A 57,671-nucleotide genomic window follows, 5' to 3' on the forward strand; every position below is an offset into this window, starting at 1 on the left:
GATTTACGAATATCCGGACACGGGATGACGGACGTAGGCCGGGTAATGATATCCATGAGATGGGTGGCGTCCGGATGGGACATGATCCTAAAACATCGCTGTTGAATAAATGGAACCAATTGCACCTCTGCAAAAATGTGTATGTCACGGACGGTGCGTGTATGACCTCTACAGCTACGCAGAATCCGACGTTGACGTATATGGCACTTACGGCAAGGGCGGTTGATCATGCCGTAAAATCATTGAAAAATGGTGATCTGTAGGTAAGGCAAATAATTAAACGCCACGCATTTAAGGAGGAGTAATTATTTGTTCCTCCTCTTGCAGTGGTAATGTGAGTATAAATATATTCTCCCGCTCTGCTGTTATCATAGTCAGTGTACCGCCATGTAGCTCAGCAAGTGATCTAGCGAGTGACAGACCCAAACCTGTACCTTCAGCTTTGCCAATATGTGTCGTCGCTCTGTGAAAGGGTTTGAAGATGTCTTCTATTTCCTCTTTTGGAACCAGATTTCCATTATTTCGGAAGGTGATATTCAACTGCTTGTCGGCAATAACATCTGTTGATATATGAATATAATCCTGTGTATACTTGATGGCATTGCTTAATAGGTTGGATACGATTTTGGAAACTGTTTCTTTGTCAAGTATTAATGACTCCGGCGCATTTAAATGCCAAAATAATTTAATGCCTTTGTATTGGATGAGTGTGTTATTATCCGAAACGATTTCCTGTAGAAGTTGATCGATATTTACGGATGTAAAATATAATTTAAAACTATCCGATTCCATTTTTCTGAAATCCAGCAATTGATTGGTCATCAAGACCAATTTATTGGTGTTTCGTTCGATCATGTGCAACCATTTAAGCAACGGCGATTGCTCATCTATTCTGAACATGATCTTTCCTAATGGTGCTTTTATCAACATAAGGGGCGTTTTAATGTCGTGTGCAATATTGGTGAAGAAATCGATCTTCGCCTTGTACAACACTCTTTCCCGATGAATTTTAAGTGCTTCTATGCGCTTTCTGTTTTTTTCCTTTACGTTTCGATCATAAGACCAGATGATATATCCAATAAGGGATAGTATCGCTAACCCATATAGTGCGTGGGCGATAGGTGACCGCCAAATAGACGGATGGATAACGATGTCAAGCGTTTTTTCAACGGAAAGCGGAGTTCCGTCAATTTCGGTCAGTTGTACACGGAGCGTGTATTTGCCTGCCGCTACTTGTGTGAAATAAGCAGTATTACTGTTCTTAAGTGTAATCCAATTTTTATCATATCCGTCAAGCTTATATCGATATACCTTTGATTGAGGTGAGAGGAACGTCATAGCCGCAAACTCGATACTGAAGGTCGATTGGTCATGTTCTAGGTTAAGGGAATGCGTATAGGCAATAGCCGTATTTAAAATAGTATTGGGGTTAGATGCTAGTACTTCTTTGTGTTGTACATGCAGACTGGTAAAATAAATAGGAATTTGTCGAGGAGTCGAATGGTGTTGAATTCGCTTCGGATTGAATCTGATCATACCTCCCGTCGCACCAAAATAGATGAATTTATTAGCGTCTTCAAATACGGAGTTGTAATTGAACTGTAGCCCGATTACACCTCTTTCTTTGTTATATATCTGCATGCTACCTGTTTGTATATGATAGCTGACAAGTCCATGTGAAGTTGATATCCAGAGGGTGTTGAAAGCATCTTCGGTAAAAGCAAGAATCTGGTTGCTGGGAAGACCTTCTGTGGTTGTGATCCGGGTGAAATTGTCATGATTTTCGTTCAAAACAGCAATGCCATTTTCTGTGGCTACCCATATTGCTCCCGTTGAGAGTTCACGAATGTGGTTTACCCTGTTGCTATTTAATGAATGAGGCTGTTGTGTGTTATGGGTATATACGCGCGTTTGATCTGCTGCGGGATCATATTTAAAAAGTCCATCCCGCCAGGTACCAAACCAGATGTTGCCTTGTGAATCTTCAAAGATGGTTGTATAAAAAATATAATGGGGAACTTTTTCAAAAACGTGGAAAGTCCGGGTTTGGGGGTTAAAAATATGGAGGCCTCGCCCTGTCGCTAGATAAATGATACCTGCTCGTGTTTTATATATATAATAGATGAAATTATTACTTAAGGTCCCGTCGGTATTATAGCTATCGTAATGTGCTATCATCTTTCGTCGACGAACGTCAAATAAAACCAGTCCTTTATCAAAAGTACCGATTAATAAGGTGTCGCCTATTAATAATAAGCCGTGGATATTGTCATGAGATAGCCCATCTGCAGTACCATAGTGTGCAAACGTTCCGAGATCGGGATTCCAGCAACTGATCCCTTTATCTTCGGTGCCTATCCAGATATTCCCGTATTGATCCTCGACCATCTCACGAACGGCATACCCCAAGATTGATGGTTTTTGGTTTCGGGGAAATATTTTTTCAAATAAATCCAATTGAGGATGATAGTAATTTAATCCCCCAAAATAAGTCCCTGCCCATAAGCCTCCTTCGTGATCTTGACATAAGGTGTATACGGCATTGTCCGAAAGGCTCCAAGGGTTGTCGTGTTCGTGATAGAGTCTTTGGGTGATACCTGTTTTCGTATGGTATATAAATATTCCCGATTCGGTGGCCACCCAATATTCTTGATTGATGTGAAGGATATCCCGTACGAAAAGATTGTTGTTTTCAGCATTTGCCTTGAGAATATGCTCAACAGATAGATCATGTGGTGAAATGCGTAGTAGTCCATGGTTTCGTGTCCCTACTAAAATGTAGCCTTGTTGGTCTGTATAGAGCTGTTGAACCCAAATGTCTTTTGTGTCGAGTGCTTCGTTTAAATTGATAGATTGCTGGCTGTGAACACAGGTCAATAAGCCTAGGTGGTTGGCATACCAAGCTTTGCCATCTGTATCTATTGTGAGTGCAGAAACAAAAAAATCTTCTGGTTCCGTCAGTTGCCGCAGTTGATTGGCTATTGGTGTATATTGATATAAAGTGAGATTGGCAACAAACCAGATGTGTTCCTTGTTGTCTGTCCGGATAGATAAAACTTCACCACGGATATCGTCCCGGAAGATATTAAATTGTTCTTTCTCTCTGTCAAAAATATAAATTCCCTGATCAGTCCCTACCCAAATGGTGTGATCTCGATACACTAAAAGCTGTCGGATGAAGTTGCTTTCCAATCCATTCTGTACAGAAGGGTTGCTCTGGTAAATTTTGAACCGGTTGCCGTCAAACCTATTTAAACCGTTTTTGCTTCCGAACCATAAAAAGCCATCTTCGTCTTGTACGGCGCATGAAATGAAGTTGTTAGATAGTCCTTGGTCTACTTGATAGTGATTGAAGTAATATTGCTGACTGTACACCAGTGAAAAGTGTAGCAGGCTGATGAAAAACAGAATAATATATCTTTGGGTATCCGACATAAACACAGGCTTATCCTATACTATAAAAATCTAGTGGGTGTCGGCTTTCTTGTTGTTGATCTCCTGAATATACTCGCGGGGTGACATTCCGTAATATTTTTGGAAATTCCGTCCAAAATGTGTGTGGGAACTAAAGCCTACCAAGAACGAGACTTCAAATATTTTATAATCATGGTGTAATAACAGTTCAGTTGCTTTTTTCAAGCGCGCCATGTTGATAAGCTCATTCGGTGATACGTCTGATAAGGATTTAATTTTTCGGTATAGCGTCGGTCTGCTCAGGTTCATTAAATCAGCCAATTTTTCTACGTCGAGATTGGGATCTGCCATATGTTGCTGGATAACTTCATATAGTTTTTCCAGAAAAAGAGACTCTTCGCTGTTTTGAATAGCTGCGGTGTTTACATGGACAAAAGGGGAGGAGATAAAAAACTCTTTTACCTTATTTCTATTAAGCAGCAAGCTATGGATTTGTGCACGAAGGTATTCCGGTGAAAAAAGCTTTTCAATATAGGCGTCGGCACCGAGCTCCAAACCTTCTATTTTAGCGTTCAGCGTATTCTTAGCTGTGAGTAAAATAATGGGAATATGTGCATGGTTGGGGGTAGACTTAATAAATTTACACACCTCAAAACCATCCATTTTCGGCATCATTACGTCACAGACAATGAGGTCAATCAAACTAAGGTTTAATACCTCTAAAGCTTCTACGCCGTCAGAGGCTCTCGTGATTTCAAATTGATCGCTTAAATCATCTTCTAAAAAGTCCAAAACCTCTATATTATCATCTACAATCAGAATTTTGGGTTTATGGAGTCGGTCTATAGCATCTATCATATTCTATCGTTTTTACTTAGCTATCATCAAAACTACATAATAGTTTGTCCTTTGGAAACTACGACTGGACGAGATGAATTGTAAAAGACAAAATAGTGAATTTTTGATACAAAACGTGGAAGTTAACGAAAGTATTTTTCCGTAATTGCAATCGTTATAATTAGCACGTTAACCATATAAACAAATGAAAAATAAGCCAAGGGGTAGTCCACCGTTACGCACAAGTGGGAAACTTATCAAAGAACTATCAATGAACGGCGTTATCGCCACTTAAAAATTTAACAAACTATTATATGAAGCATTTCACAATTATATTAGTCTTGTTTTTATGCATCTTTGTATCGCAGTCGTTCGCTAGCGTAAATGGTTCGCCCGCTACGATAACGAAACAAAGTAGCCATAACAGACTAAACTTTGACGGGACGCAGGAATTGGTTCCTGTAAAAGGTACGGTAACCGATGTGGATGGAAACCCAATCCGTAATGTGTCGGTATATGAAAAAGGTACGAATAATGGTACAACAACAGCGGCGGACGGTAGCTATTCCATCAATGTGAGCAATATTGCCGCTACACTTGTATTTACATCCGTAGGATATACAACACAGGAAAGCCCCGTGCCGAGCAACCAAATGATAAATGTGACGTTGCTTGTCGATGAAAGTGAGCTGGACGAAGTCGTCGTCATTGGTTATCAGACGATACGTAAAAAAGATCTTACGGGTGCCGCATCAGTAGTAAATACCAAAAATACGGAGACGAAGGTGGCAAGATCGTTGCCCGAAGCGCTACAGGGGCAATCATCCGGTGTGGTCGTGAGGAACTCGGGAGGACCTGGACAAGGAGCTGTCGTGAATATCCGGGGAATGAGCACCCTGTATGGGAACGCCAGCCCCTTATATGTTATCGATGGGATGCTTTCAGATCCAAACGTGACGATTAACCCCAACGATATTGAAAGTATACAGGTGCTGAAAGATGCATCTGCCGCTGCGATATATGGCGCGCGCTCTGCTGCTGGTGTGATCATTATCACCACCAAGCAAGGAAAGGTTGGCGCTCCGATGGCAGTCAATGCCTCTGCTAGATATAGCGTCGTAAATCTGCCAAAGATGTACGAAATGATGAGCGGTCCTGAATACGTGGCCATGAATAGGCAAGCTTATGAAAATGCAGGATATAGACAGCAGCCTTCGGTTGCTAACTATGACGGTACCGATGTGAACTGGGCGGATGAAATGTTTCGCACCGGTGCTATACAAGATTATAGTGTTTCTTTATCCGGTGGGGGGAATGCGTCCAAGTATTTCATGTCCGGCGCTTATTTCAAAGATGTAGGTACCGTCGTTGAACGTAAATTTGATCGTGCAGCGTTACGCATCAATACCGAAACGTCAAGAGGCCGTTTTCGGATAGGCGAAAATCTGATGATATCGTCCACACATGGCCGTTCTCCTTTTTCTGGCGGCAACTTTGGGGGCAATCCGTTTTATGATGCCTTCAGTATGCTTCCGATTATTCCCGTTCAGAGTGCTGCATTTGTTAGCGATGCCAATCCCGGAGGTTGGGGTATCGGCTCAGACAACGCCCGAACGTATGCAAGAAATCACGTAGCGCAGGCATATATCACCAATTCGAGCTACAATTACGTTAAGTTAATGGGAAATCTGTACGGTGAGGCAGATATTACCGACTGGTTGACGTATCGATTAAATGCCGGTCTGGAAACTAGTTTTGATAAATCTACGGATCTAAGAGGTCAAGGAATATGGTATTGGAATCAAAATAATGACCCCACGCGGATTAATGAGGGAAGGTCGCAGTTTCTGAGTTATCTTTTTGAACATACGCTGAATTTCAACAAAAGCTTTGATAAACACCAGCTTAACGGCGTAGTAGGATATACCCAACAAACTATTGGAAGAGAGGGTATTGGTGCAGGAAAAACAGATTTACTGGAAGCTGGAGAAGTCTATTTCACGACCATTAATTCTGCTACGGGTGGATATACGTCTACCGGTAGCAGAGGTAGAAACTTTATTGATTCTTGGCTTGGACGTGTAAATTATTCGTTTGATGACCGCTACTTAGCAACTTTTACTTTCCGATCGGATAAAGATTCGAGGTTTGGTAAAAGCTACCGTACCGGGTTTTTCCCTTCGGGCGCTCTGGCTTGGCGGATCAGCAATGAGCAGTTTTTTGATGTGGATTGGGTGTCTGATTTAAAAATAAGGGGGTCTTACGGTGTATTGGGGGCTGCAAATCTTGGCAATTACCAATTCGTGGGACTTGTAAATCAAGCACCGAGAGCTATTTTTGGTTCCGGCGCACAAACGGCTTACGTCGGTGGCACGCAAGCAAGAGTCGTGGATCCCAATCTGCGATGGGAAGAAAAAGCAACCTTGAATCTGGGCTTTGATGCTTCCTTGTTCGACAGACAACTTGATGTTTCTTTCGAAGCATTTAGGTCCGTTTCGTCTGATGTGTTACTATACCTCCCGCTCCCCGGCTATATAGGCAGCATAGGCAGCGACATATTTACGAATGCTGCGTCGATTGAAAACAAAGGTGTGGAACTTGATATTACCTATCGACCAAAGGTGGAGAACGAAAACGGATTCCGTTGGGATATCAGTGGAAACATCAGTTTTATCCGCAACGAAGTATTGGGATTGGGTAATCTGGGCATTGATGCTGCAACAGGGCTTCCGCGGAATTATATTCAAACGGGCAATACACGCGCGCAGGTCGGACGTTCGATAGGCGAATATTATGTTGTATTAACTGATGGTATCTTCCAGAATCAGGCTGAAATTGATGAACACCGTGCACAGTCTGGCATTGCCAAACCGGGTGATATCCGCTATGTAAATTTGCAAGATATGGGAACTGGGAATGATATAACGTCGGACGACCGGACATTTGCCGGCACCCCATGGCCTGTTTTCACGTCGGGTATGATGTTTAACGGGTTTTATAAAAATTTCACCTTAAATCTACAGCTCTATGGTGTTTACGGCACCAAACTCTATAATGATATGCGCCGTGATTTTGACGGTATGGGCTATTCCAACTACCGGAAAGGTATCGTACCGTGGACTGCAGAAAACCCTACAGACTTCCCTCGCCTTGGTGTATCTTACACCAGCATTACAGCTGGTGATCCAAGTATAGATAAAGGTATTCAATCCAATGTGCGAGGCGATTCCAATAGATGGCTGGAAAGCGGATCGTACCTGCGGTTGAGTAATGTGCAGTTGGGCTACAACCTGCCGCAAAGTGTGTTACAGAAGTTACATATACCTTCTTTACAGGTATACGTGAGTGGTCAGAATCTGCTTACGATAACAAACTATTCTGGACTTGATCCGGATGTGGTAGGTGCCAATGCAAACTTGGAGCCCGGTGTGGATGTCGGTGGCTGGCCACCTAACCGGATAGTATCCTTTGGTATAGCGTTGGGCTTGTAATCAGTTGAACAGAAAAAAAGAATGTACAATGAAAACATGGACAATAATATTCGCAGCTATCGTGTTTCTTACCGTTTCGTGTAAGAGAAACTTCGATGAGCCAAATCCTGATATGATGACGAGTGCTTCTTACTGGCAAGATGAGGAAGAAGCAATCAAAGGGATCAATGCCGTGTACAGCGGTCTGAACAGAAGTAACAACTATTATAATCGGTGGATGCATTTCGTGTATTTGCTGCGGTCTGATGAAGGCTTCGGTTCGGGAGGCGATATTGGACTGAATAATAACATGGCATTTGCCTTCACCAGTAATAGTACCGGTAATGGCCAATGGAATGCGATTTTTCACGTCAACTATCGCGCTAACCAAGTTATTAATTATGTGCCGCAGATCAGCATGGACGAAACCTTGAAAAAACGGATCATCGCAGAAGCAAAATTTATACGTGCATTAAATTATTTTAACCTGGTCGTGTTTTGGGGACGTCCGCCTTTGGTGCTGGATGTCTTATCACCGACAGACTATCCGCCAAATGCTACGCCACAGGAGGTGTACGCCCAGATTGAAAAAGATCTGACGGAAGCCTTGGTCGATTTGCCGGTTTCTTACGGAGATGCCGATATCGGTCGGGTTACCAAAGGGGCAGCATACGGCTTATTGGCGAAGACTTATTTGCAGCAAAGCAAATTCAATGAAGCGAAAAATGCGATGGATTGGTTAGTGACGGGCGAAGGTGCATCTAACTACGACTTGATGGAGAACTACGCAGACAATTTCAAAAGAGACACCGAAAATAATGGAGAGTCTGTGTATGAAATACAGTATAAAGAAAATCCTACAGAGAATGGGGATGACGATACGAATCCCAATATTAATCTCAATACCGGAACGTCGGTCGCCAAGTTTTTGGCTCCGCCTGCACCCGGTCCGGGATTTGCGGATGGTGCGGCGAGGCGCTGGATCGTGGATGCATTCGAAACCGAAAGAACCGTCGACGACAAAAGAGATCCACGGGCAGGCGTGAGCTTCCTATACGACTACGCCGATGAGCGTGGACCGGCTTTTACGATGGTATACGGGCAGACTTGGCAGCAACGGTATGGTACGAATGACAAAAGAGTGTGGTTCCGGAAATTGTTGAACGACGATTGGAGAAATGAGGAGAATTTCAGCTCGCCAAACAACTATCGGATGATACGCTATGCCGACATCCTGCTGATGTATGCCGAATGTTTAAATGAAATAGGGCAGACTGGAAATGCTTACGCATACGTAGACAGGGTAAGAACCCGCGTCAACCTGCCATCACTGACGGTCGCTAAACCCGGGTTGAATCAGGAGGGTTTTCGCCAACAGATCAAACACGAAAGATTGCTGGAGCTTGCTGGAGAGGGATGGCGCTACTTCGACATGGTGCGCTGGGGCGAACTGGCAAACAACTTGGAGGTTTTGAAAGAACGGGATGCAGATTTTAATAATTTTGTACCCGGCAAGCATGAATGGTACCCTATCCCACAAGGCGATGTAGATAATTCCGATTTGACGCAAAATCCGGGATATTAATGAGTAGAAATAGGATGTTTTGCAAATACAACCTTAAAAAGATGATGAACATGAAAAAATTAGCTTATCTATTTCCGTTTTGCCTGCTGCTGATCATAACAAGCTGCAAAGACGATGTGGAAATCCCGTCGAGTACGCAGCTCCCAACATTCAGTCTTCAGGCAGATGCTGTCGCGGTGGCGGAGGGTACCTATATATTGAAAGCGGAGGGAAAGAGCGCTTATGGTGGCGCGAAGTTGCGTAAGGCAGAATTTTACAAAGGCGACGAAAAAATCGGCGAAATGGAGATTGCCCCATATACGTTTGAGTATCCGGTCACAGAAAATATACCCGATCAGGAACTTTCATTCCACGCCGTGCTGACCGATGTTGTTGGAAACAGCGTGAAAAGTAATACAGTGACAGCCAAAGTGAAAGTGTTGCCTATCCGTATAGAAGCTGAAAATGCAACATTAAAAGGTCTAGCCAAAGTGGCAACTGATCAAGAAACAAGGCGAAGTTCTTCTAATCAGGCAAAGGTCGGCGCAATAGATAATGCCGATAGCGGTATTGATGCGATGATTGAAATACGCACAGCGGGAGAATACGTGATTCGCGTGGCTGCTGGCACGGGTTTCAACGATACTTCACACAAAATTTATGTGGACGACAAGGTGTCCGAAGCACAAATTTATACGATACCCAACCGGGGATGGAATACATGGCAGACGTTCGATTTAGTTTTTGATTTGGAAGTTGGAAGCCACAAAATAAGTATTCGCCGAAATAGTGGGTACGGTGAATTGGATTATTTAGAATACTCAAAATTGTAAAGTAATTATTATGAAAGGACTATTATATATTGGCTTGTTGGTATTTTTGCTAGCTTGTGAAGATCGTGGGGCGGGGCCATATCTCGCTGTACCGAAACCGCCGGAAGCAACTGGGCCTGCAACATTTAAAAATCCCTTACTCAACTCCGCGCCAGACCCTTGGATTGCACAACGGGGAGATTTTTATTATTTTCTGCAAACGCACGGAAACCGCATCGAAATCCGTAAAACAGCTAAGGTAACCGAGTTGGCTACGGCAACAAGCACCGAGGTTTTTAGAGCTCCCGGAGCCGGAAGAAACAGCCGGGATGTGTGGGCACCGGAAATGTTTTACCTACAGGGGAAATGGTATATTTATTATACCGCCAGTGATGGTCAAGATGTGAACCATCGCATGTTTGTATTGGAGAATGCAAACGATGATCCTACAACGAAGAACTGGGTCGATAGAGGACAGCTGACGACGAAGCCCGAAAACCTTTGGGCTATCGATGGTAGCATTTTGGAATATAAGAATGAACTCTACTTTATCTTTTCTGGTCGGCCGGGTGCTGCATCAGGAAATTTAACGCAAAACATATATATATCTAAAATGTCAAACCCTTATACGTTAACAGGAGAAACAGTCATGATTTCTACGCCTGAGCATGACTGGGAGAAGAGAGGGTTTGGCGTGAACGAAGGCCCTGAAATATTGAAGAATGCTGCTGGCGATGTTTTTTTAATTTATTCGGCTAGTTATTGTGGAACGGACGATTATGCTTTGGGTATGCTCTCGCTAGCAAAAGACGCCGACCCATTGGTACGTGCTTCCTGGATTAAAAACGACAATACTGTGTTTTCAAAAGTACCAACGGCATACGGTGCGGGGCATAATGGATTTTTTAAATCTAAAGATGGTAAGGAAGATTGGATCATTTACCACGCCAATGCTGAATCACATCCTAACAATAGCGGTTGCGGTAACTCACGGAGCACAAGGATACAGAAGTTTACATGGAATGATGACGGTACGCCTAATTTTGGACAACCTGTGGCATTAGGTGCGCCAATTGATGTTCCTTCGGGAGAATAAATAGAATAGATACCATGGTGCATCCATGGTATCTAACCTTATAAACCTTGCAAAGCCTCTTCAAAATCAGCAATAAGATCGTCGATATGCTCTATACCTACCGAAACACGAAGCAACCCTTTACTAAAGGATGGCTGATTTCCGTTTTTTCCGGTTTGATGAGCGCCCCACATGCTGGCAGGATGCGTGATTAAAGATTCTACTCCTCCTAAGCTGACCGCATTGTGAAAGAAAGTCAAGCGACTCAAGATAGCTTGGGCTCGTTGGAACTGTTCTGCATCGTCGTTGCCTTCAACCTCAATAGCGAGCATACCGGTAAATCCTTTCATTTGTTTTTTGGCTAAAGCATACTGAGGATGACTTTCTAGACCTACGTAGGCTACTGTTTTAATGAGCGGATGCTTTTCCAGCCACTGCGCTAAGGCAAGTGCGTTTTCATTAATTTGACGCACACGTAATGCCAATGTTTTTAAGCCACGCAATAGCAACCAAGAATCAAAGGGACTCAACGAAGCGCCTAATAAGAGTGATCGGCGCCAAACTTGTTCGATGTATGCTGCCGAACCACATACTGCACCTGCTGTGAGGTCACTATGCCCGCCAAGGTATTTTGTAGCGCTATGGACGATAATGTCGATACCGAAATCCGCCGGTACCTGGTTAATAGGGGAAGCAAAGGTATTGTCTATCATGGTCAAAATACCATGTTCCTTACCCAACTTGCCAATATATTCCAAGTCCGTAATGTCGAGGTTTGGGTTGGAAGGGGTCTCTACAAAAATGAGCTTTGTATTTGGGCGTATAGCGGCTTCGAAAGCATTATTGTCGGTTTGGTCAACCTGCGTTATTTCTACGCCATATTGCAATAGGAAATCTCGTATAAATGTCAATGATGCAGCATAATGTGCGTGTTGCGTAATGATATGGTCACCACTTTTTACCACAGCAAGGATAGCCGTACTGATCGCTGCCATCCCAGTTGCCAATACCAGTGCATCCTCTTTCTTTTCGAGTTTTGCGATAAGGGCTGCAGCTTGGCTATTATTGGGATTACCATGACGATGGTAAAATTCGGGCGATTTGGTCGCCGCTGCTGCTTGTGCAAAAGAATCTATATCGTCAGCAAGGTAAGTGGATGTCTGGAAGATCGGTGTCACAACCGATTTAGTGGTATTGAAATGTTCACCTTCGTGAATCAAAGAGGTTTCAAGCTTTGCCATAACGAATAAAATATAGCGCAAAGCTAGTAAATAATCTACTCTTTCGGTAGGGATTTAATACAGGACTTCACTCGGTAATGGCGAGTAGCCATACTTCGCTGTTTTCAAACACGCTTACGAGGTCATTTGGTATTTTTTTTTGTATTTTGCTGGAGACATACCCATCGTCTTTTTGAATAACCGGGAAAAATAGTACGGATCGGTGAAACCCAACTCGACACAAATTTCCTTGATACTTAATTCGCTGAAATAAAGGTATTGACAAGACTTTTGGATCTTTAGCTCGTTAAGATACTGATTCGGTGACGTACCAGTTTTGATTTTGAACAACCTGGTGTAATGCGTTACAGAAAGCTGCTGTTGTTCAGCCAGCGTACGAACAGCCAGCGGTTCGTGTAGGTTATTTTTCATATGAATGATGGACTCGTCAATTTTATCACGCTCTACAATAGAGGGATTGATTTCTGTGGCATAAATGAAACTTGCAATATAATGCTGTAGTTTTAAGTTTGCAATTTCAAATTCGCGTTTTCGAAAGCTATGTTCAAGAAGATTATAGATCGATTCGAATTCATCTGCTTTTCTCTGGTCAAAAGGATAGAAAACGGGAAGAACATTGTTTTCGGCGTATCGTTCATAGAGCGCCGCTGCGTGTTTCCCGGTGAAATGAACCCAGTAAATTGTCCAAGGATCTTCAGAAGAACTATGGTAGTGATGGGGGGTGTCCCGCGGTAGGATGATATAGTGGTTGGGCGAGATGGTATATGTTTTGTCATGTATGGTAACTGTTCCTGTTCCGTTTGTGCAATACAGCATTATATATTGGTTACATCCACGTTTACGCGACCGGTTATGGTATGCGGCGTGCGGGTAATACCCGATGGCGGTCAGATAAAACTGGTCGATAATATCATTTTTCTCTGCGTCGCGTTGAACATGGATAGGGAGAACGATCATTCTTTGCCCTATAAACCCTTCTTTAATCTTTTTGTCCATTATTTCTGTGTGTTTCATTGGCATTTTGCATTATATGAGATGGTTGTGTAAGTGTTTTGGAGGAGCGTATTTCATAAAAATGGTATAATAATCTATGTCTTTCGTTTTATTGTCCATTCCAAAGCGCTCTTCGGGTCCCTATCTTTACCTTATCAAATATAAACTTTTGTTATGCATAAGCATTCATTTTTCTAAGTATTGGGCTTTAGAAGTCCAATAAGCGAGTGTAGCGAAGATAAAATTAATTTTCCTACATGTTAAGTTAACAAATTATAATAAAAACCAACTGTATGAAGAATAACATCATATTAAATTATGTGCGATATCTGCTAGTCTTGATATCGAGCTTTACATTCTTGGGTGTACAGGCCCAAAATGTAAATTCAGTAACTGGATCCGTATCCGGCAGAAATAACGGTGAACCACTATCTGGTGTCACCATCACAAATTTATCCACGTCCGAAAAAACGACCACTGATGTCAATGGAAAGTTTTCTATTAAGGCGGTGGACGGAACTGTTTTACAGTTTTCCTCTGTGGGATATGAGACTTATGAACAGACCGTGAACAATGCCGTGTTAAACGTATTGCTTTCAGCGAATTTGAACAATCTGAATGAAGTGATTGTTGTTGGTTACGGTACGGCGACCCGGGCCAGCCTGGTCAACGCCGTATCAAAAATTGACGCGAAAGATGTGCCAAAGGCAGCAAACAGCTCTGTTGCACAATTAGTTTTCGGTCGGGCCCCTGGCGTTCAGGCCGTACAGCAAAGTGCTGAACCCGGGGGAAACATCACGCTATCTATTCGCGGGCGTGGAAACCCCTTGATCGTTATTGATGGTGTAGTGATGCCCAACGCGGGGCTTGAGCCCGGTAATAGTGGTGTTGCAAGTGAATTGAATGGTGTGAAAAGAGGAGGCTTTGCAGGATTAAATCCGGAAGATATTGAATCCATGGAGTTTCTTAAAGATGCGAGTGCGGCCATATATGGAGTCGGGGCATCCAATGGGGTTGTATTGATCACCACCAAAAAGGGACGTACAGGCAAGGCTTCTGTGACGTATGACGGGGTCCGTTCCTTCGTAACCAACCAGAAGTATCTGGAGCCGCTGACGGCTAGACAATATATGGAAGAATTTAACCGGCTGGGGCTAGACAAATACTTGTTTGACAACAATATGGCGCCTTTCGGTTCCAATGCGCCTGGCAATTATACGCCACGGTTTTCTCAGGAAGAAATCCAAAATACCGGAGAAGGGACAGACTGGCTTGGCTTGGTTCTTCGAAACGGAGCTGTTGATAATCACAATGTGAATATTACGGGTGGCAGCGACTTTATGAAGTATTATGTTTCGGGCGGATACTTTGGCCAAACGGGGACGGTACAGAATTCCGGTCTGTCGCGCTATACAGGGCGTGCAAATCTCGATTTTAATTTGACGAACTGGCTAAAAGTCAATGTAAACCTAAGCGGTTCGCGTGCGGACTATCTCAATTCAACGGCAGGTTGGCAGACAGGTAACTCCGGCACCCAGGGCTTTGGTGCGCTTCAAGCCGCTGTTGCTTATCCCCGTTTCGTGCCAGTTTACGACGAGGCCGGAAATTATAGTCTATTTCAGGTAACGGGTAACCCCGTCTCTTTGTTGGATATTCAGGACAAAACGGCATTCAATTCACTCAATACCTTTATCTCCGCTGATTTCAATATCATCGGCGAAAAGTTAAGAGCAAAACTCCTTTACGGAAATGTATATGAGAGCAGTGAACGAGATTTTTTTGTGCCCTCGACTACATTCTATTTTCAGTTATATCGCGCACGAGGTTCACTCAATCAATCTACCCGCAACATGAATACGATGGAAGCTACAGTGATGTACAATGAGTCCTTTTGGGAAGATAAACTAAAGTTTGATTTTGTCGGCGGGATTGGCCAATATCCCGTCCGGGAGCGTGGATTCGGAGCGGCTAGTGCGGATATGAAAGACGGAATTGGCACAGACAATCTGTTTGCTGGTTCGGGCGATGTCCGCGTATCGTCTTTTCACAATGCAGATAAGAGACGTTCACTTTTCGGTCGTGCATCATTCGATATTATGAACCGGTACTTCATTCAGTTTGCGGGACGGTACGATGGTTTTAGTCAGTTCTTTCCGGGGAAAAAATTTGCGTTTCTTCCATCCGTGTCTGCTGGATGGACGCTGACAAACGAATCGTTCTTGCGTGATGCAAGTTTTTTAGATCTCCTGAAAATACGCGGTAGTATCGGTGTAACAGCGGAAGCTTCGGGTTATGCCTATGCGACATTTCAACCCGATAATTCATTGGTCAGTTTCAATAGCGGCGCTACGCAGATTATTCCTTATGTCCTAGCACAGCTTGACCAGCCGAACCTAACTTGGCCAAGGACGATTAATAAGAATATCGGTATCGACTTTTCATTATTCAATAGCCGTATCAGTGGCGCCGTTGACGTGTTTAGAGATGATCTTACGCGCTTGATAATGGATGCGCCAACGGAAGCGCTGAGTATTTTCGGCGAGGAGCCTGTTAATGGAGGACACCGTGTCAGGAAAGGGTGGGAAGGCAATATCAACGCTTCGGTTATCAGTTCAAACGATTTCAAATGGAATGTCATCTTTAACCTCTCTCATATGACGTTTGAGCACAAAGAACGCTTCCCTTTTGAAATCCTGAATCCCGGCGTGTCGGCTACCGATCCAGTTAATTCCATTTATGTATTTCGGACGGATGGGCTTATCCAGCCTGGGGAAGCCTTGTCGGAAGCACAACAGACACTGCCTACCAGAGGTCAGCTACCCGGCAGCCCCCGAATCGTGGATTTGAATGGTGACGGTGTCTTGGACGCACACGATATTTTACGATATGACTCCGCACCATTGTATACGTTGGGGTTCGGTAATATGTTCACGTATAAAGCATTTGATTTCAGTATATTTTTCTACGGCAATCGAGGAGCTTGGGGATTTAATAACTTACGTACATGGGCCAATCCGATAAATATTCTAACGGGCGTGCAAAGCGGAATTGCAGAGATAAGCGATGTTTGGACGACCACCAACCCAGACGGTACTATACCCGGTGTTGCCTTTGATGCACCAGCGTTAGGTCTTCCCGCCGGTATTGATACCGATTTGGAAAAAAGAGATTTTATCCGATGCCGAAACATTGGATTAGGGTATACGCTAAGCCAGTCTGGATTAAACAAATATGTCCGAAACCTAAGATTTTTTGTGGACGTGCAAAATCCTTTTATTATTACAAATTACAAAATTGCCGATCCAGAAGTGCAAGTTGGCAGTGTCAAGGGTGGAGCTGCCCCATATCCAATGGCGACAACGACTTCAATTGGTTTAAAGGCAGCATTTTAACTATAATATGAAGAATATGAAAAAGATATTGCTATTATTAGCTGTAAGCCTAATAGGTATTTCTGGTTGTGAGAAAGGACTGGAGGCACAACTTCCAGGCTCTTTAAACCCAGATTCATTCCCAAAAACAGAAGCAGACTTCAAGTCCATGGTTACGGGCGTCTATAAGCTTTTTGGATCCAAATGGAGTTATTCCGATGGAGGAATCGTGGGAGATCTTTTTTTTGGTGTGGAGTTTTCAAATATTTTCGTAAACGATTACCCAGGCGATGCTATGGCTTACTTTCCGGAGTGGGGTGGCTTTTTTGATTCCTTCAGTAAAGCGGACTTCAATTTTTTAAGAAATGTCGACGGAAGACGCAATCACTTAGAAAAGATCAGGTTTATAACGAAGATCACACAGCTGATCGCTGATATTCAACGTTCCGACGTCGTCAGTGAGGCGTCGAAAGCAGCCTTCGAAGCGGAAGCGCGGACAGCACGAGGCATCATCATGTATTATCTCCTGAGCATGTATGGCCCAGTTCCGTACATCGACGATCCCGAACTTATTGGCAATAGCGAGGCAGAAGCGAATATGTCTCGGCCGGAACGGGCTACCTATGTCGCACGCGTAGCGGACGATCTGCGTTTTGCCGCTGACAATTTAGTACAACCGAGTGAAGCAGATTACGGACGCTTTAATAAGGGCTGTGCATTAACCTTTTTGATGCGGTTATATCTCCATGAAAAGGATTGGGGAAATGCAGAGCTCATTGGCAGGGAGTTGCTCACCATGGGGTATGGACTTGTCGATGACTATGCAAGTCTTTTCCGTGTGGCTACCGAAAAAAATAGGGAGACGATCTGGGCCGTGTCCTGTGATCCAGCGGCAAATGGTAACAATAACCTTGGAAACTTCAACGCTTGGCCACTTTATACCTATCCTTCGGATTACCCGGGGCTGATCTCGGCTCCAGGTGAGCCTCGCAAAGGGGGTTGGGCCAATCCGGGCGCATTTACGGCAACTTGGTCGTTCTATGATTCTTTTGACCCTGATGATGAACGGAGGTCGCTGTTGATCACCTCTTATCAGCCGGTAAATTCTGCGGGTGTGCCCACCGGGTCCCAAAAGAATCGGGAGAGTGGAATGCGGGGTCCCGTGATCAGCAAATATCCTGATGATGATCCTACACCTTTTTCTGGAAATGACATACCCGTATGTCGCTATGCAGATGTGTTATTGATGCTGGCTGAAGCCATCAACGAACAACAGGGTCCGGTAGCGGAAGCGCAAGGCTACGTTAACGAAGTTAGAAAGAGGGCTAACTTACTTGATCTGGAAGGGAATGATATTGCTTCCAAAGAGACGTTTCGCGATGCGATCCTTCGCGAAAGGGGATGGGAATTGTTTTTGGAGGGACAACGTCGTATAGATTTAGTCCGAATGGGTAAATTTACGGAGATGCTCGCTAACGCGGGTAAAACGCCACAGCCTGGAACAGGGTTGTTCCCCGTACCGCAGTATATGTTGGATAGAGGAATGGAACAAACGGAAGGATACACAAACTAAAATAGAGTTATTTCATGATGATATTAAGAAAAAGTATTATAGGTGCACTTACCTGCTTCAGTGTACTCACCACTGCTGGACAAGAGTCAACGCCTCAAGCATACCTCGATGATCGTGGTGTAATACGCTGGTCTGACTCTAAAGAGGAAATAGCGCTGTATGGTGCGAACTATTGCTTACCTTCTGCATGTGATTACCGGGCTGCCGGTTATCTCACCGATGATCGAAAGAAAGTTATTGACCAAGATATGGCGCATTTTGCCCGTATGAACTTTGATGCACTGCGTGTCTGTATCTGGGGCGACTATGAAAATACGGACAAAGAAGGCAACCTGATCGAGAATGACCATTTAGATCTCGTCGACTACCTCGTTGCCAAAGCGAAGGAACGTGGCATACACATGCTTCTCAGTCCGATCGTAACCTATAGCTCGCTTTTTCCCGATGCGATGGGTGATACGCTGCGGATCCAGGGAAGCCTCTCCCATACCTATAAAAAAGGGGAACTGGGCACCAACCCTGCGGCTATTGAAGCGCAGTGCAATTATATCAGCCAATTATTGAACCACGTCAATCCATATACCAAGATGGCGTTGAAGGATGATCCATCTATCCTGTTTATTGAAATGATCAATGAGCCTACACACCACAGCGCTGATGTGAAAGGGTCTGTACGGTATATCAATGCGCTTATTGATGCGGTTCGACGGACAGGGTGTGATAAGCTGGTCTTTCACAATGTAAGTCAGGATTTCGACATCGACCAAGCTATGGGGAAAAGTGATATCCAAGGGGCGTCTTTTGCTTGGTATCCGTCAGGGCTGAACTCTGGAGGCTATTTGCCAGGTAACTATCTACCGTCGGTAGATAAATTTTCCGAACGCATGATGAGCCCTCATTTGCAAAAGTTAGGTCGGATTGTTTACGAGTTTGACAGTCCTGATTTGGTCAACGGATACATGTATCCCGCCATGGCTCGATCATTTAGGACCGTAGGAGCGCAGTTTGCGACTATGTTTTCATATGACATGTTGGTGACGGCTCCTTACAATTTGGGCTGGCAGACACATTACCTTAACATGGTCTATACACCCGGTAAAGCTGTCAGTGCGATGATTGCTGCGGAAGTTATGCGTACCGTACCCATGTATAAGGATTACGGTAAATATCCTGCCAATACCGTTTTTGAAGATTTTCGTCTGCATTATGAAGATGATCTAGGGGAACTCAATAGCGATGAGAAGTTCTACTACACTAACCACACCGATAGTAAGCCTGTGGCGTTGGATAAGCTTCAAAAGATAGCAGGGGTAGGTTCTTCGCCTGTCGTACAGTATGAGGGAAGAGGGATCTATTTTCTGGATAAAATTGATTCGAAGACTTGGCGTTTGGAGGTTTATCCGGATGCTCTGCCCATCCGTGATCCGTTTGAAATGCCAAGTCCGGATAAGGTTGTTACAAGGAGTATCAGCAGAACGTGGCCTATGCAGGTCCGTATACCGGGTTTGGGAGATAACTTTCATGTCGTATCTTTGAACGACGGGAACAGTTTTGCTGCTTCTGCGGTCGACGGGACTTTTGGAATTCATCCGGGAGTCTATATGCTGACGGCAGATAAAACATTTGATATTGCTAATCTACCCCGAAAGGTGGGTCAGCTGAAGATGGACGAATTTGTATCGCTTCCGGATCAAGAACTGCCGCTGCAGGTCGTTGCTGGTTCACAGACGCACTTTAACGAAGGAAAACCTCTCCATTTCACGGCCGAAGTCTATCATCGGGACTTACCCGATTCGGTACAGCTCTTTGTAAAGGTAGCCAATAGCCGGCGCTTTATTCCATTTACCATGCATCGCACGTCAGGATATACATATGAGGTGTCCGTCCCCTGGAGAGAAAGATTTTTTAATGCAGGCCCAATCTCTTGGTGTATTGTAGTAGATCATGATGGACGAGCAGTCAACTATCCCTCCCAAACGACCATAACGCCGCTTGATTGGAATTTTTCTGGATGCGAGACCTGGGATGGCCAGATTGTTCCGGCAAGGGGGGCCATCAAGTTAGTTGACGTTGCGAGCGACTTCACACGAATCTCCGCTTCGCGCATGGATGGAGGTGTGCGCGCCAACTATTTTTCGCTGGTAACATCTGATCGAGATGGAGAGCCTGCAATACGTGTCGGAATTCCGTACGATCACGATTTAGAAGATTATACGATATCGCTGCCGGTAGAAGATGTTATAAATCCCTTGGGGAGCAAAATTCTGGAGGCAAGACATCTTGTTATTTCGGCAAAAGGGTTAAAAAATAAACAAGAAGCATTTGTGACGCTCGTTGAAAAAGACGGTACAAGTTGGTCCAGTCTAGTGCCGGTTACGGCGGATTGGCAGGATATACGTATTCCCGTTGATCAATTTAGCTTAAACAGGGGGGTCATGTTACCGGTAGGATATCCCGGTCGCTGGAACTACTGGCTTACCCCAGCCTCCGATAGAGGACATGCAACAGATAAGGTACGGTTGGATAACTTGCAGAGCATACAGGTATCGATGCGCCCCGCGACAAGCGGCGTGTCCGAACAAGAAAAATCTTCCAGTGTGGATATCAGTCAAATCTATTTTACCTTTAATTAATGAACAAGCAAGAGAAAGTTAATCATAGCTACATCATTGGAATCTCGCTGATATCCGCGCTAGGAGGCTACCTTTTCGGTTTCGACTTTGCCGTCATATCAGGAGCTTTACCCTTTTTACGGATGAGCTTTCAGCTCGATGCCTGGTGGGAAGGCTTCTTGACAGGATCACTGGCCTTGGGTTGTATCATCGGATGTTTATTTGCCGGCAATATAGCGGAGCGGTTTGGACGCAGGCCAGGTCTTATGCTTGCTGCGCTGATTTTTGCCTTCTCTTCCTTGGGTATGGCTTTTTCTTGGGGGCTATCATCGTTCGTTACGATGCGTTTTTTATCGGGGATAGGCGTAGGCATGGCCTCGATATTGAGTCCCATGTACATTGCGGAGATTTCGCCGGCTAAGATACGGGGGCGGAATGTCGCGATTAATCAACTCACTATCGTTATAGGAATCCTGATAACCAACCTCGTAAATTATTTTATTTCGGACGATGATCCAGAGGTTTGGCGGTGGATGTTTGGTTTGGGAGCCATTCCGGCGACCTTTTTTTTCCTCGGCGTAATCTGGTTGCCCGAGAGCCCGAGATGGTATGCACTCGTCGGTAAGCACCAGAAAGCTAAAGAGGTTTTAGCCCGTTTGGGATCGCCGCTATATGTTGAAAAAACCCTTAGCGAAATTAATGCTTCCGTAACCGGGACCATTAAATCTTCCTATCGTGATGTTTTCGGAAAGGCAGTGCGACCGGCCATTTTGGTGGGGATCACGCTCGCCGTATTTCAGCAGATTTGCGGCATCAATGTCGTCTTTAACTATACGTCTACTATTTTTGAAGCTGCGGGAGCAAGTTTGGACCGGCAGTTATTGGAAACAGTATCCATTGGTGTTGTGAATCTTATTTTCACCTTTTTAGCCATGTGGCAAGTAGATAGATTGGGAAGACGGCCGCTCATGCTATTCGGGGCGATCGGGTTGGCGTTATCCTATGTCGGCTTGGCGCTGCTCCTGCAAACCGGAGCTTATACAGCATTGATTTCAATTGTTGTCCTGTTGGCCATCGCCATTTATGCGACTTCGCTTGCTCCGGTCACGTGGGTGATTATTTCAGAGATTTTTCCAAACCGGATCCGGAGTAAGGCGTCATCGATAGCTATCATATCGCTCTGGGCCGCATATTTTATCTTAGTCTTTACATTTCCCGTGCTGGTAGAAAAATTAGGAGCCTATGGCCCTTTTTACCTGTACGCCGGTATCTGTCTTTTAGGGTTCTTGTTTATCAAATTAAGGGTTAAGGAAACAAAGGGGCAGACACTCGAACAATTGGAGGAAACATTTACATCGCATTAACTAAAACAATATAACTGATACACATGGACGTGAAGATTTGGCAGGAATCGGTAACTATCGGCACTTACGAAGTAGGGAAACCCGATACGAATCCGATGTTTTTTGAAAGCAGGGTATATCAAGGGAGTAGCGGAACGGTATATCCATATCCCATAATTGAATCCATCAGTGATAAAAAAATAGATAAAGTCTATCACGGTCTCTTCCTGGAAAACCAGTACATCAAGATCATGGTCTTGCCGGAGCTCGGAGGGCGGATTCAGATGGCATATGATAAAATTGCCCATCGTCATTTTATTTATTATAACCAGGTTATCAAACCTGCTTTGGTGGGACTCTGTGGCCCCTGGATTTCTGGTGGCATCGAATTCAATTGGCCGCAACACCATCGCCCCAGTACATTTGATCCTGTTGATTTTGCGCTCGAGGAGAACGTCGACGGGAGTAAGACCATTTGGGTGAGTGAAGTGGAAAAGATGTTCCATACCAAGGGGATGGCCGGCTTTACGCTTCATCCCGATAAGGCCTTTCTAGAGATTAATGTAAAGCTGCATAATCGGACGCCGCTGCCACAGACATTTTTATGGTGGGCAAATCCGGCCGTTCGGGTAAATGAGCACTATCAATCTGTATTTCCACCGGATGTCAGTGCGGTATTTGATCATGGGAAAAGAGATGTTTCCTCTTTCCCCATGGCTACAGGAACGTATTATAAAGTGGATTACGCACCAGGTACGGATATATCAAAATACAAAAATATCCCGGTACCTACTTCTTATATGGCTGTCAATTCGCGGTATGATTTTGTAGGGGGGTACGAGCATGACAGTAAGGCAGGTGTCCTACATGTAGCTAACCATCATGTTTCGCCGGGAAAAAAACAATGGACCTGGGGCAATGGTGATTTTGGTTTAGCCTGGGACCGAAATTTAACGGATAACGACGGGCCTTATATCGAACTAATGACAGGCGTATTTACCGACAATCAACCCGATTTTTCTTGGCTGATGCCTTATGAAGAGAAAGCGTTCACGCAATACTTTTTACCGTATCGAGCGATTGGTATGGTGAAGAATGCATCCAAAGATTTTCTTCTAGGATTAGAACATATTGACGATCGTATCATCGTACGTGTTTTCGCTACTTCGGTTTTTACCAATGTCCGAGTAACGTTACAATATGGCGATCTAACCATATTAGATCGAGCGGTTGAATTGTCGCCTACTACAATTTTCCAGGAAGAGCTTCGGGTTGATTACGCTGTAGAGGAAGACAAGTTCAAATTGGTGCTACATTCGAAGGAAGGTGCGGAATTGCTCCGGTATGAGCCTAGCCTAAATGATAAGTATGCGCTCCCCCCGCCGGCCGAACCAGCGCCCCGTCCGGAAGCAATCGGAAGTATAGAACAATTATTTTTGGTGGGACAGCACCTGGAACAATACCGACATGCGATTTATAATCCCGTATCGTATTATGAAGAAGCGCTACGTAGAGATCCTACTGATGTCAGAAGCAACAATGCGATGGGCAAGTGGTATCTGCGCAAGGGGCGTTTTGTGCTATCTATACCCTATTTTAAGCAAGCTATTGCTACCTTAACCAGCCGTAACCCCAACCCTTATGACAGCGAACCTTATTACAATTTTGGCCTGGCTATGGTGTTCGGCGGCAATCTCGATGCTGCTTATGATGCTTTTTATAAAGCAACCTGGAGCAGTGCATGGCAGGATAGTGCTTTTTTTGCTTTGGCACAGATCGATGCCATCCGGGGTGACTTCGACAAAGTCCTGGAGCACATCGATTGGTCGCTGGATCGAAATGCAAGAAATGGTAAGGCATACGTGCTGAAAGCTTTTGTATTGCGTCAGCTAGGATTGTCGGAGGCTGCCATCGATGTTTCCAATGTTGCCTTGAAACGGGATCCGTTTAATCTGGGCACACTTTTCGAAGCCTTCCTTTCTCATCAGGCCCAAAAACGATTGGCAGAATCGGAGGATTTATTACAGCAGTTTTTGGCTATTTCCCGGCAACAGCCGCATACGCTTATCGAGTATGCGATCGATTTTGCCGCTTTCGGCGCATATCGCGAATCTATTGAAATCTTGAGCTTTGCGGCTCAGGATGACGCAAAAGATCCCCTTATTTATTACTATACAGCCTATTATTGGCTCAAACTTGGAGATCGAAATCAAGCGGATGCCTGGCTTACCAAAGCGACGTCTGTCGATGCAGTGTACTGCTTCCCGAATCGACTGGAAGATATTCTTGTATTGGAAACCGTGTTGGAGCTAAATCCCGAAGATGCTGGTGCCGCCTATTATCTCGGTAATCTTTGGTACGACAAGCGGCAGTATGAATTAGCAATCTCCTGTTGGGAAAAGACCGTGTCACGCGAACCAAATTTCCCAAAGGCTTATCGGAATCTTGCCATTGCCGCGTACAATAAGCAGGATGATATCGAGAAGGCGGTCCGTTACTTCGAACGTGCATTTGTTCTCGATAATACGGATGCACGGATATTAATGGAGTTAGATCAGCTCTACAAACGATTAAACTATCCGCTGAGGGATCGACTTGCCACGCTCGAAAAATGGCAACAGGTTGCCGAACAACGCGACGACCTGTATCTTGAAATCAGTGCGATATACAACTTGCAGGGACATTTTCAGAAAGCTTACGACCGGATTATGAACCGCAAATTTCATCCTTGGGAAGGTGGTGAAGGCAAGGTTTCTACTCAATATAGCTATAGCTTGGTGGAATTGGCTAAAGAAGACCTGCGGAATTCAAGGTTTTCGGAGGCGATCGATAAATTGAATCAGGCGCAATCGTACCCTTATAACTTGGGAGAAGGTAAACTGCCCGGTGCCCAGGAAAACGATATTTTCTATTGGATGGGATGCGCTTATGAACGGCTGGGCGAGTTGGACGAGGCAAGGTCTTTTTGGACGAAAGCCACAGTCGGATTATCAGAGCCGGCAGCTAACATCTTCTATAACGATCAACAACCCGATAAAATATTCTATCAGGGGCTAGCTTGGAAAAAACTGGGGGATAAAGCTGCGGCTGAAATAATTTTTCGCAAACTTTATGACTACGGAATGGCGCATTTGCATGATGATATAACGATAGATTATTTTGCAGTTTCGCTCCCAGATCTCTTAATTTTCAAGGCAGACCTCCAGGAGCGGAACCGCCTACATTGTCTTTACATTTCGGCCTTGGGGCTGTTTGGGATAGGGGATTATAAGGGGGCGCTTCAATATCTTGATACCGTTGTGCGCGCCGATAATATGCATTTTGGAGCACACTGTCACCTTAAATTGTTGCATACGCCTGCGTTGAACATATTGTCGGAAATGACGTGATTCTAAAATAAGTTTTATGATAGAGAAAAACAAGACCATAAATAATCGACGCCTAATTATTAGGATAAAAATAACCGTATTGCTGGCAAGTTTCTTTTTACTGGGAAATGCACAAAACCTATATACAATCGACGCAAGTGTTGTGCCCTCTCCCCCCCGTGAGGGACACCTGCGCCTGGGGGGAGAGGGTAGAGACGGTCATTCCATTTATGTAAATAATAAGTTTATAACTCGGAATGGTAAGCCCTGGGTCCCGATTACAGGAGAGTTTCATTACTGCCGTTATGCTTCCCGCTATTGGGATGAGTCCTTGAAAAAAATGAAAGCCGGGGGAATAAATACGGTGGCAACGTATGTGTTTTGGAATATACATGAACGAAAGGAAGGAGAGTTTGATTGGGAGGAAAACCGTAACCTACGGGAATTTATACGGCTTTGTTCCGAAAACGATCTATTTGTCATTGTGCGTATTGGTCCGTTTGCCCATGGCGAGATACGGAACGGTGGTTTGCCGGATTGGCTACTGGGCAAGCCGCTGGTTATCCGGTCGAACGATCCCACTTATCTAGCGTATGTAGAACGGCTATATACCGCGATTGCTGGAGAGCTAGAGGGCCTGTATTATAAAGATGGCGGTCCTATTGTGGGCATACAACTGGAAAATGAGTACCAACATTCAGCAGCGCCCTGGGCACTGACCTATCCTGGGCAGCCTCATGATATGACAGCCTCAGAGCGGGACCTGGCCGTGACGCAAGAAGGAGTCGGTATTGCGAAGGGAGATAATCCATACAGTCAACTCGGTAATGACCATATGAAAGTGCTGAAGGAACTGGCTGTCGGCAAAGGTATGGTCACGCCTTTGTATACAGCAACAGGATGGGGAAATGCCGCGATTGTCGAAAATGAAAGTATACCGGTTACAGCCGCCTACGCCTATCCCTTTTGGACACCTGGCCGGGATATTTCGCCTTTCTTTCTGTATAAAGATATGCATAGAAACCCCGATTATGCACCGGTGCGTTATCAGCCGGAGGACTACCCTGTTTTTCCAGCGGAGCTTGGATCTGGTATTATGACGGTTTATTCGCGGAGGCCCATTGTAGAGCACAAAAGTTTTGATGCGATGATAAATCGCTGTCTGGGTAGTGGTGCGAACGGGATTGGCTATTATATGTATCACGGTGGTTCTACACCAAAGGACGGAGCTTACTTTTTTAGCGACGAAGCCTATGGGTTACCCAAGATTTCTTACGATTTTCAGGCACCGGTGGGCGAATACGGTCAGGTAAGGGAAGGTTACTACCGTTTGAAACTGATGCATCAGTTTTTGCACGATTTTGGAGACCGGCTTTGCGCCATGCAAACTATCCTGCCGGAAAATGCCTCCATCATAGAGCCTGAAAACATAACGGATCTACGCTATGCCGTTCGTAGTGACGGCAATTCGGGGTTTCTTTTCTTGAATAATTTTCAAGATGATACCGTCATGGTGACGAAACGAAACCTACAGTTTGCTATCCACACAGGACAAGGTGTAGTCAAATTCCCATTATATGAAACACTTGATTTACCCGTAGACGAGAACTTAATACTGCCTTTTAATTTTGATATGGACGGGGTTAAGCTGATGTATGCTACAGCACAGCTGCTAGCCAAAGGTGGCGATGCCGAACGACCATTCTATGTCTTTTTTACACCCGATGATGGTAAAGCAGAATTTGCATTTGATGGAGACATTGCGATCAGGAAAACCGATGCGCTGGCGGTTCGGAAAGAACAAGGACGGACGATCGTTACGACCGCCTCAGACAAAGCTGAATTTACGCTCATCCGTAACAATAGGAAAGTAGATGTGTTGGTTTTGTGGAAAAAAACCGCACTCGACGCTTATATCGTCGATATGAAGGAGAAGAAAAGTGTCGTCTTTTCAGATAATCCGCTGATCCATGCAGGGGATAGCATCACGATTTATAGCCGTGGTGATAACACGATGCATTTTGAGATCTATCCAACATCGAAATATAAGGTAGATGCCGGCAATGCAACATTGAGCACACGCCGGTCTGCTTCAAACTCTTCTTCGGCGTATACGGTGGCGGTACCTGCAGTCGAACTGCCAGTGTCTGTGACTAAAGTAAGTGAGAAGAAATTTATGCTTCGTTTACCCAAGCAACCCACGACGCTGAGTAATGTTTTTTTAGAAATTGATTACGTGGGTGATACAGCTATGGGCTTTATAAATAGTGAGTTGGTGGCTGATGAGTTTTATAAGGGTGTCCCCTGGGAAATTGGTCTAAGGGATTTTATGCAAGGAGATACCGATCAAGAGATGGTGCTCTATTTTCGTCCACTACAAAAAAACGCTACCTATCTTAAGGATCTGGATCCAAAGACAGTGCCTGATTTCTCAGGTGCGCCCTCGTTGTTCAAACTTCAGGGGGTAAAATATATCCCTGAATACAAAACAGTTATAAACTTTAAATAAATATGCATAAGAAAACGATATATATCTTAATCTCCCTGATAATACTTGTTATGTCCGGTTGCCGAGGCAAACATGAAGCATGGACTAATCGAGTAGATCTTTCCGGAGAATGGGGGTTTAGGGAGGACGCCGGGGACGTAGGGGTGCAAGAGCGTTGGTTTGAAGCAACGGACGAAGAAGTTATCAAACTCCCAGGTTCCATGGCTTCTAATGGAAAGGGAGAGGCGATACGCGTAGGCACATCATGGACGGGGAGTATTTTTGACTCTTCTTATTTCGATAAACCGGAGTATGCAGCATACAGGCAGGAGGGGAATATTAAGGTGCCTTTTTGGCTACAGCCCAATACCCATTATGTTGGGGCTGCTTGGTATTTCAAGGAAATTGAAATACCCCAGAGCTGGGATGGACGCCATATCGAATTAATACTCGAACGACCGCATTGGGAAACATCGGTGTGGTTAAACGGGAAATTCATGGGCATGCAAAATAGTCTTTCTACTGCGCATCGGTTCCAGTTGGATACAGCATTGTCTGCGGGAAAACACCGGCTTGCTGTCCGGGTAGATAACCGTATTAAGGAAGTCAATCCTGGTCAGAACGCACACAGTCTGACCGATCATACGCAAACTAATTGGAATGGTATCGTTGGCCAGATCTATTTGGCGACGTTCCCTACCATCAGAATTGATGAATTACGTTTGTTTCCAGACACACGAAGTAAGCGCGTTCGTGCAGAGCTTACCGTGTCTAATAGAAGTGATAGCGCTCAAGATTTATCCTTCTGTCTGCAGGCAAGCACATTGTCTAAAGAAGCGGGAGATATCGACCAGCTGGTGTGGAGCCAACGCGTTGACACAGGGACTACCACAGTGGAGAAAATTTATAATATGGGGGCAGACGCCTTACTCTGGAACGAATTCAAGCCCAATCTCTATAGGATGAGTGCCAATATAAATGGAGAACATATAGAAGATCATACTGTGACTTCCGATTTTGGTCTTCGGGAGGTCGGTATAAACGGCACAAATATCACCATAAATGGGGAAAAGGTGTTTCTTCGTGGTGCCCTGGAATCCGCGGTCTTTCCGCTCAGCGGCTATCCCGCGACGGATACAGCCTCTTGGACAAATATTTTTAAGGTATTGTGTGCCTACGGTTTAAATCATTTACGCTTTCACTCGTGGTGCCCGCCGGAGGCTGCTTTTGCTGCTGCAGATAGAGCTGGCGTCTACCTCCAGATAGAATGTGCTGCCTGGCCCAATTGGGGGACGAGCGTAGGGGATGGTGCCGCGATTGATCGTTATCTGTATGAGGAAGCAGAGCGGATTATACGCGATTACGGAAACCACCCTTCTTTTATCATGATGACACACGGGAATGAGCCGGGAGGCAAAAATAGGAACAACTATCTCGATGACTTCGTCAGCCATTGGAAAAAAAAGGATCCCAGACGTATTTATACGGCTGGCGCAGGGTGGCCCGTTGTCCCGGAAAATGATTATGAGAACATTCCCGACCCACGTATACAGCAATGGGAGGAAGGATTGGCAAGCGTGATCAACGCCAAGCCACCCCAAACGCAATTTGACTGGTCGGATATTCTGTTAAAACATACAAAGCCAGTCGTAAGCCATGAAATCGGCCAATGGTGTGTATATCCTGATTTTAAAGAAATGGAGAAATACAAAGGTGTGTTGAAGCCCAAGAATTTTGAAATTTTTGCTGACCGCCTCAAAAATAGTAATTTGTATCATCTGGCTGATAGTTTCTTAAGTGCGTCAGGCAAGCTTCAGGCGCTATGTTACAAGGCGGATATCGAAGCGGCTCTCCGTACACCGGGCATGGCAGGGTTTCAATTGTTGGGTTTGCAAGACTTTCCGGGGCAGGGGACAGCACTGGTGGGCGTGGTCAATCCTTTTTGGGAAGACAAGGGTTACATAAACGCAGCGGAGTATAGTCAATTTTGCAATCGTGTTGTTCCACTGGCAAGGTTCGCCAAGATGAACATGCTCAATACGGAGATGTTAGAAGTACCCGTTGAGGTCGCAAATTTTTCAGGTCAGAAACTTGAAGCGGCGAAGCTAAACTGGCAGATAAGTGAAGCAGAAGGCAATACACTTTACCGTGGAAGTCTACCAACGAAAGATATTGAAGTAGGTAATGGCGTTTCGCTCGGGATTATCCGTCAATCGCTTTCCGAGATCGACCGTGCGAAAAAGTTGGTATTTACGCTCGAAGTTGAGGGTTACAAAAACAGTTGGGATTTCTTCGTCTATCCTAAGCGATTGCCAGACGTAGCGCCTGACGTCATTGTGACGAGTTCGCTTACCCACGACATCATAAGCAAGCTGGATGCTGGTGCCCACGTTTTATTGACTTTACCTAAAGGCCGTGTGGCACCATCAAAAGGTGGAAGTGTAGCCGTCGGATTTTCCAGTATCTTTTGGAATACAGCTTGGACAAATGGCCAAGCACCGCATACCCTCGGTATCTTATGCGATCCGGGACACCCGGCCCTTCGGGAATTCCCGGCAGATTTTCACAGTAATTGGCAGTGGTGGGATGCCATGTCACATAGCAATGCTATATTTTTGGATGCTGTTGCGAAAGATCTGAATCCTATCGTAAGGATAATCGATGACTGGGTTACCGCTCGTTCACTTGGATTGATTTTCGAAGGTAGCGTAGGTAAAGGAAAACTGATGGTCTCCGGTATAGATTTATCGGGAAGACTGGATGCGCGACCGGAGGCTCGCCAATTGCTGTACAGCTTGAAGCGCTATATGCAAAGTGATAGCTTCCATCCATCCATCGAGGTTCCTATACAGCGCATTCAGCAATTGCTTTTACATGATTAAAGTAAAAACCAGATAGAAGAAAGATCTTAGACCTTATTATATAAACATACTGATATGATGGACACACGAAAAATTGTAATCTTTTTACTTCTTATTCCCACCCTTGTTTTTGCACAGCAGGTGCCTATTCCCGAGGGTTGGTCTGCTGGTTACGTGTATGCTAACAACGTTCGGCTTCACTACTACCATGCAACGCCGCAACCCGATAAGCCGGTCATCGTTATGGTGCACGGTGTTACCGATAACGGGTTGTGTTGGACTACCCTTACGCAGCAGTTCGAGGATTCATACGATATCTATATGCTCGATGCACGGGGACATGGGCTTTCAGATCCGTTTCAGGCAGGCGATGACGGTGAGACACTGATAAAAGATGTTGTTGCGTTTGTGAAGGCAATGGAATTGGATAAACCGATACTGTTGGGACACTCCATGGGTGCGGCAACGGTGATGCGTTTGGCAGCCGATTACCCCGATTTGGGCAAGGCGGTTATCATGTTAGATCCACTCTTAGGGCCGCGCATGACGAGGCCGGTTGCTCCATCCCGCCACGCAGAGAGCAAAAGTAACTCATCGGCTGTACCAATATCGACTAAGCGCACATCTCCTAAAGTACAAGTGAACATGTTTGGAGCTCCTGAAGTGCTCGTCAGACAAAATAACTATAGCATGGACGAGCTGATGAAACTTGGAAGTCGTCAGAACCCCCAATGGCACGAAACAGACATCATGTACTGGGCTCTTTCCAAGAAGCAATATCATGGGCCATATACGGAACAAGCCGCGCAGGCGATGAGTGGTACAATGGATGTCGGCAACGCATTGGCCAGGGTCAGTATTCCTGCGCTGATCCTTAAAGCAGATGCTACAGAAGATGTCCGACAGAAGAATGAAAAGATAGCCAGGGAAATGAAAAGAGGCAAGCTTATCCATATCGAAGGAGGCGGGCACAATCTGCATCATGACAGATTAATGCCCACAGCAGAAGCCATTAAGGAGTTTTTAGCTGGATTTCTGTCTGTTCACGAGTAGCTTTAGTTATTGTGTTTCGATAAAAGTGGTGCTAGGTCATATCGCTTAACAAATGCAACGCGTAATCAATGTTATTCACGTTGCTTAGCGCTAGCCTAAGTTGTCCTTTTACTTCTTTTAAATTCGATATCGCAGGATGCGCTTGTACGAAAGCCAGCACTTTTCCAAATTGATCGGAATCAAAATAGCTGGATTTTGGATTGTTGACAAAATAACCTTTCAGCGTATTCTTTTTAAAAGAAATCTTCTCGAAACCAATCTGTTTACCCAGCCATTGCAAACGCAGGGTGTTGAATAGTTCGTAAACAGGTGTGGGGATCGAACCGAAGCGATCCTCTAACTCTTTTTCGAATGTGGATAGCTGTTGTTCATTTTCCAGTTTACCAATGTCGTTATATAAGTTATAACGTTCACTGATGTTGGTGACATATTCATCCGGGATCATTACTTCCAGATCGGTGTCTATTTGGGTAAAAGTGACATACTTTTTGTTCTTTTCATCGGCAAATAGCGTCCCAAATTCATCTTCTTTTAGTTCCTGAACGGCTTCATCGAGAATCTTGTTGTACATCTCAAAGCCGATTTCGGCGATAAAACCGGATTGTTCGGCACCCAAAAGGTTTCCGGAGCCGCGTATATCCAGATCACGCATCGCGACATTGAAGCCTGATCCTAATTCCGAAAATTCTTCTAAAGCTGAAAGACGCTTATACGCTTCGTTCGTTAATGTGGATAGCGGCGGACTTAATAGATAACAGAAGGCCTTTTTATTGGAACGTCCTACACGCCCACGCATCTGGTGGAGGTCGCTGAGCCCAAACATGTGCGCATGGTTGATAATAATGGTATTGGCATTTGGAATATCCAGACCCGCTTCGATGATCGTCGTAGCGACCAATACATCAAAGTCGTGGTTGATGAATTTCATCATGACATCTTCCAGCTCGTCGCCTTCCAATTGCCCATGGGCAATACCTACGCGTGCACCCGGCACCAGCTTTTGAATCATCGCACCCAGCTGAGGTAGATCAGCTACCCTGTTATGAATGAAAAATACTTGTCCGTTTCGCTCAAGTTCGTAAGAAACCGCTTCCTGTATGAGTGTTTCGTTAAACACATGGAGTTCTGTTTGTACAGGCTGTCTATTGGGAGGTGGTGTGGAGATGATGCTTAAATCACGCGCACCCATTAGCGAAAAATGCAGGGTACGCGGAATAGGGGTCGCGGTTAAGGTTAATGAATCTACATTTTCCCGCATCACTTTGAGCTTCTCTTTGACGGAGACACCAAACTTTTGTTCCTCGTCAATAATCATCAATCCTAAATCTTTAAACTTAACGTCTTTACTGACCAATCGGTGCGTGCCGATGATAATGTCTATTTTACCTTCTGCTAGGCGGGATAATGTATCTTTAATCTGTTTCGAGGATTTGAATCGGTTGATATAGTCAATATTCGCCGGCAATCCTTTCAGACGTTCACTGAACGTACGATAATGTTGCAGAGCTAATATCGTCGTTGGAACTAACACGGCGACCTGTTTGCTGTCCGCTACCGCTTTGAAAGCTGCCCGGATAGCAACCTCCGTTTTTCCGAAGCCTACATCCCCACATACCAATCGATCCATCGGATGAGGCGATTCCATATCTCGTTTGACATCGTTGGTTGCCTTTTCTTGATCTGGTGTATCTTCGTAAATAAAAGATGCTTCGAGCTCGTTTTGTAAGTAAGTATCGGGACTGAATGCATTTCCTGTTTGGGCTTTCCGCTTAGCGTACAACTTAATAAGGTCGCGTGCAATGTCTTTGACCTTTTTCTTCGTCGTCTTCTTCAGCTTGTCCCAGGCATCGGTTCCAAGCTTGTTCATCTTGGGGACTGTTCCCTCTTTGCCCGAATATTTGGAGATGCGGTTTAGAGAGTTGATATTGACATAGAGCAGGTCGTTGTCTGCATAGACCAAACGTATCATCTCCTGTGTCTTACCATTGACTTCTACCTTTTCCAGCCCGGCGTATTTACCCACGCCGTGGTCGATATGTGTGATGTAATCACCCGGTTTCAGGTCGCGCAGCTCTTTCAGCGTAATCGCCTGTGAACGTTCGTAACCTTTTTTACGTTTGTATTTATAGTAACGATCAAAAATTTGGTGATCCGTGTAACAAGCTAATTTTTGATCATCATCACGAAAACCTTCACGTAGCGCACGGTGTACGGGAATGAAAGTGACCGATTTGTCAATATCTTCCAGAATAGTGAAAATCCGTTCGATTTGTTTTGTAGCGTCTGAAAAGATCAGGTTTTGTATGCGCTGTTTTTCATTCTCTTTAAAATTATGGATAAGCAGGTTAAAATCTTTGTTGAACGAGGGTTGTGGATGCGTATCAAATAACAGGGTTTCATCTGCTTTGTAATAAAATTGCTTACCAAATTCGATGTTGGGGAAGTCGAAAAGCATTTCTCCAAAAGAACGATCAGTCGTGAAGATAACTCTTGGATCTATCCATTCACTATTGGCTTTAATATCCTTCTCGGGCAATGCTTTCCAGAATTCCGAAGCTTTTTTGTAACCATCTTTCAAGATATCTAGCGTGAACTGTACGTCTTTTAGCCAGATAACACTATCGCGGTCGATATATTCCAATAAGGAGATATGATTGTTGGACAGGAATTTGGCCTGCACATTGGGTACAATAGTTACCGTATGTATCTTACTCACCGATAGTTGTGTTTCCACATCAAACGTACGGATACTTTCTATATCATCACCAAAGAACTCAATCCGATAGGGAAGGTCGTTGGAAAAGGAAAAAATATCGACAATTCCTCCTCGGATGGCAAATTGTCCAGGTTCATATACAAAATCTACACGCTCAAAATCATATTCATAAAGAAATTCGTTGATGAAGTCAATGCTCAGTTTACTCTGTTGTGTGATGCTGAGCGTGTTTTTTTCTAGGTCGTCCCGATTAATAACTTTTTCAGCGATAGCTTCGGGGTAAGTAACAAGCATTTTAGGCAGTTCGGAGGCGTGGCTTAACGCACTTAGCGCTTCTGCACGCTGCAACACATGGGAAGCGTCTGTTTGGGTAAATTCAAATGCTTTTCGGAATGATGTTGGAAAAAAAAGGATTTGTTTATCTAAAATGCTTTCCAGATCACTCAGAAAATAAGATGCTTCTTCGTGGGTTGGCAAAATAAAGATGAAAGGCCGTTCTTGTAGCTTGTAAGCAGCCGCAGCAACCATGGCATCAGATGAGCCGATAAGTCCTTTGAGATGGACTTTAGGATTTTTTGCTTGTATGCTTTTAACCGTTGATTTTATCTTTTCGCTTTGCGCGTACTTGTCGAGAATTTCTTGTATACCCACTTAATGCCAGATCTTGTTTATGCAAAAGTAACAAAAAATATCCTCCTCTACATTTTGTGTAGCATTACATCATGAACATTTATGACAATGAATGCTCCATCGCAAAGGCCGTCATCTCCTCCATCGATTCTTGTAAATCAAACTGCAGATCTTCGTGCAGTTTTTCGAATTTAGTAGTTGTTGTTTTAATTCGGGCACGGACGTAGTCATGCAATTTGGAAGCACTATGCACAGCTGATTTTTCAAAAAGACGCGGAAACTGCCCGAAAGCTTTGTTTAGGATATAGATACGGCAATCGACTTCACTATACTTATCTTTGGTAATTTTCTCGTGCTCATTGATCATCCCGCTGGCTTGTCGGATAAGGCTTTGAAGTTCCTTGTAGTTGCTATACACTGGGATATTCTTGATCGTATGTCGGTTATCGGTGTAAAGATCTGCCAACCGCTCTTTAAGCTGCTCGATGCGATCTTCCAGATCCAGCTGGTCTTCCAGCAATTGGAAATGGAGCTGTTTCATCAACATCTTATCTTTGCCGACGAGACGGACGAGTAACTTGTCTTTTTCCTTTTGTGGAAGATTTAAAACCGCTTCCTTTAATTCGGGTTGCTTGTGTAACGACATGAGGTGAAGTTAAAAAGAATTTTTAACATCTTGCCCTTCTTTACGCCTTAACCTCTCGAACATAACAAGAAGTAAAAAGTACCATTAAAACCTGTAATTCTACCATTGTTTGTGGATATATCAACATATCTTTGTGCATGGTTTCGAAAGTACCTGTTATAGAGCAATGTGTCGTGTCGTCCAACGTCCGGAAGGATATTATGATCGAAGATCTGGCAGGTTATCTAGAACGAAATAAAAAACTTGTTTTTCCACATCGGCATAATTTTTACCATTTATTGCTGTTTACAAAGGGTGGCGGAAAACATACTATCGACTTTGAAACTTTTGAGGTCGTGCCATGGCAGATCTATTTTATGTCGCCAGGACAGATCCATACGTGGTCTTTTGAGGGAGAAATGGATGGTTATGTGGTTAATTTCGATAGGGATTTTTTCAAAACCTTTTTGCTCCAGCCCGATTATATCACGTTATTTTCGTTTTTCTCGGGACTGGTGCGAGATGAGGTGTTTGTCGTCAAAACAGAAGAACGTAGCGCGGTATTAGCGTTGTTCGAACGCTTGCGCCGCCAGACAGTGAATGTCGACTTTGCACGAGTTTCCCTCTTGTATATTTTTCATCTGCTTGAGCAACAACGCGATAGGCCGGCAGTTTTGCCCGAGGATACCTATAACCATACCTTATTGCGTAACTTCCTGAATTTGATCGAATCGAACTTCAGAACATTGCGCTTGCCGAAAGATTATGCAGCGCTACTCTATATCACACCCAATCATCTCAATGCATTGTGCAAGCAGGTGCTCGGCATATCGGCAGGCGAGATTATCCGGCAGCGGGTGCTACTAGAAGCAAAGCGCTTGTTGGCGATTAAAGATTATGGAATATCAGAAATTGCGTATGAACTCAATTTTAATGACAACTCCTACTTTACGAAATTTTTTAAAAAGGGCGAAGGGATAACGCCGGAAGAATTTAGAAAACAACATACTTAATTGGTGTAATAAGCATAATGGAAAATAACAATACGTATACGATCGGCTCATTTAAAGCGGCCAGGGAATGTAAATGCCCACGATGTAGAACTGGTCAGATGTTTGGAGGGGGCATGTTTAGTCTGAAACAGAAAATGAATAAAAATTGTCCACATTGTGGATTCAAGTTTGAAATAGAACCCGGCTTTTTCTATGTATCGATGTTCGTTAGCTACGCATTGAGCGTCGCACAGTTTGTTGCGGTTTGTATCGCGGCCTATGTATTATCTGGCGGTTCCGAATCTCCCTGGCTTTACCTGACTGTCTGTACAGTGACTGCAATTCTGTTATCCGGATTTAATTTCCGGTATTCCCGGGTGATTCAATTGTATTGGTTGACACCTAGTTTGAGTTTTAATGAGAAATATTATGGAGACGCCTATAAAAAATCATAGGCGTCAACAAACCTTTTTTATCCAATCGGATTTTCTTGCAAGTACTTTTCCCAAGCCCAGGCGGAGGCCATCATCTCGTCAATGCCTAATTCCGCTGACCATCCCAATTGTTGGGTAGATTTTGCCACATCTCCCCATACCTTAACGATATCTCCGTCGCGACGAGGCCCGACGACGTAGTTTAACTTCTGTCCTGAGGCTTTTTCAAAGGCTGTAATGGCTTCCAATACAGAATAGCCGTTGCCGGTGCCCACGTTGAACACATCGTATTTGCCATTGGGGTTTCCTTTTTCCAGCAAGCGGATAGCAGCGACATGTGCTTTAGCCAAATCGACCACATGGATATAGTCGCGGATACAAGAACCATCAGGTGTTTCGTAATCGCCGCCGAATACCGTTAGTTTCTCCCGTTTGCCAATGGCTGTCTGGGTGATGAAAGGCAAAAGATTCTGTGGAACACCAAGCGGAAGTTCGCCAATTAGTGCGGAAGCATGTGCTCCAACCGGATTGAAATAGCGTAATGCTATGGTGTTGTAATTCCCGTAAGCGGCAGAAACTTCTTCCAATATCTCTTCGGCAATCTGTTTGGTGTTTCCATATGGAGAGGCTGCTTTCTTGACGGGGGCAGACTCTGTTACCGGTAAAGTGTCCGGCTCACCATACACCGTACAACTGGAGGAAAATACAAAATTGATCGGCTTACCTTGATAGGCGTTCAAGAGATTAATTAACGAGAAGAAATTGTTGTGGTAATACTTTAAAGGTTTCTCTACGGACTCTCCAACAGCCTTCGAAGCCGCAAAATGAATGATACCCGTAATATCCGGATTCTCCTGAACAAAAGCCCGGGTTTTCGCTTCGTCGCATAAGTCAAATTGATGAAACTCCGGTCGGACACCAATAATTTTCGCTATCTGATCTAAAATTTGGATGTTTGAGTTGGATAAGTTGTCGATGATGACCGGTGTATAGCCTGCGTTGTGTAATTCTACTACCGTGTGGGAACCGATATACCCTGTCCCGCCGGTAACTAAGATTTTGCTCATTGTTCTTGATTATAATATGTTATTTCTTTGTAGTTTAGTTATATCTTTGACGAATATAAGCATAATATTTTCCTCTGTAAAGTAGTTCTTGAGGACAGAGGAGAGCAAAATAAATAAAACATGCGTCTTCTCTATGACATAGGAATAGGTCTTTACACCCTGCTGCTGCACTTAATTTCCCCTTTTCACCGAAAGGCGAGGCTGTGGGTGGAAGGGCGTAAACGATTGTTCCGGTATATCGAACAAACGGTTGAAAAGGATACTAGGCCGATTTGGTTCCATTTCGCTTCGTTAGGTGAATTTGAACAGGGAAGATCAGTCATGGAAGCGATCAAAAAAAAATATCCAAGTGAAAAAATAGTGATTACTTTTTTTTCACCATCGGGGTATGAAATCCGAAAAAATACGCCTTTGGCGGATTATGTGTTTTACTTGCCTACGGATACGGCAACCCATGCCCGGAAGTTTTTGGATAAGGTACAACCCAAATTTGCCGTGTTTACAAAGTACGAATATTGGTACCATTATTTTCGGGAACTTAAAAAGTGTCAGCTCCCGTTATTCGTTATCTCCGCTATTTTTCGGGAGGACCAGGTGTTTTTTAAATGGTATGGTGGGTTCTTTCGGAAGATATTGAAGCAGGTTCATTTTTTCTTTGCCCAGAATACAGATTCGGTACTTTGGTTGCGGGCTATCCATATCCGGCAGGCCGGACTCGCAGGGGATACCCGCTTTGATAGGGTCGTCGAACTGCCTAAGCAGCGTCGTGCCATACCGGAAGTGGAGCGATTCCTAGCAGGGCATACACAGGTGTTGGTAGCGGGAAGTACCTGGATACCGGATGAACGTTTACTGTCGGAATTGCTGACGGTCCAAAAAGGTTGGAAAATGCTCTTGGCCCCACATGAAATTCACGATGCGCATTTGCAGGAGATTAAGCAACTGTTTCCCCTTGCGATATTTTTCTCCCGTTTTGCCGAATATACGGCAGTTGAAATAGACAAGGCAAGTGTTTTAGTTATCGATAATATCGGGATGTTATCTGCGCTGTATGGGTATGGACAATTAGCCTATATCGGCGGTGGCTTTGGTGTGGGGATCCACAATACCTTGGAAGCCGCTACATACGGTATCCCCGTTATTTTTGGGCCTAATTATGCACGCTTTCAGGAGGCGGTGGATCTGATAACCATCGGAAGTGGCTTTCCTGTAGAGAATGCGGAAGAATTACAACGTGTGACACACGTGCTATCGGAGGAGGCCAAGAGAACAACGGCAGGAGAAGCTGCACAAAAATATGTACAGGAAAAAGCCGGCGCTACACAGATCATTATGAAGTATCTCGAAACGGAGGGGTTAGTAGGTTAGGAGTTAGAGACCCATGTCTTACTGGTCGTCTACGACAAATAATTCCGACGCAATATAATCCGCTAGTAATTTCCCTTTCATCGTCAGGATAAGATAACGATCCTGAACCAGTTCCATCTCTTGTCGGCTTAAAAAGGGCTGTATATTCGACAAAAGATATTGCTTATGATCGGTGTCGAAATCATGCGTTATTTTCTCCAGATCAACCCCCCACATCGTTCGTAACGCGGTCATGATATACTCGTTAAACTGCTCTTCATTCGATAATTCTTCGGTTTCAATATAGGGGTTTTCTGTCGTTATACCTTCGATATAACGTGCATTATTTGCCACGTTCCAGCTTCTCGATTTTCCATTGAATGAATGGGCAGACGGACCGATGCCGAGGTAATGCTTGCCTTGCCAGTACGCGGTATTATGTTTCGCGTATTGACCGTTTTTGGCAAAATTCGATATTTCATAATGTGCAAACCCATTTTCAGTTAGGGTATCGATAAGCATCTGCATTTGTTTAGCACTTTGTGCTTCTTGTATAGGTGGTGTTTTCCCATTTCGGATGAAGTGTGCAAGTGCTGTTTTCTTTTCGACGGTCATCGCGTAGGAAGAGATGTGGGGAATATCAAATGCGATCAGCTTCTCCATATTGGACTTCCATTTGGCATCGGTCAACAACGGATAACCATAGATAAGGTCTGCGGTGATGTTTTCAAAACCTGCATCTTGTACGCGTTTAATGGAGGCTTCCGCTTCGGATGCACGGTGGGCACGATTCATCCAACGTAGATCTTCTTCGTAGAAGGACTGTATGCCGATGCTAAATCGGTTGATGGGGGTATGTCGTAACGCTTGTACTTTGGCGTTATCCAGATCATCGGGGTTTGCTTCCAGTGTGATCTCTGCATCGCTGGCGATCTCGAAATGTGCGGCAACCTGCCCGATAAGTTGTTCGATTTCTCCAGCCGTCAGCAGCGAGGGGGTTCCTCCACCGAAATAAATGGACTGTATGGTATTGTCCGCCAGATCCCGTGCGCGCAATGTCATCTCCTTTTGCAGAGCTTTCAACAGCTCGTCCTTATATTTTAGCGAGGTGCTGAAATGAAAGTCGCAATAATGACAGGCTTGTTTGCAGAACGGGATGTGGAAGTAGATCATGTTTACTTCCTCCAGCTATTATCCGCGGATTCAATATCCGCTAATCGTAACGAAGGATCTATTTGTACCTTAACCGGCTTCTTGCCTGTTTGCAACGTATAACTCGGTTTGGTCCAGAACCAATCTTCCAATACGGTGCGTTGCGCCCCGTCGTAAATAGAAAAGGATTCTGCAGGTTTCTCACCGCGCATTTCGCGTAGCGGAATGTAAAAAAGCTCTTTTGTACCGTCTTCATATTCCACCAACAGATCGATGGGCATGGCGATATTTGATTTATTTCGTAAGGTAATTTCCTGGTCAGTCACGTTTTCAATAGCATAATCGATCGTGCGTGTGGTATTCACAAATAGATTGAAATACCATTTTAAATTAATACCGGAAATATCTTCAGCCACCCGTTTAAAGTCGTTGGGCGTGGGGTGTTTGAATTTCCATAGTTCATAAAACTTCAAAAACGTTTTATCCAGGTTTTGCTGGCCGATAATATAACCGAGCTGTTGTGCGAAGACTTGTCCTTTATTGTATGCCTGCTGGCTATAGCCATAGTTCGTGTCATAATAATCTGCCAGTAAACTCATGGGCTCCTCCTTACCAGATAAAGCCAGTTTGTAGTAAGCTCGATAAGCGTTGATTACCGGGTTGGTATCCAGGTTGCCTCTTTTCTCGAACAAACTTTGGAAACCTAATTCCTCTATATAACTGGTAAAACCTTCGTCAAACCATTCATCTACCGTTTCATTGATGCCAAACAAATGTTGATACCAGGAGTGGGCAGCTTCATGGAAAATAACACCTACCAAACTTTGAATATCACGCCCCCCTGTTACGAGCGTAGCTGTGCCGTATTCCATACCGCCATCGCCCCCTTGGACAATGGTGTATGTCGGCCACGGATACGGACCAAAACGTTCTGCACAAAAATCAAAAAACGCAGCAGCGAGTTCCTGAGCCGTTTTCCAGTTTTCTTTCACTTGTTTATTGGTTGGGAGGTAAACTGTGTAAACCGTGATGTCGCCAGCACTTTTGGTTGAGTCTACAACAAACTTGGGATCTGCGGCCCAAGCAAAATCATGGATGTTCTCGGCTTTGAAGTGCCAGGTTGCTTTTCCATTAGAAGAAACGACCTTTGCTTTTTTATCATACCCTTTTACCGCTGTAGGATTTTGCAGCACGCCCGAGCTTCCTACGACATAGTCTTTAGGAAGATGTAGGGTGACATCAAAATTGCCAAAAGGAGCTACAAATTCCCGGGCAACATACTCATCTAGATGCCAGCCAAATTCATCGAAGTGTGCCATCTTGGGATACCATTGTGTCATGGATAGTGCTACACCTTCTTTGGAATTTCGTCCACCACGACGTATCTGTTCCGGGATTTGTGCTTCCCAATCCATGTCGAATGTGACTGTTTCTCCCTGTTGAATGGACATAGGTAGGGTAACTTCCAACAGCGTGCCATCCACTTGGAAAGCAGTCGGTTGGCCGTTCATCGTGAGAGATTGTATACGTTGGTAGCCGGTCTGTTCTGGAGACAAGGTGGCGATCCGGCTCTGAATCATAGGGTTTTCTAGCGTGCCTATATTGTTTGTCATCCGTGGATCCGGGTCGGCAATGTGGGATAATCGATAATCCATCATACTCCCCGGTTGGAATGCGTTAAAATAGAGATGGAAGTATACCTTTCCAAGTGCTTGATTGGAGTTATTGGTGTATTTTAAGATCATTTTTCCTTGATACTGGTAGTTTTTTTCATCAACATCGATATCCATTTTGTAATCGACAGCTTGTTGCCAGTATCCCGCCCGTTGTGCAAATAGGAACGTATGGAAAAGCACGAAAAAAGAAAGCAAAAGATTTTTTTTCATCTGTTTAATATATTTTTATTCATCAACCATCAACAATTAACCACGATCTACATATAATAGTATTCGACGCCCTCTTCTCTTATGGCGTGGACCAGTGCGTTGAGGTCATCGGCTTTCTCAAATAATTTATTGCGCCAGTATCTTTGGGGTGTTTTGCCCTTTTTAAAAAAAAACATAATAAGGTTACCGCCGGATCGAGGTACATTCCGTAGATACTTAATATTGTCCAATGGGAAAGAATCCTCTTGTTGGTTCTTAAATCGTATCACGATATTTCCGTCTTGTATTGTCCATACCGAATTGTTTTTGCTCCATTTCGTGCTACAGAAAATTAATAGCGGCAGACTAACTAACACGACAAGAATCTTAACGATTTCAGATATAGGAAGTCGGGAAGCGATGGCAGTAACCACGCAAACACCAGCCAGAAGGAGCAACATATATCGTCCGCGATGTAGTGTCGCTATATGAAAAGACTTGTTGGTCATGCATCAAAAATAAGAAAGAGTGGTCATATAGCCACTCTTTTGATTAAATATCACGTGTTATTTACGGATTATTCGCTTTCCTCGACCTGCACGTACTCCCCTTTTGTGTTGATATACAGTACATCCTCATCTTCGGTTTCATTCACGGCTGCTATACCATCGTAAAATGGTGTCGCATATTCATACTTAAAAGGAATAGCTGTTCTTCCATCTTTCGTGATGTAGCCATATTTGTTATCTTGAAGGGCTACGACAAGGTCACCCTCATTTGCCAACAATAGGTAATCGTATCCTGCTGTGGTTTTTTGCCGGGATTGCATATCCACAACATAGTACCGCTCATTTTCGATGATGATGATGTGGTTTTCGTCATGTTCCATGATGGTTTCGAAAACTGCAGGTAAAACGACTTTGCCATCTAAATCTAGTAGTCCCGTTTTACCCTCTTGGGAAAATAAGGCGTTGCCCTTTGAAAAGAAGGAGATATGATCGTATTGAGCTGGAATAAGCACGTGTTGATTGTAATCCATAACACCGCTTTTTCCATCTGTGGAAAAGAAAATGATCTCCATCTCGGGATCTAGCGCCAGGTATTCCCATTCACAGGGGATAACTTCCTGTCCTTCGGTATCAATGATGCCGTATTGGAACTCCGGATTTGTGACAACGGCATGTGTGCCTATAAATTCATTGATAGAACCGTATTTTGGTGCCACGATGACCTGCTGGTTGTCGTCCCGGATACCGATAAAGTGGCTTGTTGAATCTTGGAACGCATATAAATCGTGACCTAGTGGCACGTCGAAGAAGCTAAGGGCATAAATATCTTCTTGTAAGGTGTAGTCTTCAGGGATCTCAAAGAGCGTTGTATCAAAATCAATTTCATTTACGGCGCTGGCTTCAATACCCACTCCGAAAGCACCGATATACAGCGCTGCGCCGGGAATATTTTTGAGATATGCATATTCTCCCCAGTATAAAGACGGCACGCTTTCGTTATACCATATTTCTACTCTTGCATCTTGTGTGAGAGAAGTGTCAAATTCATCTGTGTCAAATTCTAAAACGGCTAACTTACACGGTAAGCCGGCTATGATCTTGCCGGTGTCAGCGATGAAGCGTATAGGGAGATCGGCCGTACTGGTAACAACAAAATCATCTTCGGTTTCGTGGATATGCACTTTATCGGTTGCATCGGCGGTTTTGGTATACGCTTGCATAGAAGGATAGAGTATATAGGAATCATCTGTGTTGCGGTTGGTGATTTGGATTTGGTTATTCTGCATAATACCCTGTGTCTCCACCCGAATAAAAGTTGGATTTACCCAAGCTTGCACTTGTGGCGTATCATCCTCACCGAATGCCGCTGCCAATGCGGCTAACAAGGCAAGAGAACCGTCTTCTGCTGTATCAGCTTGCGTAAATGTTTCTGGGGAAAGAGCGAGTTTGTAGTCAATTTTAAAAAGTTTCTGCTGTGAATAAACAGTAGAAAGAGAGAAACTCAACAGTAGAGCCAATATACTTCTATACATAGATGTTGTGTAATTAGGCTGCAAATTTAGAAAACCATCATGGTTTTTTCAAACCGAACGAAGTGAGCTAATGAAAAACAAACATTTAATGAATAAACTACAAAACTTTCTACCTTTGGATGATAATTGCAGGTTTGTATGAACAATTTTGATATAAATAATATAACCGATTTTCAGGTGGCGGAACGTTTTATGCGCTACGTACAGATTGATACGGAATCCGATCCCCGGGCGACCTCCTTTCCGTCTACAGAAAAACAAAAGGATTTAAGTAGGATTTTAGTGTCAGAATTACAGCAGATGGGCATAACCGATGCACATCTTGATGAATACGGCTATGTTTATGCCACTATTCCGTCGAATACAAATAAGGAAGTGCCGGTTATTTGTTTTTGTTCCCATGTGGACACTTCGCCGGATTGTTCGGGAAAAGATGTGAAACCGCTAGTGCATACGGATTATCAAGGCCAAGATATCGTATTGCCGGATGATCCGGCTGTTATTATTAAATACCATGAACATCCCGATCTGCAGCATCAATTAGGCCATGATATTATTACGGCTAGTGGTACTACACTGCTCGGAGCAGACGATAAAGCTGGTGTAGCCGAGATTATGGATGCCGCGCGTTTGATGATGAACCATCCCGAGATAAAGCACGGTGAAATCAAATTGTTGTTTACACCCGATGAAGAAGTTGGGCAAGGGGTCGAATATGTGGACTTGAAAAAATTGGGCGCGCAGTTTGGCTACACGATAGATGGAGAAAGAGTGGGTACTATTGAAGATGAAACTTTTTCAGCAGATGGGGTACATATCGTTATTCAAGGAATATCCGTACATCCCGGTTTTGCCAAAGGGAAAATGGTTAGTGCGCTGAAAGTTGCGGCCGACATCATTGCGGATTTGCCAAAAGATAAATTATCACCCGAAACAACTGTAGGGAAGGAAGGTTTTGTGCATCCAACTGGAATAAACGGCGGAGTAGACAAAGCTGAAATCAATTTTATTATCAGAGACCACGATACCGCTAAATTGACCGAATACGAAGCCATATTACAACGTATTGTGGAAAATGTGGTGACGCGCTATCCTGGAGTGACTTACACATTTGACGTTAAAGAACAATATCGAAATATGAAAGAGGTGCTCGATCAGCATCCCGAGATTATGGAGGTTGGTCTGGAAGCTATTAAACGTGTCGGGCTGACGCCCGAAAGGAGAAGTATACGCGGTGGCACGGATGGCTCACGGCTTTCATTTATGGGGCTGCCCTGTCCGAATGTATTTGCCGGTGGCCATGCTTTCCATGGTAAAATGGAATGGGTCAGCAGACAAGATATGGAAAAAGCGGTGTTGACCATTTTGCATATCGCCAATGTATGGGAAGAAAGAGGAGGAAAATAAACAATCGAGTGTAACGAGCTCATCTATATAATCGATATTTAACACGCATAGATAATTATACGAATGAAGAACGAAGTATTAAAGGCTATTCACAGCCGGAGGACAGTAAACCAGAATAGTTTTACCGCCGAAGATATTTCCAGAGCGGATATTCTTACTATTTTGGAAGCCGCCAACGCCGCCCCTACCCATAAACGCACACAACCGTGGCGTTTTGTGATCTTTCAAAAAGATGGATTGGATCGCTTGGGCGCAGAACTAAGCCGGATTTATAAGGAAACAACACCTGTCGAAAAATATGTGGAACTGGCGGAGCAAAATATGGCAAAGAAAGCGACAATGTCTAATGTAGCGATCGCCATTATTGTGAATTACACGGGCGAACTTCCGGAATGGGAGGAATTAGCGGCTACGGCCTGTGCCGTACAGAATATGTGGTTGGCGGCCCATTCGCTCCGCATTGGGGGCTATTGGGCTTCACCGGGGCTTATTCATCATTTAGGCCCGTTCTTGAATTTAGAAGACAATCAAAAATGTGTCGGGCTTTTCTATATGGGGCATCACAACAGTGAACCACGTGAGCCGGTTCGTTCTCCCATCGAGGAGAAGATTCGCTGGGAGGAGTGAGATGCGACATGGCATGTTAAGGAAAGGATGGTGTAATATTTGTAATAAAGACTAAAAAAGTCATGAAGAAATTATTTTATGGGGCATTAGCGGTATTTGCTTTTTCAGCCTGCACATCGCCCAATAACTCGCAAACGAACTCGGAAGAACGAATAGATTCTTTGGAAGACCAAATGGTATCTAGACCGCTGGAAACGGAAAACCCGGATCCAGCACATAATTCCCAAAACTCCGTTGATTGGATCGGAACTTATGAGACTGTTTTGCCTTGTGCCGACTGTCCTGGGATTAAGACCGTATTGGTTCTCCATGAAGATGAGACATTTCAAATAAGTAGCGAATATCTGGAAAGGGATACAAAGTTTGAAGACAAGGGAACATTCGTGTGGCAAAATAACGGATCTACTGTGCATTTGAAGGGAAAAGATACAGACATTAAGCTTAAAGTAGGCGAAAACAGGCTGTTTCAGTTAGATCAAGAAGGTAAAGAGATCACCGGAGATTTAGCGGAACATTATATGTATAAAAAGCAGCTGTAATTCGTGTCAAATATATCCACCCCTAAACTTACATCGACTATATTGTGGCTGATGGCGGTATTGTCTGGTTTGGTGGTGGCTAATAACTATTATAATCAGCCACTTTTGGGATTGATCGCTGCGGATTTTGAGGTAAGCGAAAGTAGTGTGAGTAAAATTGCTGTGCTGACCCAAATAGGATACGCTTGTGGTTTGCTGTTCATTGTGCCGTTGGGTGATAAATTATGGCGTAAGAGGCTAATATTAATAGATTTGGCACTCGTTATTCTCGCGTTGTTGTTTATGGCATTTGCCCAACAACTAAGCGGACTTTTTATCGCTAGTTTTTTGATCGGTGTTACCTCCGTAATTCCGCAATTATTTGTGCCTATGGCAGCGGAGCTTTCTAGCCCGGAGAAAAAATCAGTCAACATTGGTATGGTCATGTCTGGATTGTTGATCGGTATATTGTTGTCACGTTTTTTCAGCGGTGTAGTTGGTGAACTGTGGGGATGGCGGACAATGTTTGAAATAGCCGCTGGGATGATGATCATAGCTTGGTTGTTGGTCTATCTTTATCTGCCGGATTTACGCCCTAATTTTAAGGGGTCCTATGGCTCGTTGATGCAGTCGGTATGGCAGTTGGCTAAAACCCAACCTGTTCTGCAGCTTGCGTCGTTCCGTGGTGCTATGGGATTTGGTGCTATGTCTGCGGTTTTTACAACACTTGTCTTCCATATGGAAGGAGAGCCTTTTCATGCGGGTTCATCGGTAGTTGGTGGGTTCGGTTTAATTGGTGCTGTAGGCGCTTTGGCTGCTGCTTTTGTGGGGAGATTAGCACAACGGTTTACCCGATACCAATTGATTTATTATGCGTTGTTGATATTACTGCTGAGTTGGGTATTTATCTACTTTGGCGGATATAGCTATTGGGGTTTAATTATAGGCATTATCTTGATCGATCTGGGATTACAGAGTTCCCATATTATGAATCAATCTGATTTTTTTGCGTTACCTACCAATGCGACCAATCGGCTGAATACGGTTTACATGGTTAGCTACTTTATTGGAGGATCTTTAGGAACCTATCTGGGCGCTGTTTGTTGGCAATATGCTGGTTGGGCGGGTGTCTGTTTTGTCGGTACGCTTTTTAGTGTTTTAGCTTTTGTTGCACATGTTTTGTTAGGGAAGGGGAGATTAAAAAACAATTTTTTTAATGAAAAATAAGTAAATTGCAACATGGGATTTGCAACGAAAAAACCAAAACGCTGGGAATTACGGCAATTGACATGGACATTTATATCTATTGCCATGTTTATTCCTTTTCCGGTGCATATCTTTCCTTTTGTCATGTTATCCCAAGCCAAAAAAAGCAAGATTCGTTCCTGGTATGCTACAGCTATTGCACTATTGATGGTGGAATTGGCGCTGTTTGCTTCATTCGTTTATTTTTTTGGTGCTATTTCACAAGGTATGCTATTGACACTCGGTGGATATGTGACGTCTTATATCGTCGGTAATGGGCTGCTCTTAAATCGAGCAAAGCCTTATTTACAGCGCTTAGAGCTGGGCGAGGTGCGTTCACTGGCTTGGATTCCGACAGCTTCTTCCCGAAGCAGGTTGCAGGAGTTGCCCCAAGCGACGTTGGATACTCCTCAACTCTTTATTGAAAGATTGCTGCATTGGCGTAAGGCAATCAACAATCGGGCAATACATCAGAATATTGATAAAATTATCCACCTTTTTCATCTCTTAGAACAACGCGATAAAATCGAAGCCGAGAAATTTCTTGTCCGGCATTCCACTGTCGTTAACGTGTTGATGAAATACGATGAAATTGAAAATTCAAAATTGAATAACCAAGTGGCGATAGAATCCAAAAAGAAATTGGAAGAAGTGATTGCCAAAGCGGCGATAGCTATCGAACAGGAGGTGACAAATCAGTTTCAAGCAGGTATCTTGGATGTGTCGGCCGAAACCGATGTATATATACAGACATTAAAAAATAGAAACCTATTAAAAGATTAATTTATGGCAAATCTAGATCTGACCACATACGATGATAACGGAGAGAACAAAAAAAACACAGATGTATCCGTGAATTTTTCCGATGAAGACAAGGCAGCAATAAAGCAATATAAGGAAAAAATAAACCTAACGTCGACTACCGATGTGATCCAGTACGGTGTTGGGAGCCAGACGAAAGTCAGCAATTTTTCCAACGAAATACTGAAACAAGTGCGTACCAAAGATATGGGTGGAGCAGAAGATATTCTATTGAACCTTCGCTCAGACATTAAATCATTTGATGAAAACCTGAACAAAAAACCGTTGATTCCTTTTTTTGACAATCTAAAGAAAAAAGTGAAACGCATGCGTACCGAGTACCAATCGGTGGAGAAAAACATCCATCAGATAGAGCTGAAGTTGGAAGGGCATTACAAAAACTTGGCAAAAGATGTCCATATATTCGATAAGCTTTTTGTAGAAAATCAAAACTACTTTAAAGAGCTTTCCCTCTATATTGCTGCGGGAGAGGAGAAGTTACAGGAAGCCCACTCCATTACTTTGCCACAATTAAAGGCCGAAGCAGAAGCTTCTGGCGATCAGCATAAGGTTCAGGCCTACAAAGACATGGAGCAGCATGTGGTGCGTTTCGAACGTAAAATCCATGATTTGAAGCTTACGCGCATGGTTGTTCTTCAAACTGCACCGCAAATCAGGTTAATACAGAACAACAGTTCTTCCTTGATGGAAAAGATTCAGTCTTCTCTCGTGAACACCATTCCATTATGGAAAAACCAGATGGTATTGACGTTGGGTATTGCCCATTCACAACGTGCTTTGGAAGCCCAAAAGGCGGTTACAGATGCGACCAATGAACTGCTGAGACGTAATTCAGAGATGCTGAAAGACTCGACCATCAATATTGCCAAAGAAACAGAACGAGGTATTGTTGATATTGAAACGATCAAAAAGGCGAACCAGGACATTGTCTCGACGATAGACCAGGTGCTTCAAATACAGCGGGAAGGAAGGGAAAAACGAAAAGTCGTAGAGCAAGAACTATTGCAATCTGAAAATGAGCTGAAGACGCATATATTGAAGTCTGCTACGGATGAGAATAATTTATTAAATTAGTTTGTTCTTTTTTTCCGTAAAAAAGAAACAAAAACCTCGCCACTTCAGATATTTGAAATTAGGGATAGTACTAAGGATAAAATTCTACAGACTTCAAATATCTGGATGTGGCACTTCATGTTAATAAGGGATAATACAATTTTGTATAGCGTGTTATTCCTTTGTTTGATAATCCTTACCTAGCAATATAAAAAGTAGCACAAATATAGACACCTTAAGCCCACGGTACGTGGGCTATAATCGACATCGTATCGTTCTGCGGCCAGCTTTTCGCAGGCTATTTCGGAAAGAACAAAATTTGTTCGACCGAAGGGAGTTTATTTTGTTCCGAAATAGGCAAGAAAAGGTAGCGGAACTATACAAGTCGTGATCTTTTGCTTCTTTTCCATCTAGGGAAAAGAAGAATCAATCTTCCCATCGTTTTTTAGGCACACAAGAAATGCTATGTACTTTGCGCAACACGATAGGTCGCTGGTCATATCGGCTTTCTAACACAAGGGAGTCCGTATCGTGATAGGCAATCCGATAGCGGGGCAGATAGGTGCCGGTTTTATAGCATCCAGATGTTTTGTATTTGCCGTTAGGACGTGTGTAGATACCCTCGCCTATCAGGCTATCACCACGGATGACGTATACACCTCTTGCATATTCTGTCCACGACCCGTCTTTATAGCAGGAATCGGGAATACGTTGCATTTTCGCACGCACCCGCATGGTCGTGTATACCGAGTCGCAAATAAACTTAAATTCATGTAAGGTATAATCCATCATTTGTGATTGATGGGGGATACTATCCTGTATCCACACGCCTTGTAGATAATCTGCCCCTTCGGATTGCATCTCCGAATGGCGTACACAGCTGCTTACAAAAAGAAGCATGCCTACCATCGTAGATAGGCATGCAAATAGACGATATTTTGATAATAACAGTATAATCACTTCCTTATTTTAGGCTTCCCACCATATCTTCTGGTTTCACCCACTCGTCAAACTGTTCGGCAGTTACGTAGCCTAAGGCGATGGCTGTTTCTTTGAGAGTAGAATTATTTTTATGGGCGGTTTGCGCAATTTCTGCCGCTTTGTAATAGCCAATTTTGGTATTAAGCGCTGTTACAAGCATCAATGAATTGTCTACAAGTTCTTTAATACGCGCATAATTAGGCTCAATACCTACAGCACAGTGTTCCTCAAAAGATACACAGGCATCTCCAATAAGGCGTGCAGATTGTAAGAAATTAGCTGCCATAAGTGGTTTGAATACGTTCAGCTCGTAATGGCCCTGTGTACCTCCAATGGTAATGGCAACATCATTTCCCATCACCTGTGCGGCGACCATGGTGAGGGCCTCACATTGGGTCGGATTCACTTTGCCCGGCATGATCGAAGAACCAGGTTCGTTTTCGGGAATCAGGATCTCGCCGATACCCGAACGCGGACCAGATGCCAGCATACGGATGTCATTTGCAATTTTATTCAACGAAACAGCAAGCTGTTTGAGTGCACCGTGTGTTTCTACGATAGCATCGTGTGCAGCTAACGCCTCGAATTTGTTCGGAGCCGTAACGAAAGGTAATCCGGTAAACTCAGCAATGTATTTTGCAACGACAACATCATAACCCTCGGGGGTATTCAATCCCGTTCCTACTGCTGTACCACCCAAGGCCAATTCGGAAAGGTGGGCTAATGTATTCTTTACCGCCTTTAATCCGTGATTAAGTTGTGCAACATACCCCGAAAGCTCCTGGCCAAGTGTCAATGGCGTAGCATCCATTAAGTGGGTACGGCCTATCTTGACTACGTTCATGAATTCTTCTGATTTACGCTGTAAAGTATCACGCAATTTTTCTACGCCCGGAAGGGTTACTTCCACTACCGCTTTATAAGCAGCAATATGCATTCCGGTAGGAAATGTGTCATTAGAGGACTGTGATTTATTGACATCGTCGTTCGCTTTTAAGACGGGCTCGCCTTCACCAATTTTGCCTCCAGCCAATACCTGTGCACGATTGGCCACTACTTCGTTGACATTCATATTGGATTGTGTACCCGAGCCTGTTTGCCAGATGACCAACGGAAATTGCTCATCTAGTTTACCTGCTAAAATCTCATCACAGACAGCCCCAATAGCATCGCGTTTCTCTACAGATAAAACGCCTAACTCGTGATTAGCAAAAGCAGCCGCTTTTTTCAAATATGCGAAACCTTCGATAATCTCTTTTGGCATAGACGCAGCCGGGCCAATCTTAAAATTGTTGCGCGAACGTTCGGTTTGTGCTCCCCAATATTTATCCGCAGGAACCTGAACTTCACCCATGGTATCTTTTTCTATCCTAAATGACATAGTATAATGTGAAAGTTAAAAGTTAAAAAATCAACCTGTAAATGGTTGTACGACAAAGTTAAGGAAAATAATTACATCCCCAATCGTTTATTGATACGTTGCTGTATATGATGGTACAGCTGTTTGGGTTTCAATGTACGCCAAGGAAATGTATTAAAATCACCACCAAAATGAATGTAATAATCAATCCCCTGTGCTTGAAATTCGTGAATCACATGATCACGAAAATTCATAGCGACGATCCAGCCGTCATCGATATCTTGAAACCATTCTTCGTAATACGAATCATCGGAGCTATGGAAGTTGAGTACGTTTTCGCCGATAAGTAGAAACTTGTTAATTCCCTCCGCAATCATGATATCGACTACCTCCCGTTTTAGCAACATAATATCGTTGTAAATAGCATCGTTCCATTCGCCAATCAATTCCATGACCGCAAACCCTCTGTCATAGTCGGCATAAAGGATTTTTATATAGAGGGTGAGTGAACCGAACTGATCCCATTGGGGATGTAGCAGAAAGTTATAAATCTGCTTATCGTACTCAAACTCGCTATATATCTCGCCGTAAAAAGGCGATTTTTCGTCTTCTGACGCGATATAATCATCGCGCCAATTGTAATAGGGTTCTATTTCGTGCATATATTTTCATGTGTCCTTTTTTTAGAAAAAAAGACAAAGTTAATTGAGGGACGTGCAATACTGTCATCAACAAAACAAATTTAACGGATGAAAATAAATTATCACGTAGTTTTTACGAGAATATTATGAACAATAACGCATTTTATGCGTATATTATTTGAATACTTGTTAACTTATTACGCAAATATTTGAGAAAACTATTTTAATTTTGCAACCGAATTTTATCCATGCAAAAAGGCACTAAACGGAATATTTTTGTCGCAGCAACTTATGCTGCAGTATTGTTCTTGGGTATCCTGCTCGGGCAGAACTATGCAGATGAGCAGGGGAGTAAACCCGGTAATACCTTGGTGCCTATTGGGTTATCCAGTAACACATGGAAAGTGCAGCAATTATTAAATCTTGTGGCTGAAGCGTATGTGGATAGTGTTGATGTCGACTCGGTGCAAAATGGTGCGATCAATCATATTATATCACATTTAGATCCCTATTCTAGTTATTTAGTTCCGAATGAATCACAACGACAGACAGAAATTCTGGAAGGAACATTTGAAGGTATCGGTATGGAGTATTTTAACTTAAATGATACGTTGATGATTGTTTCTTTAATTAACGGCGGACCCGCTGATAAGGCGGGGTTTCGCGTAGGGGATAAACTATTGAAAATTGGGAACGAGCTGGTTGCGGGTATACATATTTCCCGAGAACGGGTAGAGAAGTTGATCCGTGGCCGTCGGGGAACAGATGTGAGTATTCATGTAAAGCGAGATGGGGACGTCATGAGCACACCGATTAAAGTGGTGCGCGATCAGGTAACGGTAAGTTCCTTGGACGTCGTTTATATGATTGAACCTGGTGTAGGATATGTTAAGGTGCGACGATTTGGAATTAATACGGCAGATGAGTTTCGACAAGCGATTATGGAGTTGAAAAAGCAAGGTGCACAAAAATTGATTCTTGATCTGCGTGACAATGGGGGAGGATATTTCCACATGGCAATCAAGTTAGCCAGTGAATTTTTTGCGGATAAGCGACTTATTGTTTATACGGAAGGGGCACATGAGGAACGACATGAATATTATTCCGATAGTATTCAAGGAGGCAATTTTGCAACGGAGGAACTGGTTATACTGATTAATGAAAATACGGCATCAGCGAGTGAAATTGTAGCGGGTGCTGTACAAGATTGGGATCGCGGCACGATTATCGGAAGACGCTCGTATGGAAAAGGTATTGTACAGGAACAATTCGATTTTTCAGACGGTTCAACGGTAAACTTGAGCATAGCGCGCTATTTTACACCACTTGGACGAAGTATACAAAAGAAATATATGGCGAATTGGTCCATAATGGATGATTTTAACGCTATGTATAAAGGGCTGTGGGCGCTGGACACCTTATATGCACACGGGAAGGTGTTTGAAACAAAGGCGGGTAAACGGGTCTACAGTGGCGGTGGTATTCTGCCTGATATTCATGTGGCACAGGATTCAAATGCATTGAGTCTTTTTTATCAGGATTTGATACAATATAGCTTTATTGAACAATTTGTGTATACTCGGTTTACGAAGCAAGCACCTGCTTATTCTATTGAGAATTTTTTACAAGGATATCACTTGCCTGATAATGAGTATCATGCATTTATTGACTTTGTGCGCGACGAGGGATTCGTTATCTCTGATAGGAAAAAGGACGAGTTAAGAGATCTTATCGAAACGGACATAGAGGCGCTGGTAGGCCGATTCTATTTCGGTCGCGAGGCCTATTTTAAAGTCAAAAATAGAAATGATAGTTTCGTGCAAAAGGCGTTGGAATTTTTACGAACTACAACCTGATATCCGCAAAAATGGGATAGTGGTCGGAAAGCTCTTGTTTTATTATCCGGTAATTGTCGACTTGAAATTGTGGGCTACAGAATATATAGTCGATTTGAAAGAGCGGTAGCATCTCGTAATGCGTAACACCCCATCCCTGGCCCTTTTCCTGAAAGGTGTTTTTCATCCCCTTCCCGATAAGATTTACGCTGTATGACATGGGGGTGTCATTGAAATCACCCATGATGATGATAGGATAATGTGTCGCATCGATATGATCACGAAGTGCCTCCGCTTGTTGGCTCCGGCGCTCAAAAGCAAATTTTAATTTCCGACCTACCCGAGTAGTAGCATGTTCCTCATTGGGGGTATTGGAAGGGTTCTGGATAAATTCTTTGTCTTCGGTTTGTAACCCAAAAGAACGTAAATGTACATTATATACGCGGATAGTATCCGGAGCCTTTACGATATCGGCAAAGATGATGCGGTTGATGCCATACTCATTTTTGGTAATGGTACCGGAATGGATAATGGGGTACTTGGAAAAAATAATTTGACCATAGCCCTCATGCTCACTTTTGGTTGCCGGTTCAAAAAAATAATCTTGCAGGCCGCCCTCTATCAGAATTCGATCACTCATTTGTTTGGTGCCTTTGATCTTGGTAAAGAATTCCTGCATACAGAGGATATCCGGATCGGTGTCTTTAATGAGCGATACCACTTCATCCCGAATAGTCGTGGAGGGTATCTTATTTACTTCGTTGAAAAGATGCGCGTTAAAGCTCATGACGCGTATAGCTTGTTCGTTTTTATGTGCAGTTATGGGTTTCGAGCGAAAACCGATATGCTGCGTGAGCAGGTTCCATCCGAGGAGAATCGGAATCAACGTATAGACCGCATACACCGGACGCCGCAGCAGCCAGTATAATGTAAAGCCGATATTTACGGTCAAGATAGGAAGGTAACCTAGACCAAAGAACGGCAGAATCCACACTGTTTTAGGGTTAATGAAAGATGCTGCATAACTCAAAAGCAAGAAGAATACAGCAACCATATTACATAGAAATATGGTTTTACTGAAATAACCTAGATTCTTTTTGAAGAGACTCTTCCTTGCCATGACTACTTATCATCCTTACTTGCTTTGAATAGCACTTCTTTCTCCCGTGAAGTTAAGCTTTCATAACCGCCTACGGAAATTTTATCCAAAATTTCATCAATTTCTGCCTGATTGGGAAGATCAGATGTGTGCCGGTAACTGCTATAAGTGGTTGAAGCGGTTTTGCTTTGGTGCACAACTTTCATCTTCGACTTTTTTATCGTTTTTTCCCATTTTAACAAGCTAAGGTCTTTTCCTCGATGCAGGGACCGGATAAAGAGGATACCCCAGCATGCGGTCGCTAGAAAGCTGATCCCTCCTGCTTTATTCATAAGGCCTGTAAAAACCAACTCTATACAGATATAAATAAGTGCAATGGTTTTTAAGGAAACTGTTCCTAAGAGCAGCAAACGTACTTCGTACCGTGGTGCTAACGTTGCTACGGAGGCCACCACAGCTCCTAAAGCAAATGTAGAGGTGTGGAATGATAGCTGTACGCTGTTTTGCAATATCGGTATAAACCCAAGACCCAGATATAGGCATGCTCCCAAAAAAATTGCACTGAAATAGAGAAATAAGAACTGTCTCCTGTTTAGAAAATTTAAGAAAATATTACCCATCCAATACAACCACAAACAATCGAACAGCAGCTGAAACAATCCTGTATATAAGAAAGGGTAGGTTATAATAGACCACGGTTGTGTCAAAAACTGACTAAACGATAAAGGTAAGCTTAAATAATCAGCGGCATAATCATATAAGGATACTTCAAGAAGGTTAACCTCTTTTAATAGATCAAAAAGATGGATAAGTACAAAGATGATAACCTGTACCGATATGATAAAAGGGATAGGAGACTTACTTTGGTAAGTATCACGCCAAAAAGTTTTTAACACACTCTCTTTCATCAGTCATACTATTCTTTAATACATATTTCCTCTTCTAATCCGCCATGTTTTGAGTAGGATATACGCAAATAACGCTCCTCCAACATGGGCTAAATGGGCGATAGATCCACCGAATTTTGAAAAACCTAAATATATCTCAATTAAAATTAAAACGGGAATAAAATATTTCGCTTTTATGGGAACAGGAATAAAAAAGAGGTACAACGACATGTTTGGAAATAGGTAGGCAAA

Annotated in this window: 40 protein-coding genes (2 of these 40 cut by a window edge); 23 read left to right on the forward strand and 17 right to left on the reverse strand. The window is 43.7% G+C overall.

Annotation, left to right across the window (positions count from 1 at the left end):
* A protein-coding gene (locus tag H8B06_RS09660) for a GMC oxidoreductase (protein ID WP_190994078.1) crosses the window boundary here: on the forward strand, positions 1-263 show its 3' portion. It extends 1,456 nt beyond the left edge of the window; the window shows 263 of its 1,719 coding nt (coding positions 1,457-1,719); the start codon falls outside the window, past its left edge; it ends in the stop codon at positions 261-263.
* A 28-nt stretch (positions 264-291) separates the two neighbouring features.
* On the opposite strand, the gene H8B06_RS09665 is transcribed toward H8B06_RS09660, so the two are convergent.
* A complete protein-coding gene (locus tag H8B06_RS09665) occupies positions 292-3,435 on the reverse strand; it encodes a ligand-binding sensor domain-containing protein (protein WP_190994079.1) in 3,144 nt (1,047 codons plus the stop codon).
* 30 nt (positions 3,436-3,465) lie between these two features.
* Positions 3,466-4,272, reverse strand: a complete 807-nt coding sequence (locus H8B06_RS09670; RefSeq protein WP_190994080.1) for a response regulator transcription factor — start codon at positions 4,270-4,272, stop codon at positions 3,466-3,468.
* A gap of 293 nt (positions 4,273-4,565) precedes the next feature.
* Here H8B06_RS09670 and H8B06_RS09675 point away from each other — a divergent pair, with 293 nt between their 5' ends.
* The 4 genes from H8B06_RS09675 to H8B06_RS09690 are packed head-to-tail and all read left to right on the forward strand — an operon-like array spanning position 4,566 to position 11,193.
* The gene (locus tag H8B06_RS09675) at positions 4,566-7,742 is read left to right on the forward strand and encodes a SusC/RagA family TonB-linked outer membrane protein (protein WP_190994081.1); all 3,177 of its coding nucleotides are present in this window, start codon (positions 4,566-4,568) and stop codon (positions 7,740-7,742) included.
* A 28-nt stretch (positions 7,743-7,770) separates the two neighbouring features.
* Positions 7,771-9,306, forward strand: a complete 1,536-nt coding sequence (locus tag H8B06_RS09680; RefSeq protein WP_190994082.1) for a RagB/SusD family nutrient uptake outer membrane protein — start codon at positions 7,771-7,773, stop codon at positions 9,304-9,306.
* 50 nt (positions 9,307-9,356) lie between these two features.
* On the forward strand, positions 9,357-10,118 hold the full coding sequence (locus tag H8B06_RS09685) for a carbohydrate-binding protein (protein ID WP_190994083.1): 762 nt from the start codon (positions 9,357-9,359) through the stop codon (positions 10,116-10,118).
* A gap of 10 nt (positions 10,119-10,128) precedes the next feature.
* Positions 10,129-11,193, forward strand: a complete 1,065-nt coding sequence (locus H8B06_RS09690) for a glycoside hydrolase family 43 protein (RefSeq protein WP_190994084.1) — start codon at positions 10,129-10,131, stop codon at positions 11,191-11,193.
* A gap of 38 nt (positions 11,194-11,231) precedes the next feature.
* Here the strand turns inward: H8B06_RS09690 and H8B06_RS09695 are convergent, their stop codons facing one another.
* A complete protein-coding gene (locus H8B06_RS09695; RefSeq protein ID WP_190994085.1) occupies positions 11,232-12,413 on the reverse strand; it encodes a trans-sulfuration enzyme family protein in 1,182 nt (393 codons plus the stop codon).
* 114 nt (positions 12,414-12,527) lie between these two features.
* On the reverse strand, positions 12,528-13,409 hold the full coding sequence (locus H8B06_RS09700) for an AraC family transcriptional regulator (protein WP_223857592.1): 882 nt from the start codon (positions 13,407-13,409) through the stop codon (positions 12,528-12,530).
* A 290-nt stretch (positions 13,410-13,699) separates the two neighbouring features.
* Between H8B06_RS09700 and H8B06_RS09705 the strand changes: the two genes are divergently transcribed.
* Genes H8B06_RS09705 through H8B06_RS09740 form a run of 8 tightly spaced genes read left to right on the forward strand, consistent with a single transcriptional unit; the run spans position 13,700 to position 32,075 of the window.
* Positions 13,700-16,798 (forward strand): SusC/RagA family TonB-linked outer membrane protein, encoded by a 3,099-nt coding sequence (locus H8B06_RS09705; protein ID WP_190994087.1) that lies wholly within the window; start codon positions 13,700-13,702, stop codon positions 16,796-16,798.
* 16 nt (positions 16,799-16,814) lie between these two features.
* On the forward strand, positions 16,815-18,350 hold the full coding sequence (locus H8B06_RS09710; RefSeq protein ID WP_190994088.1) for a RagB/SusD family nutrient uptake outer membrane protein: 1,536 nt from the start codon (positions 16,815-16,817) through the stop codon (positions 18,348-18,350).
* 14 nt (positions 18,351-18,364) lie between these two features.
* On the forward strand, positions 18,365-20,983 hold the full coding sequence (locus H8B06_RS09715) for a cellulase family glycosylhydrolase (RefSeq protein ID WP_190994089.1): 2,619 nt from the start codon (positions 18,365-18,367) through the stop codon (positions 20,981-20,983).
* A complete protein-coding gene (locus H8B06_RS09720; protein WP_190994090.1) occupies positions 20,983-22,326 on the forward strand; it encodes a sugar porter family MFS transporter in 1,344 nt (447 codons plus the stop codon). Before H8B06_RS09715 ends, H8B06_RS09720 begins: the two co-directional genes overlap by 1 nt.
* A 23-nt stretch (positions 22,327-22,349) precedes the next feature.
* Positions 22,350-25,694: a tetratricopeptide repeat protein gene (locus H8B06_RS09725; protein ID WP_190994091.1), complete on the forward strand. Its 3,345-nt coding sequence runs from the start codon at positions 22,350-22,352 to the stop codon at positions 25,692-25,694.
* Positions 25,695-25,710: 16 nt separating this feature from the next.
* Complete coding sequence (locus H8B06_RS09730) at positions 25,711-28,182, forward strand: beta-galactosidase (protein ID WP_190994092.1); 2,472 nt, start codon at positions 25,711-25,713, stop codon at positions 28,180-28,182.
* Between the two features lie 2 nt (positions 28,183-28,184).
* Positions 28,185-31,043: a sugar-binding domain-containing protein gene (locus tag H8B06_RS09735; RefSeq protein ID WP_190994093.1), complete on the forward strand. Its 2,859-nt coding sequence runs from the start codon at positions 28,185-28,187 to the stop codon at positions 31,041-31,043.
* A 54-nt stretch (positions 31,044-31,097) separates the two neighbouring features.
* On the forward strand, positions 31,098-32,075 hold the full coding sequence (locus H8B06_RS09740; RefSeq protein WP_190994094.1) for an alpha/beta fold hydrolase: 978 nt from the start codon (positions 31,098-31,100) through the stop codon (positions 32,073-32,075).
* A 31-nt stretch (positions 32,076-32,106) separates the two neighbouring features.
* Here the strand turns inward: H8B06_RS09740 and mfd are convergent, their stop codons facing one another.
* On the reverse strand, positions 32,107-35,442 hold the full coding sequence (gene mfd / locus H8B06_RS09745) for a transcription-repair coupling factor (RefSeq protein WP_190994095.1): 3,336 nt from the start codon (positions 35,440-35,442) through the stop codon (positions 32,107-32,109).
* 79 nt (positions 35,443-35,521) lie between these two features.
* On the reverse strand, positions 35,522-36,067 hold the full coding sequence (locus H8B06_RS09750) for a hypothetical protein (protein WP_190994096.1): 546 nt from the start codon (positions 36,065-36,067) through the stop codon (positions 35,522-35,524).
* A 137-nt stretch (positions 36,068-36,204) separates the two neighbouring features.
* Between H8B06_RS09750 and H8B06_RS09755 the strand changes: the two genes are divergently transcribed.
* Together H8B06_RS09755 and H8B06_RS09760 are read left to right on the forward strand one after the other, a co-directional pair.
* Positions 36,205-37,059: a helix-turn-helix domain-containing protein gene (locus H8B06_RS09755; protein WP_190994097.1), complete on the forward strand. Its 855-nt coding sequence runs from the start codon at positions 36,205-36,207 to the stop codon at positions 37,057-37,059.
* A gap of 134 nt (positions 37,060-37,193) precedes the next feature.
* Positions 37,194-37,493 (forward strand): DUF983 domain-containing protein, encoded by a 300-nt coding sequence (locus tag H8B06_RS09760; RefSeq protein WP_317125956.1) that lies wholly within the window; start codon positions 37,194-37,196, stop codon positions 37,491-37,493.
* A 17-nt stretch (positions 37,494-37,510) separates the two neighbouring features.
* On the opposite strand, the gene galE is transcribed toward H8B06_RS09760, so the two are convergent.
* A complete protein-coding gene (galE, locus tag H8B06_RS09765; RefSeq protein WP_190994099.1) occupies positions 37,511-38,539 on the reverse strand; it encodes a UDP-glucose 4-epimerase GalE in 1,029 nt (342 codons plus the stop codon).
* A 120-nt stretch (positions 38,540-38,659) separates the two neighbouring features.
* Here galE and H8B06_RS09770 point away from each other — a divergent pair, with 120 nt between their 5' ends.
* On the forward strand, positions 38,660-39,907 hold the full coding sequence (locus H8B06_RS09770; RefSeq protein WP_190994100.1) for a 3-deoxy-D-manno-octulosonic acid transferase: 1,248 nt from the start codon (positions 38,660-38,662) through the stop codon (positions 39,905-39,907).
* 18 nt (positions 39,908-39,925) lie between these two features.
* On the opposite strand, the gene hemW is transcribed toward H8B06_RS09770, so the two are convergent.
* The 4 genes from hemW to H8B06_RS09790 form a co-directional block, all read right to left on the reverse strand.
* Positions 39,926-41,059, reverse strand: a complete 1,134-nt coding sequence (hemW, locus tag H8B06_RS09775; protein WP_190994101.1) for a radical SAM family heme chaperone HemW — start codon at positions 41,057-41,059, stop codon at positions 39,926-39,928.
* Positions 41,060-41,061: 2 nt separating this feature from the next.
* Positions 41,062-42,924: a M1 family metallopeptidase gene (locus H8B06_RS09780; protein WP_190994102.1), complete on the reverse strand. Its 1,863-nt coding sequence runs from the start codon at positions 42,922-42,924 to the stop codon at positions 41,062-41,064.
* Between the two features lie 47 nt (positions 42,925-42,971).
* Positions 42,972-43,412, reverse strand: a complete 441-nt coding sequence (locus H8B06_RS09785) for a hypothetical protein (protein WP_190994103.1) — start codon at positions 43,410-43,412, stop codon at positions 42,972-42,974.
* Between the two features lie 68 nt (positions 43,413-43,480).
* Entirely contained in the window at positions 43,481-44,944 is a 1,464-nt protein-coding gene (locus H8B06_RS09790) for a WG repeat-containing protein (RefSeq protein WP_190994104.1), read from the reverse strand.
* A 138-nt stretch (positions 44,945-45,082) separates the two neighbouring features.
* Here H8B06_RS09790 and pepT point away from each other — a divergent pair, with 138 nt between their 5' ends.
* The 6 genes from pepT (at position 45,083) to H8B06_RS09820 (ending at position 50,637) form a co-directional block, all read left to right on the forward strand.
* Positions 45,083-46,351: a peptidase T gene (pepT, locus tag H8B06_RS09795; protein ID WP_190994105.1), complete on the forward strand. Its 1,269-nt coding sequence runs from the start codon at positions 45,083-45,085 to the stop codon at positions 46,349-46,351.
* A 63-nt stretch (positions 46,352-46,414) separates the two neighbouring features.
* Positions 46,415-46,978 (forward strand): nitroreductase family protein, encoded by a 564-nt coding sequence (locus tag H8B06_RS09800; protein ID WP_223857593.1) that lies wholly within the window; start codon positions 46,415-46,417, stop codon positions 46,976-46,978.
* A gap of 62 nt (positions 46,979-47,040) precedes the next feature.
* The gene (locus H8B06_RS09805) at positions 47,041-47,517 is read left to right on the forward strand and encodes a copper resistance protein NlpE (protein WP_190994106.1); all 477 of its coding nucleotides are present in this window, start codon (positions 47,041-47,043) and stop codon (positions 47,515-47,517) included.
* A gap of 3 nt (positions 47,518-47,520) precedes the next feature.
* Entirely contained in the window at positions 47,521-48,723 is a 1,203-nt protein-coding gene (locus tag H8B06_RS09810) for an MFS transporter (RefSeq protein WP_317170880.1), read from the forward strand.
* A 12-nt stretch (positions 48,724-48,735) separates the two neighbouring features.
* The gene (locus tag H8B06_RS09815; protein WP_190994107.1) at positions 48,736-49,524 is read left to right on the forward strand and encodes a hypothetical protein; all 789 of its coding nucleotides are present in this window, start codon (positions 48,736-48,738) and stop codon (positions 49,522-49,524) included.
* 3 nt (positions 49,525-49,527) lie between these two features.
* The gene (locus H8B06_RS09820) at positions 49,528-50,637 is read left to right on the forward strand and encodes a toxic anion resistance protein (protein ID WP_190994108.1); all 1,110 of its coding nucleotides are present in this window, start codon (positions 49,528-49,530) and stop codon (positions 50,635-50,637) included.
* 405 nt (positions 50,638-51,042) lie between these two features.
* On the opposite strand, the gene H8B06_RS09825 is transcribed toward H8B06_RS09820, so the two are convergent.
* The 3 genes from H8B06_RS09825 to H8B06_RS09835 form a co-directional block, all read right to left on the reverse strand.
* A complete protein-coding gene (locus tag H8B06_RS09825) occupies positions 51,043-51,576 on the reverse strand; it encodes a fumarate hydratase (RefSeq protein WP_317170881.1) in 534 nt (177 codons plus the stop codon).
* A gap of 4 nt (positions 51,577-51,580) precedes the next feature.
* Entirely contained in the window at positions 51,581-52,978 is a 1,398-nt protein-coding gene (fumC, locus tag H8B06_RS09830; RefSeq protein WP_190994109.1) for a class II fumarate hydratase, read from the reverse strand.
* A 71-nt stretch (positions 52,979-53,049) separates the two neighbouring features.
* A complete protein-coding gene (locus H8B06_RS09835) occupies positions 53,050-53,619 on the reverse strand; it encodes a hypothetical protein (RefSeq protein WP_190994110.1) in 570 nt (189 codons plus the stop codon).
* Positions 53,620-53,846: 227 nt separating this feature from the next.
* On the opposite strand from H8B06_RS09835, the gene H8B06_RS09840 reads away from it, so the two are divergent.
* Entirely contained in the window at positions 53,847-55,454 is a 1,608-nt protein-coding gene (locus H8B06_RS09840) for a S41 family peptidase (RefSeq protein ID WP_190994111.1), read from the forward strand.
* Here the strand turns inward: H8B06_RS09840 and H8B06_RS09845 are convergent.
* The 3 genes in view from H8B06_RS09845 to H8B06_RS09855 are tightly spaced (at most 15 nt apart) and all read right to left on the reverse strand, a layout consistent with a single transcriptional unit that may run on beyond the window.
* On the reverse strand, positions 55,444-56,553 hold the full coding sequence (locus tag H8B06_RS09845) for an endonuclease/exonuclease/phosphatase family protein (RefSeq protein ID WP_190994112.1): 1,110 nt from the start codon (positions 56,551-56,553) through the stop codon (positions 55,444-55,446). The genes H8B06_RS09840 and H8B06_RS09845 overlap by 11 nt on opposite strands.
* A 2-nt stretch (positions 56,554-56,555) precedes the next feature.
* Positions 56,556-57,440, reverse strand: a complete 885-nt coding sequence (locus H8B06_RS09850) for a rhomboid family intramembrane serine protease (protein ID WP_190994113.1) — start codon at positions 57,438-57,440, stop codon at positions 56,556-56,558.
* 15 nt (positions 57,441-57,455) lie between these two features.
* Positions 57,456-57,671, reverse strand: the end of a protein-coding gene (locus tag H8B06_RS09855; RefSeq protein WP_190994114.1) for a rhomboid family intramembrane serine protease. It continues 507 nt past the right edge of the window; the window shows 216 of its 723 coding nt (coding positions 508-723); its start codon lies off the right edge, out of view; the stop codon is at positions 57,456-57,458.

The sequence above is a fragment of the Sphingobacterium micropteri genome (assembly GCF_014692515.1).
GTDB classification, from domain to species: Bacteria; Bacteroidota; Bacteroidia; order Sphingobacteriales; family Sphingobacteriaceae; genus Sphingobacterium; species Sphingobacterium micropteri.

Coding starts and splice junctions, on each gene's coding strand:
- hemW (WP_190994101.1), bottom strand. CDS start 41,059: ATGATCTACTTCCACATCCCGTTCTGCAAACAAGCCTGTCATTATTGC.
- H8B06_RS09820 (WP_190994108.1), top strand. CDS start 49,528: ATGGCAAATCTAGATCTGACCACATACGATGATAACGGAGAGAACAAA.
- H8B06_RS09770 (WP_190994100.1), top strand. CDS start 38,660: ATGCGTCTTCTCTATGACATAGGAATAGGTCTTTACACCCTGCTGCTG.
- H8B06_RS09815 (WP_190994107.1), top strand. CDS start 48,736: ATGGGATTTGCAACGAAAAAACCAAAACGCTGGGAATTACGGCAATTG.
- H8B06_RS09670 (WP_190994080.1), bottom strand. CDS start 4,272: ATGATAGATGCTATAGACCGACTCCATAAACCCAAAATTCTGATTGTA.
- H8B06_RS09700 (WP_223857592.1), bottom strand. CDS start 13,409: ATGGACAAAAAGATTAAAGAAGGGTTTATAGGGCAAAGAATGATCGTT.
- H8B06_RS09780 (WP_190994102.1), bottom strand. CDS start 42,924: ATGAAAAAAAATCTTTTGCTTTCTTTTTTCGTGCTTTTCCATACGTTC.
- H8B06_RS09835 (WP_190994110.1), bottom strand. CDS start 53,619: ATGCACGAAATAGAACCCTATTACAATTGGCGCGATGATTATATCGCG.
- H8B06_RS09740 (WP_190994094.1), top strand. CDS start 31,098: ATGATGGACACACGAAAAATTGTAATCTTTTTACTTCTTATTCCCACC.
- H8B06_RS09725 (WP_190994091.1), top strand. CDS start 22,350: ATGGACGTGAAGATTTGGCAGGAATCGGTAACTATCGGCACTTACGAA.
- H8B06_RS09790 (WP_190994104.1), bottom strand. CDS start 44,944: ATGTATAGAAGTATATTGGCTCTACTGTTGAGTTTCTCTCTTTCTACT.
- H8B06_RS09755 (WP_190994097.1), top strand. CDS start 36,205: ATGGTTTCGAAAGTACCTGTTATAGAGCAATGTGTCGTGTCGTCCAAC.
- H8B06_RS09730 (WP_190994092.1), top strand. CDS start 25,711: ATGATAGAGAAAAACAAGACCATAAATAATCGACGCCTAATTATTAGG.
- H8B06_RS09760 (WP_317125956.1), top strand. CDS start 37,194: ATGAATAAAAATTGTCCACATTGTGGATTCAAGTTTGAAATAGAACCC.
- H8B06_RS09675 (WP_190994081.1), top strand. CDS start 4,566: ATGAAGCATTTCACAATTATATTAGTCTTGTTTTTATGCATCTTTGTA.
- H8B06_RS09695 (WP_190994085.1), bottom strand. CDS start 12,413: ATGGCAAAGCTTGAAACCTCTTTGATTCACGAAGGTGAACATTTCAAT.
- H8B06_RS09685 (WP_190994083.1), top strand. CDS start 9,357: ATGAAAAAATTAGCTTATCTATTTCCGTTTTGCCTGCTGCTGATCATA.
- pepT (WP_190994105.1), top strand. CDS start 45,083: ATGAACAATTTTGATATAAATAATATAACCGATTTTCAGGTGGCGGAA.
- H8B06_RS09800 (WP_223857593.1), top strand. CDS start 46,415: ATGAAGAACGAAGTATTAAAGGCTATTCACAGCCGGAGGACAGTAAAC.
- H8B06_RS09735 (WP_190994093.1), top strand. CDS start 28,185: ATGCATAAGAAAACGATATATATCTTAATCTCCCTGATAATACTTGTT.
- H8B06_RS09840 (WP_190994111.1), top strand. CDS start 53,847: ATGCAAAAAGGCACTAAACGGAATATTTTTGTCGCAGCAACTTATGCT.
- fumC (WP_190994109.1), bottom strand. CDS start 52,978: ATGTCATTTAGGATAGAAAAAGATACCATGGGTGAAGTTCAGGTTCCT.
- H8B06_RS09845 (WP_190994112.1), bottom strand. CDS start 56,553: ATGGCAAGGAAGAGTCTCTTCAAAAAGAATCTAGGTTATTTCAGTAAA.
- H8B06_RS09715 (WP_190994089.1), top strand. CDS start 18,365: ATGATGATATTAAGAAAAAGTATTATAGGTGCACTTACCTGCTTCAGT.
- galE (WP_190994099.1), bottom strand. CDS start 38,539: ATGAGCAAAATCTTAGTTACCGGCGGGACAGGGTATATCGGTTCCCAC.
- H8B06_RS09705 (WP_190994087.1), top strand. CDS start 13,700: ATGAAGAATAACATCATATTAAATTATGTGCGATATCTGCTAGTCTTG.
- H8B06_RS09680 (WP_190994082.1), top strand. CDS start 7,771: ATGAAAACATGGACAATAATATTCGCAGCTATCGTGTTTCTTACCGTT.
- H8B06_RS09690 (WP_190994084.1), top strand. CDS start 10,129: ATGAAAGGACTATTATATATTGGCTTGTTGGTATTTTTGCTAGCTTGT.
- H8B06_RS09720 (WP_190994090.1), top strand. CDS start 20,983: ATGAACAAGCAAGAGAAAGTTAATCATAGCTACATCATTGGAATCTCG.
- H8B06_RS09805 (WP_190994106.1), top strand. CDS start 47,041: ATGAAGAAATTATTTTATGGGGCATTAGCGGTATTTGCTTTTTCAGCC.
- H8B06_RS09785 (WP_190994103.1), bottom strand. CDS start 43,412: ATGACCAACAAGTCTTTTCATATAGCGACACTACATCGCGGACGATAT.
- H8B06_RS09710 (WP_190994088.1), top strand. CDS start 16,815: ATGAAAAAGATATTGCTATTATTAGCTGTAAGCCTAATAGGTATTTCT.
- H8B06_RS09665 (WP_190994079.1), bottom strand. CDS start 3,435: ATGTCGGATACCCAAAGATATATTATTCTGTTTTTCATCAGCCTGCTA.
- H8B06_RS09850 (WP_190994113.1), bottom strand. CDS start 57,440: ATGAAAGAGAGTGTGTTAAAAACTTTTTGGCGTGATACTTACCAAAGT.
- H8B06_RS09750 (WP_190994096.1), bottom strand. CDS start 36,067: ATGTCGTTACACAAGCAACCCGAATTAAAGGAAGCGGTTTTAAATCTT.